The 53,330-nt window shown below is 70.4% G+C and carries 61 protein-coding genes and 1 tRNA gene (2 of these 62 cut by a window edge); 24 read left to right on the top strand and 38 right to left on the bottom strand.

Annotated elements, in window-relative coordinates; genetic code table 11:
• Both ABIC47_RS18425 and ABIC47_RS18420 read right to left on the bottom strand, forming a co-directional pair.
• A protein-coding gene (locus ABIC47_RS18425) for a winged helix-turn-helix domain-containing protein (protein WP_354482856.1) crosses the window boundary here: on the bottom strand, nucleotides 1-140 show its beginning. The gene continues 2,095 nt to the left of window position 1, outside the view; 140 of the gene's 2,235 nt are visible here — the first part of the coding sequence; the start codon lies at nucleotides 138-140; its stop codon lies beyond the left edge, outside the window.
• 148 nt (nucleotides 141-288) lie between these two features.
• Entirely contained in the window at nucleotides 289-891 is a 603-nt protein-coding gene (locus tag ABIC47_RS18420; RefSeq protein WP_354482853.1) for an LON peptidase substrate-binding domain-containing protein, read from the bottom strand.
• Between the two features lie 35 nt (nucleotides 892-926).
• On the opposite strand from ABIC47_RS18420, the gene ABIC47_RS18415 reads away from it, so the two are divergent.
• Nucleotides 927-1,424, top strand: coding sequence for a DUF427 domain-containing protein (locus tag ABIC47_RS18415; protein WP_354482851.1), 498 nt, complete (start codon nucleotides 927-929; stop codon nucleotides 1,422-1,424).
• Between the two features lie 59 nt (nucleotides 1,425-1,483).
• On the opposite strand, the gene ABIC47_RS18410 is transcribed toward ABIC47_RS18415, so the two are convergent.
• The 4 genes from ABIC47_RS18410 to ABIC47_RS18395 all read right to left on the bottom strand — a co-directional run bounded on the left by ABIC47_RS18410 (nucleotide 1,484) and on the right by ABIC47_RS18395 (nucleotide 4,342).
• The gene (locus tag ABIC47_RS18410) at nucleotides 1,484-1,843 is read right to left on the bottom strand and encodes a hypothetical protein (protein ID WP_354482848.1); all 360 of its coding nucleotides are present in this window, start codon (nucleotides 1,841-1,843) and stop codon (nucleotides 1,484-1,486) included.
• Nucleotides 1,844-1,969: 126 nt separating this feature from the next.
• On the bottom strand, nucleotides 1,970-2,413 hold the full coding sequence (locus ABIC47_RS18405; RefSeq protein WP_354482845.1) for a DUF4262 domain-containing protein: 444 nt from the start codon (nucleotides 2,411-2,413) through the stop codon (nucleotides 1,970-1,972).
• 55 nt (nucleotides 2,414-2,468) lie between these two features.
• The gene (gene ychF, locus ABIC47_RS18400; protein ID WP_089876526.1) at nucleotides 2,469-3,542 is read right to left on the bottom strand and encodes a redox-regulated ATPase YchF; all 1,074 of its coding nucleotides are present in this window, start codon (nucleotides 3,540-3,542) and stop codon (nucleotides 2,469-2,471) included.
• A 53-nt stretch (nucleotides 3,543-3,595) separates the two neighbouring features.
• Nucleotides 3,596-4,342: a class I SAM-dependent methyltransferase gene (locus ABIC47_RS18395; protein WP_354482843.1), complete on the bottom strand. Its 747-nt coding sequence runs from the start codon at nucleotides 4,340-4,342 to the stop codon at nucleotides 3,596-3,598.
• 182 nt (nucleotides 4,343-4,524) lie between these two features.
• On the opposite strand from ABIC47_RS18395, the gene ABIC47_RS18390 reads away from it, so the two are divergent.
• Together ABIC47_RS18390 and ABIC47_RS18385 are read left to right on the top strand one after the other, a co-directional pair.
• Entirely contained in the window at nucleotides 4,525-5,106 is a 582-nt protein-coding gene (locus ABIC47_RS18390) for an exonuclease domain-containing protein (protein ID WP_354482841.1), read from the top strand.
• 125 nt (nucleotides 5,107-5,231) lie between these two features.
• Nucleotides 5,232-6,632, top strand: a complete 1,401-nt coding sequence (locus ABIC47_RS18385) for a DNA recombination protein RmuC (RefSeq protein ID WP_020077241.1) — start codon at nucleotides 5,232-5,234, stop codon at nucleotides 6,630-6,632.
• A gap of 16 nt (nucleotides 6,633-6,648) precedes the next feature.
• Here the strand turns inward: ABIC47_RS18385 and glpX are convergent, their stop codons facing one another.
• The gene (gene glpX, locus ABIC47_RS18380) at nucleotides 6,649-7,650 is read right to left on the bottom strand and encodes a class II fructose-bisphosphatase (RefSeq protein WP_354482839.1); all 1,002 of its coding nucleotides are present in this window, start codon (nucleotides 7,648-7,650) and stop codon (nucleotides 6,649-6,651) included.
• Nucleotides 7,651-7,872: 222 nt separating this feature from the next.
• Here glpX and fbaA point away from each other — a divergent pair, with 222 nt between their 5' ends.
• On the top strand, nucleotides 7,873-8,901 hold the full coding sequence (gene fbaA, locus ABIC47_RS18375; protein WP_089876532.1) for a class II fructose-bisphosphate aldolase: 1,029 nt from the start codon (nucleotides 7,873-7,875) through the stop codon (nucleotides 8,899-8,901).
• Between the two features lie 79 nt (nucleotides 8,902-8,980).
• Nucleotides 8,981-9,595, top strand: a complete 615-nt coding sequence (locus tag ABIC47_RS18370) for a DUF6264 family protein (protein ID WP_354482836.1) — start codon at nucleotides 8,981-8,983, stop codon at nucleotides 9,593-9,595.
• Between the two features lie 43 nt (nucleotides 9,596-9,638).
• On the opposite strand, the gene ABIC47_RS18365 is transcribed toward ABIC47_RS18370, so the two are convergent.
• The gene (locus ABIC47_RS18365) at nucleotides 9,639-10,670 is read right to left on the bottom strand and encodes a 4-hydroxy-3-methylbut-2-enyl diphosphate reductase (RefSeq protein WP_354483056.1); all 1,032 of its coding nucleotides are present in this window, start codon (nucleotides 10,668-10,670) and stop codon (nucleotides 9,639-9,641) included.
• A gap of 73 nt (nucleotides 10,671-10,743) precedes the next feature.
• On the opposite strand from ABIC47_RS18365, the gene xseA reads away from it, so the two are divergent.
• From xseA to ABIC47_RS18335, 6 genes are all read left to right on the top strand, one after another.
• Nucleotides 10,744-12,054 carry an exodeoxyribonuclease VII large subunit gene (gene xseA / locus ABIC47_RS18360; protein WP_354482833.1) on the top strand — a complete coding sequence of 437 codons (1,311 nt, stop codon included), beginning with the start codon at nucleotides 10,744-10,746 and terminating at the stop codon, nucleotides 12,052-12,054.
• A gap of 1 nt (nucleotide 12,055) precedes the next feature.
• Nucleotides 12,056-12,343: an exodeoxyribonuclease VII small subunit gene (locus ABIC47_RS18355; RefSeq protein ID WP_502910269.1), complete on the top strand. Its 288-nt coding sequence runs from the start codon at nucleotides 12,056-12,058 to the stop codon at nucleotides 12,341-12,343.
• The gene (locus tag ABIC47_RS18350; RefSeq protein WP_018191548.1) at nucleotides 12,340-13,002 is read left to right on the top strand and encodes a DUF4245 domain-containing protein; all 663 of its coding nucleotides are present in this window, start codon (nucleotides 12,340-12,342) and stop codon (nucleotides 13,000-13,002) included. The genes ABIC47_RS18355 and ABIC47_RS18350 overlap by 4 nt, the downstream gene beginning before the upstream one ends.
• A 38-nt stretch (nucleotides 13,003-13,040) precedes the next feature.
• Complete coding sequence (locus ABIC47_RS18345) at nucleotides 13,041-13,637, top strand: carbonic anhydrase (protein WP_354483053.1); 597 nt, start codon at nucleotides 13,041-13,043, stop codon at nucleotides 13,635-13,637.
• A 35-nt stretch (nucleotides 13,638-13,672) separates the two neighbouring features.
• On the top strand, nucleotides 13,673-15,079 hold the full coding sequence (locus ABIC47_RS18340) for a class II fumarate hydratase (protein WP_020077235.1): 1,407 nt from the start codon (nucleotides 13,673-13,675) through the stop codon (nucleotides 15,077-15,079).
• Nucleotides 15,080-15,179: 100 nt separating this feature from the next.
• Nucleotides 15,180-15,758 carry a P-loop NTPase family protein gene (locus tag ABIC47_RS18335; protein ID WP_354482828.1) on the top strand — a complete coding sequence of 193 codons (579 nt, stop codon included), beginning with the start codon at nucleotides 15,180-15,182 and terminating at the stop codon, nucleotides 15,756-15,758.
• Between the two features lie 62 nt (nucleotides 15,759-15,820).
• Here ABIC47_RS18335 and ABIC47_RS18330 read toward each other — a convergent pair whose 3' ends face one another.
• The 4 genes from ABIC47_RS18330 to ABIC47_RS18315 all read right to left on the bottom strand — a co-directional run bounded on the left by ABIC47_RS18330 (nucleotide 15,821) and on the right by ABIC47_RS18315 (nucleotide 19,942).
• Nucleotides 15,821-16,309, bottom strand: coding sequence for a MepB family protein (locus tag ABIC47_RS18330; protein ID WP_354482825.1), 489 nt, complete (start codon nucleotides 16,307-16,309; stop codon nucleotides 15,821-15,823).
• 59 nt (nucleotides 16,310-16,368) lie between these two features.
• Nucleotides 16,369-17,733: an RNA 5'-3' helicase PhoH2 gene (gene phoH2 / locus ABIC47_RS18325; protein WP_502910271.1), complete on the bottom strand. Its 1,365-nt coding sequence runs from the start codon at nucleotides 17,731-17,733 to the stop codon at nucleotides 16,369-16,371.
• Between the two features lie 251 nt (nucleotides 17,734-17,984).
• The gene (locus tag ABIC47_RS18320; RefSeq protein ID WP_354482819.1) at nucleotides 17,985-19,103 is read right to left on the bottom strand and encodes an aminotransferase class V-fold PLP-dependent enzyme; all 1,119 of its coding nucleotides are present in this window, start codon (nucleotides 19,101-19,103) and stop codon (nucleotides 17,985-17,987) included.
• 62 nt (nucleotides 19,104-19,165) lie between these two features.
• A complete protein-coding gene (locus tag ABIC47_RS18315; protein ID WP_018191555.1) occupies nucleotides 19,166-19,942 on the bottom strand; it encodes an isoprenyl transferase in 777 nt (258 codons plus the stop codon).
• A 97-nt stretch (nucleotides 19,943-20,039) separates the two neighbouring features.
• On the opposite strand from ABIC47_RS18315, the gene trhA reads away from it, so the two are divergent.
• On the top strand, nucleotides 20,040-20,885 hold the full coding sequence (gene trhA, locus ABIC47_RS18310) for a PAQR family membrane homeostasis protein TrhA (protein WP_089876541.1): 846 nt from the start codon (nucleotides 20,040-20,042) through the stop codon (nucleotides 20,883-20,885).
• A gap of 40 nt (nucleotides 20,886-20,925) precedes the next feature.
• Here trhA and ABIC47_RS18305 read toward each other — a convergent pair whose 3' ends face one another.
• A complete protein-coding gene (locus ABIC47_RS18305; protein ID WP_018191557.1) occupies nucleotides 20,926-21,378 on the bottom strand; it encodes an Lrp/AsnC family transcriptional regulator in 453 nt (150 codons plus the stop codon).
• Nucleotides 21,379-21,492: 114 nt separating this feature from the next.
• Between ABIC47_RS18305 and ABIC47_RS18300 the strand changes: the two genes are divergently transcribed.
• Nucleotides 21,493-22,125, top strand: coding sequence for a LysE family translocator (locus ABIC47_RS18300; RefSeq protein ID WP_089876542.1), 633 nt, complete (start codon nucleotides 21,493-21,495; stop codon nucleotides 22,123-22,125).
• A gap of 6 nt (nucleotides 22,126-22,131) precedes the next feature.
• On the opposite strand, the gene ABIC47_RS18295 is transcribed toward ABIC47_RS18300, so the two are convergent.
• Nucleotides 22,132-22,401, bottom strand: a complete 270-nt coding sequence (locus ABIC47_RS18295) for a hypothetical protein (protein ID WP_354482816.1) — start codon at nucleotides 22,399-22,401, stop codon at nucleotides 22,132-22,134.
• Nucleotides 22,398-23,249 carry a mycothiol conjugate amidase Mca gene (gene mca / locus ABIC47_RS18290; protein ID WP_354483051.1) on the bottom strand — a complete coding sequence of 284 codons (852 nt, stop codon included), beginning with the start codon at nucleotides 23,247-23,249 and terminating at the stop codon, nucleotides 22,398-22,400. The genes ABIC47_RS18295 and mca overlap by 4 nt, the downstream gene beginning before the upstream one ends.
• A gap of 115 nt (nucleotides 23,250-23,364) precedes the next feature.
• On the opposite strand from mca, the gene ABIC47_RS18285 reads away from it, so the two are divergent.
• Nucleotides 23,365-23,775 carry a DUF4307 domain-containing protein gene (locus ABIC47_RS18285; protein ID WP_354482814.1) on the top strand — a complete coding sequence of 137 codons (411 nt, stop codon included), beginning with the start codon at nucleotides 23,365-23,367 and terminating at the stop codon, nucleotides 23,773-23,775.
• Nucleotides 23,776-23,884: 109 nt separating this feature from the next.
• Nucleotides 23,885-24,376: a transcription elongation factor GreA gene (gene greA, locus ABIC47_RS18280; RefSeq protein ID WP_018191562.1), complete on the top strand. Its 492-nt coding sequence runs from the start codon at nucleotides 23,885-23,887 to the stop codon at nucleotides 24,374-24,376.
• Between the two features lie 88 nt (nucleotides 24,377-24,464).
• Here greA and ilvA read toward each other — a convergent pair whose 3' ends face one another.
• The 4 genes from ilvA to ABIC47_RS18260 form a co-directional block, all read right to left on the bottom strand.
• A complete protein-coding gene (gene ilvA / locus ABIC47_RS18275) occupies nucleotides 24,465-25,727 on the bottom strand; it encodes a threonine ammonia-lyase (RefSeq protein WP_354482811.1) in 1,263 nt (420 codons plus the stop codon).
• Nucleotides 25,728-25,777: 50 nt separating this feature from the next.
• Nucleotides 25,778-27,040: an AI-2E family transporter gene (locus ABIC47_RS18270; protein WP_354482808.1), complete on the bottom strand. Its 1,263-nt coding sequence runs from the start codon at nucleotides 27,038-27,040 to the stop codon at nucleotides 25,778-25,780.
• A 129-nt stretch (nucleotides 27,041-27,169) separates the two neighbouring features.
• A complete protein-coding gene (locus ABIC47_RS18265; protein WP_231371268.1) occupies nucleotides 27,170-27,769 on the bottom strand; it encodes a hypothetical protein in 600 nt (199 codons plus the stop codon).
• A gap of 89 nt (nucleotides 27,770-27,858) precedes the next feature.
• Complete coding sequence (locus ABIC47_RS18260) at nucleotides 27,859-28,764, bottom strand: alpha/beta fold hydrolase (protein ID WP_354482806.1); 906 nt, start codon at nucleotides 28,762-28,764, stop codon at nucleotides 27,859-27,861.
• A gap of 73 nt (nucleotides 28,765-28,837) precedes the next feature.
• Between ABIC47_RS18260 and ABIC47_RS18255 the strand changes: the two genes are divergently transcribed.
• A complete protein-coding gene (locus tag ABIC47_RS18255; protein ID WP_354482804.1) occupies nucleotides 28,838-29,386 on the top strand; it encodes a TetR/AcrR family transcriptional regulator in 549 nt (182 codons plus the stop codon).
• Between the two features lie 33 nt (nucleotides 29,387-29,419).
• On the opposite strand, the gene ABIC47_RS18250 is transcribed toward ABIC47_RS18255, so the two are convergent.
• From ABIC47_RS18250 to ABIC47_RS18235, 4 genes are read right to left on the bottom strand one after another with little or no spacing between them, the layout of a single operon-like run.
• On the bottom strand, nucleotides 29,420-30,487 hold the full coding sequence (locus ABIC47_RS18250) for an ABC transporter ATP-binding protein (RefSeq protein ID WP_354482802.1): 1,068 nt from the start codon (nucleotides 30,485-30,487) through the stop codon (nucleotides 29,420-29,422).
• 1 nt (nucleotide 30,488) lies between these two features.
• Nucleotides 30,489-31,340 (bottom strand): ABC transporter permease, encoded by an 852-nt coding sequence (locus ABIC47_RS18245; protein WP_354482799.1) that lies wholly within the window; start codon nucleotides 31,338-31,340, stop codon nucleotides 30,489-30,491.
• On the bottom strand, nucleotides 31,328-32,326 hold the full coding sequence (locus ABIC47_RS18240) for an ABC transporter permease (RefSeq protein ID WP_020077223.1): 999 nt from the start codon (nucleotides 32,324-32,326) through the stop codon (nucleotides 31,328-31,330). Before ABIC47_RS18240 ends, ABIC47_RS18245 begins: the two co-directional genes overlap by 13 nt.
• Entirely contained in the window at nucleotides 32,305-33,441 is a 1,137-nt protein-coding gene (locus ABIC47_RS18235) for an ABC transporter substrate-binding protein (protein ID WP_020077222.1), read from the bottom strand. The genes ABIC47_RS18240 and ABIC47_RS18235 overlap by 22 nt, the downstream gene beginning before the upstream one ends.
• Nucleotides 33,442-33,581: 140 nt before the next feature.
• Here ABIC47_RS18235 and ABIC47_RS18230 point away from each other — a divergent pair, with 140 nt between their 5' ends.
• The 4 genes from ABIC47_RS18230 to ABIC47_RS18215 all read left to right on the top strand — a co-directional run bounded on the left by ABIC47_RS18230 (nucleotide 33,582) and on the right by ABIC47_RS18215 (nucleotide 36,337).
• A complete protein-coding gene (locus ABIC47_RS18230; protein ID WP_354482796.1) occupies nucleotides 33,582-34,811 on the top strand; it encodes a winged helix-turn-helix domain-containing protein in 1,230 nt (409 codons plus the stop codon).
• Nucleotides 34,808-35,254: a hypothetical protein gene (locus ABIC47_RS18225; protein ID WP_354482793.1), complete on the top strand. Its 447-nt coding sequence runs from the start codon at nucleotides 34,808-34,810 to the stop codon at nucleotides 35,252-35,254. The genes ABIC47_RS18230 and ABIC47_RS18225 overlap by 4 nt, the downstream gene beginning before the upstream one ends.
• A 68-nt stretch (nucleotides 35,255-35,322) precedes the next feature.
• Nucleotides 35,323-36,102, top strand: coding sequence for a hypothetical protein (locus ABIC47_RS18220; RefSeq protein ID WP_089876559.1), 780 nt, complete (start codon nucleotides 35,323-35,325; stop codon nucleotides 36,100-36,102).
• A 40-nt stretch (nucleotides 36,103-36,142) separates the two neighbouring features.
• Nucleotides 36,143-36,337: a hypothetical protein gene (locus ABIC47_RS18215; protein WP_354482790.1), complete on the top strand. Its 195-nt coding sequence runs from the start codon at nucleotides 36,143-36,145 to the stop codon at nucleotides 36,335-36,337.
• A 4-nt stretch (nucleotides 36,338-36,341) separates the two neighbouring features.
• On the opposite strand, the gene ABIC47_RS18210 is transcribed toward ABIC47_RS18215, so the two are convergent.
• Genes ABIC47_RS18210 through ABIC47_RS18200 form a run of 3 tightly spaced genes read right to left on the bottom strand, consistent with a single transcriptional unit; the run spans nucleotide 36,342 to nucleotide 38,565 of the window.
• Nucleotides 36,342-37,076, bottom strand: a complete 735-nt coding sequence (locus tag ABIC47_RS18210; protein WP_354482787.1) for an ABC transporter permease — start codon at nucleotides 37,074-37,076, stop codon at nucleotides 36,342-36,344.
• Entirely contained in the window at nucleotides 37,073-37,909 is an 837-nt protein-coding gene (locus ABIC47_RS18205; RefSeq protein WP_354482784.1) for an ABC transporter ATP-binding protein, read from the bottom strand. The genes ABIC47_RS18210 and ABIC47_RS18205 overlap by 4 nt, the downstream gene beginning before the upstream one ends.
• Before the next feature lie 8 nt (nucleotides 37,910-37,917).
• Nucleotides 37,918-38,565 carry a TetR/AcrR family transcriptional regulator gene (locus tag ABIC47_RS18200; protein WP_354482781.1) on the bottom strand — a complete coding sequence of 216 codons (648 nt, stop codon included), beginning with the start codon at nucleotides 38,563-38,565 and terminating at the stop codon, nucleotides 37,918-37,920.
• A 164-nt stretch (nucleotides 38,566-38,729) separates the two neighbouring features.
• Between ABIC47_RS18200 and ABIC47_RS18195 the strand changes: the two genes are divergently transcribed.
• Together ABIC47_RS18195 and ABIC47_RS18190 are read left to right on the top strand one after the other, a co-directional pair.
• Entirely contained in the window at nucleotides 38,730-39,296 is a 567-nt protein-coding gene (locus ABIC47_RS18195; RefSeq protein WP_018191575.1) for a LemA family protein, read from the top strand.
• Nucleotides 39,297-39,303: 7 nt separating this feature from the next.
• Complete coding sequence (locus ABIC47_RS18190) at nucleotides 39,304-40,188, top strand: M48 family metallopeptidase (protein ID WP_354482779.1); 885 nt, start codon at nucleotides 39,304-39,306, stop codon at nucleotides 40,186-40,188.
• 65 nt (nucleotides 40,189-40,253) lie between these two features.
• Here ABIC47_RS18190 and ABIC47_RS18185 read toward each other — a convergent pair whose 3' ends face one another.
• The 4 genes from ABIC47_RS18185 to ABIC47_RS18170 are packed head-to-tail and all read right to left on the bottom strand — an operon-like array spanning nucleotide 40,254 to nucleotide 44,777.
• Nucleotides 40,254-41,567: a D-arabinono-1,4-lactone oxidase gene (locus ABIC47_RS18185; RefSeq protein WP_354482776.1), complete on the bottom strand. Its 1,314-nt coding sequence runs from the start codon at nucleotides 41,565-41,567 to the stop codon at nucleotides 40,254-40,256.
• On the bottom strand, nucleotides 41,564-42,856 hold the full coding sequence (locus tag ABIC47_RS18180) for an amino acid deaminase/aldolase (protein ID WP_354482774.1): 1,293 nt from the start codon (nucleotides 42,854-42,856) through the stop codon (nucleotides 41,564-41,566). The genes ABIC47_RS18185 and ABIC47_RS18180 overlap by 4 nt, the downstream gene beginning before the upstream one ends.
• Nucleotides 42,856-44,112, bottom strand: coding sequence for an MFS transporter (locus ABIC47_RS18175; protein WP_309861321.1), 1,257 nt, complete (start codon nucleotides 44,110-44,112; stop codon nucleotides 42,856-42,858). Before ABIC47_RS18175 ends, ABIC47_RS18180 begins: the two co-directional genes overlap by 1 nt.
• Nucleotides 44,109-44,777: a TetR/AcrR family transcriptional regulator gene (locus ABIC47_RS18170; protein WP_089876575.1), complete on the bottom strand. Its 669-nt coding sequence runs from the start codon at nucleotides 44,775-44,777 to the stop codon at nucleotides 44,109-44,111. Before ABIC47_RS18170 ends, ABIC47_RS18175 begins: the two co-directional genes overlap by 4 nt.
• Before the next feature lie 194 nt (nucleotides 44,778-44,971).
• Here ABIC47_RS18170 and ABIC47_RS18165 point away from each other — a divergent pair, with 194 nt between their 5' ends.
• Nucleotides 44,972-47,281 carry an Ig-like domain-containing protein gene (locus tag ABIC47_RS18165; RefSeq protein WP_354482772.1) on the top strand — a complete coding sequence of 770 codons (2,310 nt, stop codon included), beginning with the start codon at nucleotides 44,972-44,974 and terminating at the stop codon, nucleotides 47,279-47,281.
• Nucleotides 47,282-47,287: 6 nt separating this feature from the next.
• Here ABIC47_RS18165 and ABIC47_RS18160 read toward each other — a convergent pair whose 3' ends face one another.
• A complete protein-coding gene (locus ABIC47_RS18160; RefSeq protein ID WP_354482769.1) occupies nucleotides 47,288-47,665 on the bottom strand; it encodes a YchJ family protein in 378 nt (125 codons plus the stop codon).
• Between the two features lie 364 nt (nucleotides 47,666-48,029).
• Between ABIC47_RS18160 and ABIC47_RS18155 the strand changes: the two genes are divergently transcribed.
• A tRNA-Leu gene (locus tag ABIC47_RS18155) sits at nucleotides 48,030-48,103 on the top strand.
• 168 nt (nucleotides 48,104-48,271) lie between these two features.
• Here ABIC47_RS18155 and ABIC47_RS18150 read toward each other — a convergent pair.
• The 7 genes from ABIC47_RS18150 to eno form a co-directional block, all read right to left on the bottom strand.
• Nucleotides 48,272-49,687: an NAD(P)/FAD-dependent oxidoreductase gene (locus ABIC47_RS18150; RefSeq protein WP_354482767.1), complete on the bottom strand. Its 1,416-nt coding sequence runs from the start codon at nucleotides 49,685-49,687 to the stop codon at nucleotides 48,272-48,274.
• A gap of 40 nt (nucleotides 49,688-49,727) precedes the next feature.
• Nucleotides 49,728-51,113 (bottom strand): S8 family serine peptidase, encoded by a 1,386-nt coding sequence (locus tag ABIC47_RS18145; RefSeq protein WP_354482764.1) that lies wholly within the window; start codon nucleotides 51,111-51,113, stop codon nucleotides 49,728-49,730.
• A gap of 8 nt (nucleotides 51,114-51,121) precedes the next feature.
• Nucleotides 51,122-51,637 carry a DUF501 domain-containing protein gene (locus tag ABIC47_RS18140; RefSeq protein ID WP_018191588.1) on the bottom strand — a complete coding sequence of 172 codons (516 nt, stop codon included), beginning with the start codon at nucleotides 51,635-51,637 and terminating at the stop codon, nucleotides 51,122-51,124.
• Between the two features lie 4 nt (nucleotides 51,638-51,641).
• The gene (locus tag ABIC47_RS18135; protein ID WP_354482761.1) at nucleotides 51,642-52,175 is read right to left on the bottom strand and encodes an FtsB family cell division protein; all 534 of its coding nucleotides are present in this window, start codon (nucleotides 52,173-52,175) and stop codon (nucleotides 51,642-51,644) included.
• Between the two features lie 109 nt (nucleotides 52,176-52,284).
• Entirely contained in the window at nucleotides 52,285-52,530 is a 246-nt protein-coding gene (locus ABIC47_RS18130) for a hypothetical protein (protein ID WP_354482758.1), read from the bottom strand.
• The gene (locus ABIC47_RS18125) at nucleotides 52,527-53,114 is read right to left on the bottom strand and encodes a hypothetical protein (RefSeq protein ID WP_354482755.1); all 588 of its coding nucleotides are present in this window, start codon (nucleotides 53,112-53,114) and stop codon (nucleotides 52,527-52,529) included. The genes ABIC47_RS18130 and ABIC47_RS18125 overlap by 4 nt, the downstream gene beginning before the upstream one ends.
• 152 nt (nucleotides 53,115-53,266) lie before the next feature.
• Nucleotides 53,267-53,330 carry the 3' end of a phosphopyruvate hydratase gene (gene eno, locus ABIC47_RS18120; protein WP_026307240.1) on the bottom strand. It continues 1,217 nt past the right edge of the window, so only the last 64 of its 1,281 coding nucleotides appear in the window; its start codon lies off the right edge, out of view; it ends in the stop codon at nucleotides 53,267-53,269.

The raw sequence follows: 53,330 nt of genomic DNA, 5'->3' as shown, positions 1-53,330 counted from the left end.
TCGACCGTGACGATCCGGGAGGTACTGGCGCGCAGCGATTGGATGAGGTCCTGCCGGCGAACATAGGCCGGGTCGAAGAGCGGAGCGGTGGTCTTGCTCTCGAAGAGCAGAGTTTCAAGATCGTCGTTCGCCGAACCCATCCGATATCCCATCGCCGCACGGGCTGGAAGGCTCGTGCGAGCCACCAGGACATAACCGCATCACATGCATTTATAGCGGGGCACCGCGCAGCCGTGGAGAAAGTGGTTCGTCACCCACAATGAAGCGGGAATCCACGCGTCAGACGCCTCACTCGGCGGACCAGAGCTCCTCGGCTTCGATGACCAGATCGATCGTCTGACGCAGGAGACCTCCCAACGATGTCGATCTCAGCAGGGTGTACCTGTCGTACTCGCCCAGCGGGGCGATCGCCGCCAGTTGCCACGCGGCTTCGACGGGGTCGTTCGACAGCTCGATATCGGCATCCGACTGCGGCTCCGCGACGCGGGCGACCACGCGGCGGACAACCGATTCTGCCTCGGCCCGTAGAGGATCGAGTGCCTCGGACCACTCCAGATCCGGCAGCATCGAGAGCTCGGCCCGGGGATACGGGTCGTCGTCGAGCCATCGCTCGACCGTGAACCGCCGGGTCCCGACGCCGACGATGAGCAGGCCGTCGGCGCCCACGGCGGCGCTCACAAGACGCGCCATCGTCCCGACCGAGGCGCGCTGGTCGCCGCCCCCGGCTTCGAATCCGCGCTCGATGAGCACGACGCCGAACTCGAAACCCGGTTCCACCTCGTCGAGCAAACGTCCGACCAGCGTGAGATACCGCGGCTCGAACACCCGCAACGGGATGGGCACGGAGGGGAACAGCACTGATCCGAGCGGGAACATCGGCGAGGCGGCCATGCTCCAGTGAAGCACCGCGGACGTAGAGTGAACAGGTGTCCCGACCGCGCCCCGAGATCCCCGGACCGGGGCAGGAGTCTGTGTGGGACTACCCGAGGCCGCCGCGAATCGAGAGCGTCGCCGTGCCTGTCACGATCCGTCTGGGCGGGCAGCTCATCGTCGAAACCCGGGACGTCGTCCGGGTGCTCGAGACAAGCCATCCGCCGGTCTACTACGTCCCGATAGCGGACTTCGCAGACGGCGCGCTGGTCAAGGCCGACGGCTCGTCGTTCTGCGAGTTCAAAGGCACCGCACGCTATTTCGACGTGCGCGGCGGAGGCGAGATTCGGCCCGCGTGCGCGTGGAACTACCCGCATCCGTCGCCGGGGTTCGAGCCGCTCCGCGACCGCGTCGCCGTCTACGCCCAGCAGATGGACGAGTGCACGGTCGACGGCGAGGTCGTCACGCCGCAGCCCGGAGACTTCTACGGCGGCTGGATCACGAGAGCCGTGGTCGGGCCGTTCAAAGGGGCGCCTGGGTCACGGCACTGGTGAACGCCGGGGCTAGTTAGACGTTGAAGCGGAACTCCACCACGTTCCGTCGTTTTGCAACGTCACGCAAAATCCCTCTCGGCGAGTTTCAGCTCGACTACGCGGCGGAAGATGAAGTCGATGCAAGCACTGACCCGATCCTCGTGGATGATCACGGAAGAGTAGCTACCATCGAAGTCGCCGACCTCGGTGCCTCGCAGATAGGGTGCCGGGGTTGAACGGTTATCTTCCGAGAATCCCTCCCACGCGTCGATCAGCTCCGGTTGGTCGGCCAATATCCGACGCATTTCACCGACTGTTACTCGTCTATCGGAGATTGCGGGCAGTGCAAGGTCGAAGAGGTCGCGAAACGAGCCCTTCCATCCTTTCGAGGTGACGGGAATTCCGCACAACGCCTCAACGGAGTGAGGTTCTAGACTCATGGCTTTGAGTATCCCAGCCATAACGGTTGCGAGGCTGAGTTTGCGTTGATCGGCGTCGCCTCAGTCTCAGACGTTGAAGCGGAACTCCACCACGTTACGTCGCGGATAGGCATTAGAGGGCATGATTCAATTCAGTCCCGGCGCTAGGAGCGGCTGCGCTCCAGGCGGATTCCGATAGCCCAGCTCCCACGGAAGACGGTTGGTCGAGTCCGGCCACACCAGCTGAAGTGCTTCAAAGTCGCCCAGTATTCTGGCAGCGGCCGTCAGCCCGCTACGGTCCTCGACTCGGAGAATCGCTACAGACCCCGATTCCGTGAGCGCGGTCGTCCGACCGCCCGCTGGAAATGCTCCGCTCGATGCCTGCTCGTCCACCGCGTTCCGGATGAATGCGTCAGCGACATCTGCAGGCAAACCCGTGATCACGAGTTCATCCCAGCCTCTCGCCGTGAGCCCCACAGTGTAGGAGAACGGCGCGACCGATGAACTGCCGAGTACATGCCTGATAGCCCAGCCGTGAGTTTCGACCATTCGCGCCAACTCCGCGAGCGCGCGCTCGCCCGGGTTATCCATGCCCCGACCCTAGCGCCGTGCCCGGCTACCGAGTGGGCTGCCGTCCCCCGGTCAGCTAGACGTTGAAGCGGAACTCCACCACGTCGCCGTCCTGCATGACGTAGTCCTTGCCCTCCATACGCGCCTTGCCGCGTGAGCGGGCCTCGGCGACGCTTCCGGCATCCATCAGGTCGTCGAAGGAGATGACCTCCGCCTTGATGAAGCCCTTCTCGAAGTCGGTGTGGATGACGCCGGCCGCCTGCGGGGCCTTCCAGCCCTTGTGGATGGTCCAGGCGCGCGATTCCTTCGGGCCGGCCGTCAGGTAGGTCTGCAGGCCCAGGGTGTCGAAGCCGATGCGGGCGAGCTGGTCGAGGCCGGACTCCTCCTGGCCGGTCGACGCGAGCAGTTCGGCGGCGTCGGCCGCGTCGAGGTCGATGAGTTCCGACTCCAGCTTGGCGTCGAGGAAGACGGCCTGCGCGGGCGCGACCAGGGCGGCCAGTTCGGCGCGCCGGGACTCGTCGGTGAGCACATCCTCGTCCACGTTGAAGACGTAGATGAACGGCTTGGCGGTGAGCAGGCCCAGCTCGCGGACCGGCTCCAGGTCGATCGACGAGGTCGACAGCGGCTTGCCCGAGTTGAGGTACTCGATCGCGGCGCGCGCGGTCTCCAGGACCACCGGCTCCAGCTTGCGGCCCTTGACCTCCTTCTCGTACCGCTGCTCCGCCTTCTCGAGGGTCTGCAGGTCGGCGAGGATGAGCTCGGTGTTGATGGTCTCCATGTCGCCCGCCGGGTCGGTCTTCCCGGCCACATGGACGACGTCGGCGTCGCTGAACCCGCGCACGACCTGGGCGATGGCGTCCGCCTCGCGGATGTTCGCCAGGAACTTGTTGCCCAGGCCCTCGCCCTCGCTCGCGCCCTTCACGATGCCCGCAATGTCGACGAACGACACGGGGGCCGGCACGGTCCGCTCGCTGTGGAACAGCTCGGCGAGGCGGTCCAGCCGCGGGTCGGGCAGGTTCACCACGCCGACGTTCGGCTCGATGGTCGCGAACGGGTAGTTCGCGGCGAGCGCGTCGTTCTTGGTCAGCGCGTTGAACAGGGTGGACTTGCCCACATTGGGCAGTCCGACGATTCCGATAGTGAGAGCCACGGTCGTCCATTCTACGGGGCGGGTGGGTTGCGGCCGGCCGACGGTCGGGCGGCTCAGCCCTCCAGCGTGGCCCGGTAGCTGCGGGTCACGTACGGCAGCTCGAAGGTGTCGCGCCCGGCGAGGTCGGGATGCTCGCGAGCGAGGCGCCGCAGCGACTGGATCACGGCAGCCTGGCCGTCCGGGTCCTTCGTGATGAAGTAGCTGCGGGAGCGCGCCAGATCGAGCAGGCCGTCGACGGTGAGCGCCTGCACCCAGCGGGTCTCGTGACATTCGAGCGGACCGAACGGCGGCGGGACCACCGGGTCGGCCTCGTCGTCGAACACGGCCGAGCTCGCATCCATCAGCTCCCCCAGCTCGCGCACCCAGCCGACGCTCTCGTCGCGCTCGTTCCAGATCAGTCCGAGCCGGCCGCCGGGGCGGAGCACGCGGGCGACCTCGTGAACCGCTCGGTCGGCGTCCACCCAGTGCCACGCCTGCGCGACGACCACAAGCCCGAAGGCGTCGTCCGGCAAGGGGATGCGCTCGGCGGCGCCCTCGCGCGCATCCACGTCAGGGAGACGCTCCTGGAGCACGCGCAGCATCTCGGGCGACGGGTCCACGGCGGCCACCTCGAGTCCGCGCTCGACGAGCGATGCCGTGAGCTTGCCCGTCCCTGCGCCGAGATCGAGCACCGGCCCCTCCACCCCGCCGAGGAGCCAGCTGACCGCCTCCGCCGGGTACGTCGGCCGGGCCGCGTCGTAGAGGTCGGCGGCACGGTCGAACGAGGCGGCATGGAGGTCGCGCTGCTGACGGGATCGCATGCCGCCGATCGTACGCGTCGCGACCGACACACGCCCGGCCGCGCGGTTGAGGTGCACGTAGGTGCGCATTCACACGGCGTGTCGACCGCAACAACGTGCACCTCGCGGCGGGATGCGGCGGGATGCGGCGGCGCGCGGGCGGGATGCCGGGCGGCGTCGGTGGGCCGTGTCAGCATGACGACGTGACCCTGGACTTCACCGCCATCGACTTCGAGACCGCCAACTCCTCCGCCGCATCGGCCTGCTCGGTCGGACTCGTCAAGGTCAGAGACGGCAAGGTGGTCGACCGGGCGGGATGGTTCATCCGGCCGCCGCTGGGGCACGACGTCTTCCAGGAGTGGAACGTGCGCATCCACGGCATCCGGCCCGAGGATGTGGCCGACGCGGCGGGCTGGGTCGACCAGCTGGCCGATCTGGTCGAGTTCGCGAAGGACGACCATCTGGTTGCCCACAACGCGGGCTTCGATATGGGCGTGATCCGGGCCGCGTGCGCGGCGACCTTCGTCGCCTGCCCGGAGTACAGCTACCTGTGCAGCCTGCAGGTCGCGCGGAAGACGTACCACCTGGAGTCGTACCGCCTTCCCGTCGCGGCGATGGCGGCCGGGTTCGAGGACTTCGCGCACCACGACGCGCTGGCGGACGCCGAGGCGTGCGCCGCCATCATGATCCACGCGGCCCGGCGGCACGACGCGGCTACCATCGCCGACCTCGCCGAGCTGACCGGCGCCCGGCTCGGGCGCATCGGCGTTCCGATCGCCGCCTGATCCCGTCTGGACATAGTTCAGCGATCCGCCGCGAATTCGGGCGATCCCTCACGTCTCGGCGGGACGGGATCGGACTCGCGGGCCGCGGAAGCGGCAGTGTCGGCGGCTGCTGACACACTGAGGGCATGGACATCCTCGCCCTGCTCCTCGGCCTCCTGATCGGCCTCGTCGTCGGCGCCATCGGCGCGGGCGTCGCCGTCCTGCGCCTCCTGCGTTCGCGGACGTCGGCCGAGCCCGCCGCGCCGGTCGTCGACCCGGTCGTGCTCGCCGCCCAGCACCAGGCCGAGCTCGCCGAGCTGCGGGCGGCCGAGACGGCGGTGCAGTCAGAGATCCGGGCCGATCTCGCCGCTGCGCACAGTCGGGTGGATGCGCTCCAGGATCAACTGCGCGCCGCCCAGGAGCAGTACCGCGAGACGGTCGAGCAGCATCGCGCCGAGGCGGAGGCCCGCGCCGAGCGCGAGCGCGCCGAGAGCAAGGTGCTGCAGGCCCTCGCGCCGGTGCGCGAGAGCCTGACGGACATGCAGCGCAAAGTCATCGAGCTCGAGACCCAGCGCAACCAGCAGCACGGGCAGCTCGCCCAGCAGCTGCGGTCGGCGGCGGAGTCGGAGGAGCGGCTGCGCAGCACGGCGGAGGCCCTCGCGTCGGCCCTCCGCTCCAACAGCACCCGCGGTGTCTGGGGCGAGACCCAGCTGCGGAGCGTCGTGGAGGCCGCGGGTCTCATCGAGCGCGTCGACTTCGACGTGCAGTCGAGCATCCACTCGGAGTCCGGCGCAGGCCGTCCCGACATGATCGTGCGTCTCCCCGGCGGCAAGAGCATCGCGCTCGACGCCAAGGTGCCCTTCAACGCATATCTCGAGGCCAGCCAGATCCCGGCGACGGCGACCGGTTCGGAGGCTGCGCAGCGGGAGGCGCTGCTCAAGCAGCACGTCAAGGCGGTGCGCGACCACATCACGGCTCTGGGAAGCAAGGCGTACTGGACCGGTCTCGAGTCCTCCCCCGAGCTCGTCATCGCGTTCATCCCGAGCGAGTCGCTCGTGTCGTCGGCTCTCGAAGCCGATCCCTCCATCATGGAGTTCGCCTTCGGCAAGCGGGTCGCGCTCGCGTCGCCCGTGACCCTGTGGTCCGTACTCAAGACCGTGGCCTTCAGCTGGCAGCAGGATGTGCTGACGCAGGAGGCGAAGCAGCTCTTCGACCTGAGCCGGACGCTGTACAGCCGGCTCTCCACCACGGCCGGTCATATTGAGAAGCTGGGCCGGTCGCTGGAGCGCACGGTCAAGGACTACAACGGCTTCGTCGGGTCGTTCGAGCGCCAGGTCTTCCCCGCAGCTCGCAAGCTCAACGCGCTGGACGAGTCGAAGGTCATCGGCGTGATCGAGGGCATCGAGGAGGCGCCGCGCGAGCTGACGGCGTTCGAACTCGTCAGCGAGCTGGAGCCCCGCGACATGCACGGGATCGACAAGTTGGCCATCGAGGAGCAGGAGCGCGCCCACGCCCTCGAGGCAGAGCGCGACACCGGCGCGGCGTAATCCGGCCGGACGGACCTCAGAGCTGGTCGGGCTCCAGCCACTTCTCCGCGAGGTGGTCCGCCACCACCCGGCGGGCGGTGCCCGACTTCGAGCGGAGCACGATCGACTCCGTCCGGATGATCGGTCCCTTACGGCGCACGCCCTCCACCAGGCCGCCGTCGGTCACACCGGTCGCGACGAAGAACGTGTTGTCGCCCTGCACCAGGTCGTCCGCGCTCAGAATGGTGTCCATCTTCAGTCCCGCGGCGATGCCCTTCGCCCGCTCCTCGTCGTCGCTCGGCGCCAGCATGCCCTGCATGAACCCGCCGAGGGCCTTGATCGCCGCCGCCGTGATCACGCCCTCCGGGCTGCCGCCGATGCCGACGCACATGTCGATCCGCGACTCGTAACGAGCCGCGTTGATGCCACCCGCGACATCGCCGTCGAGCAGCAGCCGCGTCCCGGCTCCCGCCGCCCGGATCTCCTCGATCAGGCCCTCATGCCGCGGCCGGTCCAGCACCGCCACCCGAACCTCTGTGACCGGCTTGCCCAGCGCGTTCGCCAGCGCCCGGATGTTCTCACCGATCGACTGCGAGAGGTCCACGACACCGTGGCCGGCCGGACCGGTCACGATCTTGTTCATCCGGAACACGCTCGACGCGTCCAGCATCGATCCCCGGTCGGACACCGCGATGACCGACAACGCGTTTTGCCGCCCGGCCGCCGTCAGCGAGGTGCCGTCGATCGGGTCGACCGCGATATCCACCGCGGGCCCGCGTCCGTTGCCGACATGCTCGCCGTTGAACAGCATCGGCGCGTTGTCCTTCTCGCCCTCGCCGATCACGATGACGCCGTCGAAGTTGACCGTCCCGAGGAACTTGCGCATCGCATCCACCGCTGCACCGTCGGCCGCGTTCTTGTCGCCGCGCCCGATCCACGGCGTCGCCCGGATCGCCGCCGCCTCCGTCGCCCGCACCAGCTCCATCGCCAGGTTCCTGTCCGGGTGCTGGAAGTGCGTGGCGGTGTCGGTCATGCTCATGGTGGGTCCTCCCGGACGGATTCGGAACGTCGTCGTCGATACCGGAGCGGGATGCCCGCCGCCGGACGCTGCAAGTGTATCGACCGCCCCCTGCCGCGTCAGGGGGTCCGCACGGATGTGCACCCGCGCGGAGCCCGGGCGTCCGCGAGACGCGCCCCCGGGCGCACCGGGGCGCCTCGGTATGATGAGGGCGTTCGACACCCCGATCCTCAAGGAGCCGCAATGCCCATCGCCACGCCGGACCAGTACGCAGAGATGCTCGACAAAGCGAAGGCCGGCGGCTTCGCCTACCCGGCGTTCAACGTGTCGTCGTCGCAGACGATCAACGCCGTGCTGCAGGGTCTCACCGAGGCGGGGAGCGACGGGATCATCCAGGTCACCACCGGCGGTGCCGACTACTTCGCCGGCCAGACCGTCAAGGCCCGCGCGACCGGCGCGCTCGCGTTCGCCCGCTTCGCCACCGAGGTCGCCAAGAACTACCCCATCACGGTAGCGCTGCACACCGACCACTGCCCGAAGAACGCCCTCGACGACTTCGTGCTGCCCCTCATCGCCGCCTCCGAGGAGGAGGTGAAGGCGGGCCGCAACCCGATCTTCCAGTCGCACATGTGGGACGGCTCGGCGGTCCCGCTCGACGAGAACCTCGAGATCGCGCAGGAGATGCTCAAGCGCACCAAGGCCATCAACGCCATCCTCGAGGTCGAGATCGGCGTGGTCGGCGGCGAAGAGGACGGCGTCCGTCACGAAGGGTCCAACGAGGCCCTCTACACGACCCTCGCGGACGCGGAGAAGGCGGTCGACGCGCTCGGTCTCGGCGAGAACGGCCGCTACATGGCCGCACTAACGTTCGGCAACGTCCACGGCGTCTACAAGCCCGGCAACGTCAAGCTGCGCCCGGAGCTGCTCAAGGAGATCCAGGACGGCCTGGCCGCCAAGTACGGCCACGGCCCGAAGCCGCTCGACCTCGTCTTCCACGGCGGATCGGGCTCGACCGACGAGGAGATCGCCGAGGCGGTCCGCAACGGCGTCGTCAAGATGAACATCGACACCGACACGCAGTACGCGTTCACGCGCTCGATCGCCGGCTACATGTTCGAGAACTACGACGGCGTGCTCAAGATCGACGGCGAGGTCGGCAACAAGAAGGCGTACGACCCGCGCGCCTGGGGCAAGGTCGCCGAGACCGGGATGGCCGCGCGCGTCGTCGAGGCGACGCAGCAGCTCGGCTCGGCCGGTCACTCCGGCAAGTAGCACTCACGGGCGGCGGACGCAGCACGCTCCGCCGCCCGCACCACGCGAGCCACGGGCTCCAGCAAGGGAGGCGGCCACGATGGCCGAGCAGGAACCGCAGCCGGACGACCGGCCGCGCCCGCAGTACGGGGAGCTCGCGCCACCCGGCTGGGTGTGGCGTCCGCCCGCGGATGCCGACCGTCTCGACACCTCGCGCCCGCTGGAGCGGGAGGACGACGTTCCGCCCGTGCCGGCGACCCCGGTGCTCGGGCCGCGTCCACCGGCCCCCGGTGCTCCGCCGGCGAACGTGGACGGACGACCGGCGCCCACCTGGAACCTCACGCTGACGGTCCTGCTCGGCGTCTTCGGCTTCTTCGGGATGACGTACTCGATCGCGACGCTGCAGGCGATCCCCGCATCCATGCAACTGCTGCACAGCACGAACGGGCTCGGCGAGTACGTGCCCGTGCCGCTGGTCGGCACGCTCGTGCTCATCGGCTCGATCGTGATCGCCGTCATCTGGGTGGTGTCGGCCGGCTTCGCCGCGTGGCTGCTGGTGAAGCGCCGCCTGGCGTTCTGGGTGCCGCTCGTCGCGGGGATCGTCGCCATGCTCGCGCTGATCATCTTCGCGGGGGCCATCCTCGCGACGGACCCGGTGCTGCTCGGGTTCTACGGTGGCGTCACGCCCCCGCCGACTCCGGTCGAGACGCCGTAGCGCGCCGGCTCAGCGCCCGCGACCGCTCAGCGCCCGCGACCACTCAGCGGCCGCGACCACCAAGCGCCCGCGCATCCTGCTTGCCCGTGATGTCCTTGCGGAGCTCCTTCGGCAGCGAGAACATGAGGTCCTCCTCAGCCGTCTTGACCTCCTCGACGTCCTGGTAGCCGGCACCGGCGAGGTCGTCGAGCACCTCCTGCACCAGGACTTCGGGCACGGATGCGCCGCTCGTCACACCGACGGACGAGACGCCGTCCAGCCACTCCTGCTTGATCTCGCTGGCGTAGTCGACGCGGTAGGCGGCCTTCGCGCCGTACTCCAGAGCGACCTCCACCAGGCGAACCGAGTTGGACGAGTTGGCGGAGCCGACGACGATGACGAGGTCGGCCTGCTCGGCGACCTTCTTGATGGCGACCTGCCGGTTCTGGGTCGCGTAGCAGATGTCGTCGCTCGGCGGGTCCTGCAGGTTCGGGAAGCGCTCGCGGAGGCGGCGGACCGTCTCCATCGTCTCGTCGACCGAGAGCGTGGTCTGCGACAGCCAGACGACCTTGTCCGGGTCTTTCACGACGATCGAGTCGACGTCGTCCGGCCCGTTGACCAGGGTCACGTGGTCCGGAGCCTCGCCCGCGGTGCCCTCGACCTCCTCGTGACCGGCGTGGCCGATCAGCAGGATCTGGAAGTCGTCGCGCGAGAAGCGCACGGCCTCGCGGTGCACCTTGGTCACGAGCGGGCAGGTCGCGTCGATGGCGCGGAGCCCGCGCTCGGCGGCCGCGTTCACGACGGCCGGGGACACCCCGTGCGCGGAGAACACGACGTGCGCGCCCGACGGCACCTCGTCGACCTCGTCCACGAAGATGGCACCCTGCTGCTCCAGCTCGGACACGACGTGCACGTTGTGGACGATCTGTTTGCGCACGTAGACGGGGGCACCGTACAGGTCGAGCGCCTTCTCGACGGCGACCACGGCGCGGTCGACACCGGCGCAGTAGCCGCGGGGCGCGGCCAGCAGCACCCGCTTATGTCCGACGACCGGGTTATCCTGAAGCCGTCGCCTGGCGCCGGGAATGCGCGGCATCGGGAGGCTGATGGTTGCGTCGCTCACCCCTCGATCCTACGTGAGCGCGCTGAGCACGGAATGGGAGACGGCGGTGAGCCAGACGACCACGGTCGCAATGCAGGCGGCACCGCCGACCGTCGACGCGCCGTGGCCGGTCGCGCTGCTCAACAGCAAGATCAAGGGATGGATCGACCGGCTGGGCACCGCCTGGGTCGAGGGCGAGATCACCCAGTGGGGCATCTCGGGCGGAAACGTCTACGGAAAGCTCAAAGACCTCAACGAGGACGCCACGATCAGCTTCACGATCTGGTCGTCGGTGAAGGCGCGCATCCCGGCCGACCTCAAGCAGGGTGACCGTGTCGTGGCGGCCATCAAGCCCAACTTCTGGGTCAAGGGCGGCACGCTCACCATGCAGGTCTACGACATGAAGCACGTCGGCCTGGGCGACCTGCTCGAGCGGCTGGAGCGGCTGCGCCAGCAGCTCGCCGCGGAGGGCCTGTTCGCGGTCGAGCGCAAGAAGCGCCTGCCGTTCCTCCCCCACACCATCGGTCTGGTGACCGGCAAAGACTCCGACGCCGAGAAGGATGTGCTCCGCAACGCGCAGCTGCGCTGGCCGCAGGTGCGCTTCCGGGTCGTGCACGCATCCGTCCAGGGCGAGCGCACCGTGACGGAGGTCGTCTCGGCCATCCGCACATTGGATGCCGACCCCGAGGTCGAGGTCATCATCGTCGCGCGCGGCGGCGGCGACTTCCAGAATCTCCTCGGCTTCAGCGACGAGCGGCTGGTGCGGGCGGCCGCAGCCGCGCTCACGCCGATCGTCAGCGCCATCGGGCACGAGGCCGACCGGCCGCTGCTCGACGAGGTCGCCGATCTGCGCGCCTCCACCCCGACGGATGCCGCGAAGCGCGTGGTGCCGGACGTCGCCGAGGAGCTCGCACGCGTCCAGCAGGCGCGCGCCCGGATGGGTGTGCGCGTCACGCAGCGGATCGCGCACGAGATCGACAGGATCGGACACCTGCGCACGCGACCGGTGCTCGCCTCCCCCTCGTGGATCGTCGACGCGCGGGCCGAAGAGCTCACCCGCTACGTCGCCCGCGGCACCGAGCTCGTCGGCCGCTGCGTCGAACGCGAGACCACGCGTGTCGCCGAGCTGCGCGGCCAGCTCCGTGCGCTGTCCCCGCAGGGGACGCTCGACCGCGGCTACGCGATCGTGCAGACCGCCGCCGGGCACGTCGTCTCCGAACCGGCCGAGGCGTCGGCCGGCACCGAACTGCGGGTCACCGTGTCGGGCGGTTCCTTCGCCGCCATGGCCGGCGACGAGCTCCCGTCGCCCGCGGGTCACGACACGTCGGCCGGAGCCGATGGATCGTCGGCTCCAGCGGACCCCCAGCGGGACAAATAGAATGGACGCCATGCCCAGTTCCGAGACCGCCCCCGCGGGCGACCCGCTCAGCGTGCTCAGCTACGAAGAGGCGCGCGACGAGCTGATCCGCGTGGTCGGAGAGCTCGAGCAGGGGTCGGCGACGCTCGAGGAGTCGATCGCCCTGTGGGAGCGCGGCGAGGCTCTTGCTCGTCACTGCGAGGAGTGGCTGATCGGCGCGAAGGCGCGACTCGATGCGGCGCGCTCGGGCACAGGAGCCGCTTCGCAGTCGTCAGAAGCCCCACAGTCCTCAGAAGTCATGGGCGGATGAGCCCCCGCACCAGCAAGCCGCCCGCGGTCGTCGCCGAACTCGGCCGTCCGGAGACGCCGGAGGAGACGGCCGCCCGCAAGGCGCAGAACTCGGCGAACCACCGCAACCGCCAGACGATCAACAACCTGATCTACTCGCTGATCGCGACGCTGGCGCTCGTCGCCGTGATTGTGCTCGTCGTGCCGCGCGGCAACCCGACGGCGACGAAGCCGCCAGTCGACTACGCGTCCGTCGCGCAGGAGGCGCAGGGCAGCGAGCCGGACCGCCTGCTCGTGCCGAAGCTCCCCTCGACCTGGAAGTCGAACAACGCCGAGCTGCGCACCAAGACCGCCGATGGCGTCGACTCCTGGTACATCGGGCTGATCACGCCCAAGGAGCAGTTCATCGGCGTCACGCAGGGATTCGGCGCGAACGACAGCTGGGTGTCCGATCAGGTCGCCAAGTCTCGGATCGCGGGCACCCGCGAGATCGACGGCGTGACCTGGGACGTCTACGACAATCGTGCAGCGGGGTCGGGCAACGGGAACGTCGAGTACGCCCTGGTGACCCACGCCGGGGACAGCTCCATCATCGTGTTCGGCACCGCGATCGACGCCGAGTTCCGCACGGTGGCGTCGTCGCTGGCCGATCAGATCCACTCACTCGGAGGAGAACGATAACCGTGCCCACCACGCGCCCCGGAAAGATCTGGAACGCCATGCTCGAGGGCAACGCCCGCTTCGTCGCGGGCGAGCCGCAGCATCCCCATCAGGATGTGACCCGCCGCGAGGACGTCGCCGGCGGCCAGGAGCCGGTGGCCGCCATCTTCGGGTGCGCCGACTCCCGTCTCGCTGCCGAGATCATCTTCGACCTCGGGCTGGGCGACGCCTTCGTGGTGCGCAATGCCGGGCAGGTCGTCTCCGACTCGGTCGTCGGGTCGCTGGAGTACGCGGTGGCGGTGCTCAACGTCCCGCTCATCCTGGTGCTCGGACACGACAGCTGCGGCGCGGTGGCGTCGGCCATCGCCTCCCAGGCCGCGGACGCGGATCCGTTGCCGCCGCACATCGCCGACCTGATCGCGCCGATCGTCCCGGCCGTGCACCGCGTCGCCGGACCGGGTGCGGTCGAGCCGTCCGCGGTCGACGCCTCGGCCGTGGGCCGCGAGCACCTGCGCGACACCGTCTCCGAGCTGCTCGCGCAGTCGGAGATCATCTCTTCCGCGGTCGCCGAGAACACCCTCGCGATCGTGGGCGCCAACTACCGGCTCGCGGAGGGCCGGGTCGTCCCCGACGTCGTCGTCGGCATGCGCGACTGACACCAGCTCCCGCCAACAGAAAGGAAATACACACCGTGGTGGACACCCAGGCGGACGCCGAGTACCGCATCGAACACGACACGATGGGCGAGGTGCGCGTCCCGAAGGACGCCCTGTACAGCGCGCAGACGCAGCGCGCGGTCGAGAACTTCCCCATCTCGGGCGACGTGCTCGAGCCGGCCCAGATCGCCGCACTGGCACGCATCAAGAAGTCGGCCGCCCTCGCGAACGCCCGCCTCGGCGTGCTCGACCAGGAGATCGCGGACGCGATCGCCGCGGCCGCAGACGAGGTGGCCTCCGGCGCGCACAATGCCGAGTTCCCGATCGACGTGTACCAGACGGGCTCCGGCACGTCCTCGAACATGAACATGAACGAGGTGCTGGCGACCCTCGCGTCGCGTCGCCTCGGCCGTCCGGTGCACCCGAACGACCACGTGAACGCCTCCCAGTCGTCGAACGACGTCTTCCCGACCTCGGTGCACATCGCCGTGACGGGCGCGCTCATCGACGAGCTCATCCCGGCCCTCGATCACCTCGCGGTCTCGCTGGAGGCCAAGGCGGAGCTGTGGGCGGAGGCCGTGAAGAGCGGCCGCACGCACCTCATGGATGCGACCCCGGTCACCCTCGGCCAGGAGTTCGGCGGCTACGCCGCGCAGATCCGCTATGGCATTGAGCGCATCCGCGCCGCCCTCCCCCGCGTCGCCGAGGTCCCGCTCGGCGGCACCGCGGTCGGAACCGGCATCAACACGCCGCTCGGCTTCCCGCAGCTCGTCATCGAGCTGCTGACGGACGAGACCGAGCTGCCGATCACGGAGGCGCGCAACCACTTCGAGGCGCAGGCCAACCGCGACGCGCTCGTGGAGGCGTCCGGCGCCCTCCGCACGATCGCCGTCTCGCTGACCAAGATCGCGAACGACCTCCGCTGGATGGGCTCCGGCCCGAACACGGGCCTCGGCGAGCTGCACATCCCGGACCTCCAGCCCGGATCCTCGATCATGCCCGGCAAGGTCAACCCGGTCATCCCGGAGGCCGTGCTCATGGTGGCGTCGCGGGTCGTCGGCAACGACGCGACCATCGCCTGGAGCGGGGCATCGGGCCTGTTCGAGCTGAACGTCGCCATCCCGGTCATGGGCACCGCGCTGCTGGAGTCGATCCGGCTGCTCACGCAGGCCAGCCGCGTGCTCGCCGACAAGACGATCGACGGCCTCGAGGCCAACCTCGACCGTGCCCGCGCTTTCGCCGAGTCGAGCCCCTCGATCGTGACCCCGCTCAACCGGGTGATCGGCTACGAGGCCGCCGCGAAGGTCGCCAAGCACGCCGTCGCCAAGGGCATCACCGTGCGCGAGGCCGTCATCGACCTCGGCTTCGTCGAGCGCGGCGAGGTCACCCTCGACCAGCTGGACGCGGCCCTCGACGTCCTCTCCATGACCCACCCCGGCTGAGGTCTCCCACCCCCGTCGAGTACGCAAAAACTGCACGCAGAATCCCTGTTCTGCGTGCAGTTTTTGCGTACTCGACGGGGGGCGGAACTAGGGTCGAGGGGTGTTGTCGTACGGGGACGCGTTGCCGGGCAGGCCGCGGAGGGTGGTGGTCGCGGGCGTGTCCGGCAGCGGCAAGACGACGCTCGCCGGGCGCATCGCGCAGCTGACCGGCGGACCGCACACCGAGATCGACGGGCTCTTCCACGGCCCCGGATGGGAGCCGCGGCCGGAGTTCGTGGATGACGTCCGCACCTTCACCGCGGCCGACTCGTGGACGACCGAGTGGCAGTACTCCGCGGTCCGCGACCTGCTGGCCGATCGCGCCGACCTCCTCGTCTGGCTCGACCTGCCGTTTGCCCGGGTGACCCTGCCACGGGTCGTCCGCCGGACGCTGCACCGCCGCATCCACCGCACGGAGCTCTGGAACGGCAACCGCGAGCCGCGGCTCCGCACGATCTTCCGCGACCCGGAGCACATCATCCGCTGGTCGATCTCGTCACGCAACACGTACGCGGAGCGCGTCCCCGTCGCCGAGCGCACACACCCGCACCTCGTCGTCGTGCGCCTCCGTTCGACGCGCGAGGTCGAACACTGGCTCGCCGGCCCGCTTCGGGCCGCGACCGCAGCCAACAGCTCCTGAGTTTTTCGCGCGACACGCCGCGTTTCGCGCGAAAAACTCAGGAGCGGAGTGCGTGGGTCGCGTCAGAGCAAACGGCGCGCGGCGTCGAGGGCTTCCGGTGCGTCGTCGGTGAGCGGGAGGAACGACGAGCACTGCCAGCTCTGGGTTGCCGCGGCCCGCGGACTGGTCGCCTCGGACCAGGGCGGATAGACCCGGAACCCGCGCTTGCCGCCAGCACCGCCGACTGCCACGACGCCGCGCGAGGCGAGGACCTCGCTCGGGAACACGAACGCCCCGAAGCCGCTCTCCTCCCGGGCGACGATCACGAGCCGCCGCTGATCGCCCGTGTCGAACGGCTCGGTACCGCCGTCGGCCGCACGGCGCCAGACGGCGACGAACAGCCCGGTCTTGCGGGGCGTCACCCGCGCCACCCGGAACCGAACGAGACCGTCCGGGGTGTCGCACACGGCCGCGTCGTACCCGCCGTTCTCGCCCTCCGGCCGGAGCGCACCGTGCGGAACGCACAGAGCATCCATCACTCCCAGCACCCGCTGGATGTCGGCAGCAGTCATGCGCCCTCCCCCGTCACCATGGAGACGAGGGAGGGCGGCGATGTATGACGCGCGATGGGCTACGCGAGCTCGTTGGCCTCCAGCATCTCGGTGACGAGGGCGGCGATCGCGGAGCGCTCCGAGCGGCTCAGTGTGACGTGCGCGAACAGCGGGTGGCCCTTGAGGGTCTCGATCACGCTGGCGACGCCGTCGTGCCGGCCGACGCGGAGGTTGTCGCGCTGCGCGACATCGTGAGTGAGGACGACGCGCGAGTTCTGGCCGATCCGGCTGAGCACCGTGAGCAGCACGTTGCGCTCCAGCGACTGCGCCTCGTCGACGATCACGAACGCGTCGTGCAGCGACCGGCCGCGGATGTGCGTGAGCGGCAGGACCTCGAGGATGCCGCGGTCGAGCACCTCGTCCAGCACGTTCTGCGAGACCAGCGCGCCGAGCGTGTCGAAGACCGCCTGACCCCACGGGTTCATCTTCTCGCCCGCGTCGCCGGGCAGGTAGCCGAGTTCCTGGCCACCGACCGCGTACAGCGGGCGGAACACCATGATCTTCTTGTGCTGCCGCCGCTCCAGCACGGCTTCGAGGCCGGCGCAGAGCGCGAGCGCCGACTTGCCGGTGCCCGCGCGGCCGCCGAGCGAGAGGATGCCGATCTCCGGGTCGAGCAGCAGGTCGATCGCGAGCCGCTGCTCCGCCGAGCGCCCGTGCAGCCCGAAGACGTCGCGGTCGCCGCGGACCAGCTTCACTTCGCCCTCGGCGACGACGCGGCCCAGGGCCGAGCCGCGGTCCGAGTGGATGACGAGGCCGGTGTTGACGGGCAAGTCCGCGGCCAGCTCGGTGCGCATCCACTCGTCTTCGTACAGCGCGGCCATCTGGTCGCTGCCGAGCGAGATGTCGGCGAGTCCGGTCCAGCCGGAGTCGACGACCTGCTCGTGCCGGTACTCCTCCGCGGCGAGGCCGATGGAGGCGGCCTTCACCCGCAGCGGCAGGTCTTTCGAGACGACGGTGACATCGAGCCCGTCGTTGGACAGGTTGAGGGCGACCGCGAGGATGCGCGAGTCGTTGTCGCCGAGCTGCATGCCGCTCGGCAGGACGGACATGTTCGAGTGGTTGAGCTCCACCCGCAGCGAGCCGCCGTCACCGACGGGGATCGGGAAGTCGAGCCGTTCGTGCTCGACCCGGAGGTCGTCGAGGTTGCGCAGCGCCTGCCGCGCGAAGTACCCCAGCTCGGGGTCGTTGCGCTTGCCCTCGAGCTCGCTGACGACGACGACGGGGATGACGACAGCATGTTCCGCGAAACGGAAGATGGCCTTCGGATCGGAGAGGAGGACGGACGTGTCGAGCACATACGTGCGCTCTTTCGTCTTCGCCGCTCCCGCTGCCTCGCCGTTCGACCGGGTTGCTGCCTGTCGGGTTGCTGATTCCGCCACGACCACTCCCACCCCGCCGCTCCCTCGGGAGCCGGCGGATCTCACTGACGAGACGGCCGCTTGGTTTCGAGACGAACTTTTGTGGCCGTCTCGATCGGGCGCGGTGCCCGATGGGTTGAACCTACGCCCGGGCACCGACATCGGTTCGACCACGCCGCCGCGTGTCGTGTTACGACGACGTGAACAATCGCCCCCACTTCGGGGAGGGCTCCGGCGCGGGTCGGACGACCGGACGAGGGGATGCCCGGGAACCGCGATCAGGCCGCCGACGCGTACGACGTGAAGGCCGCCCGCAGCATGTCGAGCGTCTCCTCCGTCGTCCCCGCGTGCACGCTGATCCGCGCGTTCGTCGCACGCACCGAGGCCGTGACGCCGTGGTTGTGGAGGGACGCGCCGAGCACGGTCAGCTGCTCGGGCAGCGGCTCCAGCACGATCATCCCGGCGCGCTCGGCGGGGCTTCGCGAGGAGCTGACCGGCACGGCGAACTCGTCGGCGAGCTGCAGCACGCGCTCGACGTTGTCGGAGATGGCCGCGGAGATCGCGCTCACGCCGACCGCGTCGACCTCTTCGAGCGCCGCCGCGAAGCGCGCCTCCGCGACGAGGTCCGGGTTGGAGATCGAGAAGGCGCCGGCGCCGCGCACCGGCTCGAGCACCTCGTCCCACGGCTGCTGCGGCCCGGAGCCGGTCCAGCCGCTGAAGACGGGCGTCAGGTGGTCGATCGCGCGTTCGCTGAGCGCGAGGAATCCCGTGCCCCAGCCCGCGCGCATCCACTTCTGACCGCCCGACACGACGACGTCGGCGACCTCCCACGGGGCGTCGACGACACCGAAGCCCTGGATGGCGTCCACGATGAGAAGGCGGTCGCCGATCACCTGACGGATGCCGTCGATGTCGGCGAGGTAGCCGGTGCGCGAGTCGACGAGGCTCACCATCACGGCCGAGGTGCTGTCGGTCAGCTGCTCGCGGATGCGCGACGGCGTCACACGGCCGCCGTCGGTCTCCAGCCAGGTCGGCGTGATGACGCGCAGGGCCCGGGCCGCGCGCTCGGCGGCGTAGGTGAGGGACGGGAACTCGGACAGCGACAGCAGCACGTCGCCGCCGGTCAGCCCGAAGGCGGCGTGCAGCAGGCCGCTCGACGCGTTCGGCTGGAAGCTGACCTGGTCGGCTGGGAACCCGGTGAGGGCGCTGACGCCGTCGCGCACGCGCTCGTCCTCCGTGCGCATCCGCTCGATGGTGCCGTAGCGCGCCTTGGAGAGGATCTCGTACTGCCCGATCGTCTCCGCGCGCACGGTCGCGGACAGCGGTCCGACCCGTCCGTAGTCCAGATATCCGGGCTCTTCGCCGAACCCGCGGGCGTACTCCTCGACCGTCGTCACCCTCCGATTCTGGCCGAACCCGACCGGCCTCCGGAAATCGGCGACGAAACGAACGCGCCCGCTCAGCCTCCGAAACGGCGGTGCCGGCGCGAGTAGTCGCGGACGGCGCGCAGGAAATCGACCTCGCGCAGGTCCGGCCCCAGCGCCTCCACGAAGTAGAACTCGCTGTGGGCGCTCTGCCAGAGCATGAAGTCGCTGAGGCGCTGCTCCCCCGATGTGCGGATGACGAGGTCGGGATCGGGCTGGCCGCCGGTGTAGAGGTGCTCGCCGATGAGGTCGGGTGTCAGGAGGTCCGCGAGGGTCTCCAGGCTGCCGCCCTCGGCGTGGTGCGCGGCCACGATGCTGCGCATGGCGTCGGTGATCTCCTTGCGGCCGCCGTAGCCGACCGCGAGGTTGATGTGCATCCCGGTGTTGGCGGCGGTGCGCTTCTCCGCATCCGCCAGCGCCTCCAGCAGGCGGGGCGGGAGGCCCGTCGCCGACCCCACGTGCTTGACCCGCCAGTCGCGGTAGTGGGAGAGGTCGTCGGCCAGCTGGGCGATGATGTCGATCAGGTCGCCGAGCTCGCCGCTCTCGCGGTTGGTGAGATTGTCGGACGACAGCAGATACAGCGTGACGACCTGGATGCCGAGCTCGTCGCACCACTCCAGGAACTCGCGCATCTTCGCCGCACCGGCCCGGTGGCCGTGCGCGACGGTGGTCAGCCCGGCCTGCCGGGCCCACCGCCGGTTGCCATCGATGATCATGGCGACGTGCTTCGGCATCGACTCGCGATTGAGGTCGCGGCGGAGACGCTTCTGGTAGAGCCCGTACAGCAGCCCGCTACCCTCCCGCCGGCCCATCCCCGGCGTTCCGCGTCTGCTCACGCTGCTACGTTAGCGCGGCCGACGGCGCCCGGCTCACAGCATCCGGCCACCCGTCCTCCCCTACTCTTGGTCTATGTCGCCCCGAGAGAGTCAGAACCCCGGTACGACCGACGACCGCGAAGCCGATGAAGACGTCGCCGAGCTCCTCGCGGAGCCGACGGCCGACCTGAGCACCTCGGATGCGGCCGTTCAGGCGGACGAGCGCGAGGCGCGCGACGGCGGACCGGAGCTGCCGAACATCCCGCTGCTGGATGCCTCCCCTGCCTTCCCCGGCGAGGTCAAGCCGACCTGGCGTGGCTGGATCCACGCCGCGACCTTCCCGGTCACCATCGTGGCGGGCATCGTGCTGATCTCCCTTGCGCACGGCGCTCCGGCCAAGTGGGCGTCCGCGGTGTTCATGCTCACCTCGATGCTGCTGTTCGGGAACTCCGCCCTGTACCACCGCTTCAACTGGCGGCCGCGCGCCAAGATCATCCTGAAGCGCATCGACCACGCGAACATCTTCCTGCTGATCGCGGGCACGTACACCCCGCTCGCCGTGCTGGCGCTGCCGCCGGAGAAGGGCATCCTGCTGCTCACCCTGGTGTGGGCCGGCGCCCTCATCGGCATCGGCTTCCGCGTCTTCTGGATCAGCGCCCCGCGCTGGCTGTACGTGCCGATCTACGTCGCGCTCGGCTGGGCCGCGATGATGTACATCGTCGACCTCGTCGATGCCAACGTCGCGATGATGGTGCTCGTGCTCGTCGGCGGACTGATGTACACGGTGGGCGCGGTCATCTACGGCATGAAGCGCCCGAACCCGTTCCCCGGGCGCTTCGGCTTCCACGAGATCTTCCACACGCTGACGGTGCTGGCGTTCCTCTGTCATTGGACGGCGACGCTCCTGATCGCACTGCATCCCGCCTACAACGCCGGCTGAGACCTGCGGCGCGCGGGCGGCGCGGAGCGGCGGCGCGCGATCAGGTGGGCAGCGCCCGCCGCCCGGTCACCTGCTTCATGACCAGGGTCGAGGACAGCTTGCGGACGCCCGGAAGCGCTCCGAGCGGCCCGTCGAACAGCTCCTGGTACCCGGTGAGGTCGGCGGTCAGCACCCGCAGCATGTAGTCCGGGTCGCCGAACAGGCGTTCGGCCTGCACGATGTTCGGGATGGCCAGCACGCCCTCCTCGAAAGCCCCGACGGTCTCCGGGTCGGTCCGGTCGATGGTGACGAACACGATCGCCTCGAAGTCGAGCCCGACCGCGGCGGGAGAGACGACCGCGCGGTACTGCTCGATCACGCCGGCGCGCTCCAGTTCGCGCACCCGGCGGTGGCACGGCGACAGTGTCAGTCCGACGCGTGCCGCCAGGTCGGTGAGGCTGAGCCGGCCGTCCTCCTGCAGCGCAGCGAGGATCTCCCGATCGATGGCGTCCATGCAGCAGATTCTTCCACGAATGGATGCAGAAGGCACGAAAGTCGCAAGCACTTTCGGTCGCTCACGCCATAGCTTTCCGGTAGACCGCAGAGCGCGGGCGGAGGGAGGACGGCGATGGATCCGGCACTGGTCTTCGGCTTCTGGGGAGTGGCCGCCCTCCTCGTCTGCACGCCCGGCGCCGACTGGGCGTACGCGGTAACGGCCGGGCTCGGCGGCCGGACCCTCCTGCCCTCGATCGGCGGCATCCTCTTCGGGTACCTCGTGGTCGTCATCGCGGTCGCGGTCGGGCTGGGAGCGCTCGTCGCCGCCAACCCGGTGCTGCTCGACGTGCTCACGGTGGGCGGCGCGCTGTACCTGCTCTGGCTCGGGATCAGCGGGCTGGCGCGGTCGGCGACGCCGATCGCCGCGCAGACCGGCACGGCGACGGGCGGTTCGTCGTCGGTCGCGTCCTTCCTGCGGGGAGCCGGCGTCAGCGGCTTCAACCCGAAGGGCCTGCTGGTGCTGGTCGCGCTCGTGCCGCAGTTCACCAATGCGCACGGCGGGTGGGCACCGGCGGCTCAGATGCTGATGCTCGGCGGGCTGTTCGTGGCGACGTGCGCGGTCGTCTACCTGACCGTCGCCGTGCTCGCCCGGCGCCTGCTGGCGGCGCGCCCGCGCGGAACCGTGGTCATGGCGCGCGTGTCGGCGATCGCCATGACGCTGATCGGCGTCGCGCTGCTCGCCGAGCGGGTGGCGCAGGCGTTCTGACGAGCGCTACGGCCGGTCGGAGCCGTCGGAGCCGTCGCCGCGGCGCTCCGCTTCTTCCGCATCCAGCTTCTCCGCGATCTCGGCGCGGTACCGCACGCGACGGATCCGGCGCACCATGTCGAGCACCAGCAGGACGACGACCACGGCCAGCAGGAACGTCACGACGAACCCGAGCACGCCCGGGGTGACGGAGTCGTCGTCGGGCGTGCCGGACGGCGTGGGGGTCGGGGTGGCGGCCAGCCAGACGGAGGCACGCAGCAGGGCGTCGGCGATCACGCACGCACCCCCGCGAAGAGGTCGGTCTCGGGCATCTCGGTCTCCACTTTCGAGTCGATGAGCTGGAACTCCTCCGTCGGCCAGGCGGCGCGCAGGATGTCGTTGGGCCAGAAGAAGAAGGCGCTGTCGGGCGCGACCTGGCTGGCGTGGGAGCGCAGGGCGGCATCCCTCGTCTCCAACACGTCGCCGACGGGCACGCGCGTCGTCGCGAGCGGCGGCTGGTCGTCCATCCAGGAGCGCATCTGCCGGAGCTGGTCGAGGAGCGGCGACGACGGGTCCGCCGCGAGCAGGGCGTCGTGCACCGCGCGGATGCGTTCTCCGTTGAAGATGCGGTCGTAGTAGAGCTTCGACACCTGCCACGGCTCCCCGAGCTCCGGGAAGCGGTCGGGATCGGCGGCCGCGCGGTACGCCTCGACGCCGACGACGTGCGCACGGATGTGATCGGGATGCGGGTATCCGCCGTTCTCGTCGTACGTGACGAGCACCTGAGGGCGGAACGAGCGGATCAGCTTCACCAACGGCGCGACGGAAGTCCCGAGCGGGATGGACGCGAACGAGTTGAGGGGGAGGGAGCCGTCCTCACGCGCCATGCCGGAGTCGACGTAGCCGAGCCACCGGTGCTGGATGCCCAGCACGGCCTGAGCCGCCGCCATCTCCTTCCGGCGGAGTCCGGGCAGATCGCGGGCCGCCATCGCGAGAGCGTCGGCGGGGAGCCGCTCGTTGAGCACGTCGCCGCGCTCCCCTCCGGTGCAGCTGACGACCATGACCTCGTCGCCGCGGCGGACATACGACGCATACGTCCCCGCACCCTTGCTGGACTCGTCGTCCGGGTGGGCGTGCACGGCCATCAGCCTGCGGGCGGCAGCATTCACAGCTTTCTCTCCTAGTCTGGTCTCAGCCTACCGTCGCCCGACGGAGGGCTCCTGAGCGGAAGGCGGGGCTGGACGGCATGGCGGTGCACGCATGACGACGACCCACCGCGTCCCCACCCTCGACACCCGCTACGGCCGGACGCCTCAGCGCAAGCGGCGCGACCGGTGGCTGCTCATCTTCGGGGGGATCGCCGCGGTCGCCATCGCCACGGTCTGGGCGTTCTGGGCCGGCTGGGACAACGATCAGGCGAACCTCGAGACCACCGACACCGCCTACACGATCCCCGACGACAGCCATGTCGACATCTCGTTCTCGATCAATGCGCCCGTCGGCACCCCGGTGACGTGCGCCCTCCAGGCCCTCAACGAGGACTTCGCGATCGTCGGCTGGCGCATCGTCGAATACCCCGGTTCCACGAGCCGGTTGACTGCCCACACCGAGTCGATCCGCACGATCATGAAGCCCAACACGGGTTTGATCAACACCTGCTGGCTGTCCTAGTATTGTGCGGATACGCCCCGGCCGTGGCCGGGGCGTCGACTTTAGCACCGGTACCGAACCGGACCATCAGCCGAGGCGGCGTTCAGCCGCAGGCGCGAAGGAGTTCATCATGTCTCAGGAGTCTCAGGTCACGTTTCTGACCCAGGACGCGTACGACCGTCTCTCGGCCGAACTCGAGGAGCTCAGCGTCAACGGCCGTAACGAGATCGCGAAGCGCATCGAGGCGGCCCGCGAGGAGGGCGACCTCAAGGAGAACGGCGGCTACCACGCGGCCAAGGACGAGCAGGGCAAGATCGAGGCCCGCATCGTCCAGCTGACCAACCTGCTGCGGAGCGCCACCGTCGGCGCGGCGCCGGAGAGCCACGGCGTCGTCGAGCCGGGCACCGTCATCACCGCGACCATCGCGGGCGACGAGAGCGTGTTCCTCATCGGCAACCGCGAGATCGCGGCCGGCACCGACCTCCCCGTCTACAGCGAGCAGAGCCCGCTCGGCGCGGCCATCCTCGGCCTGAAGGTCGGCGACAAGACGGAGTACACGGCTCCGAACGGCCGTCAGATCGCCGTCGAGGTCACCAAGGTCGAGACCTACACCGGCCAGTAAGCCGCTCCCCCGCATCCACGCGAACAGCTCCTGAGTTTTTCCGCCGTTTCCTCGCGAAACGGGCGAAAAACTCAGGAGCTGTTCGCGTTTATTCGTCGTCGACGACGACCGGGTCGTAGCCGGCGGCGCGGAGGGCGTCGATGACGTGCCGGCGGTGGTCGGTACCGCGCGTCTCGACGCTGACGTTCAGCTCGACCTGGGTGATCTGCATCCCCCGCCCGTGCCGGGTGTGCAGCACCTCGACCACATTCGCGTTGACGCCCGCGAGGATCTCGGCGATGCGCGCCAGCTGGCCGGGGCGGTCCGGGAGCATGATCGTCAGCTTGAGGTAGCGGTCGGAGGCGGCCAGACCCTGGCTGATCACGCGCTGCATGAGCAGGGGGTCGATGTTGCCGCCGGAGAGGATGGCGACGGTCGTCCCGTCGGCGGTGACGGACCCGGCGAGGATGGCGGCGACGCCGGCCGCGCCCGCGGGCTCGACCACGAGCTTGGCGCGCTCCAGGAGCACGACCATGGCGCGAGCGATGTCGTCCTCCGACACGGTGACGATCTCGTCCACCGCCTCGCGGATGATCTCGAAGTTGAGGGCGCCGGGCCGCCGCACGGCGATGCCGTCGGCGATGGTGCCGGTGAGCGAGATGTCGGTCGGCTCCCCCGCGGCGAGCGACGGCGGGTACGCGGCGGCGTTGGCCGCCTGTACGCCGACGATGCGGACGGACCGTCCCGTGATCGCCGCGCGCTGCTTGATCGCGCTGGCGACACCGGAGATGAGTCCGCCTCCGCCGATCGGCACGACGACGGTCGAGACGTCGGGGACGGCGTCGAGGATCTCGAGGCCGAGCGTCCCCTGGCCGGCGACCACGTCCGGGTGGTCGAACGGCGGGATGAGCACGGCGCCGGTCTCGGCGGCGAAGTCGGCGGCCGCCTGCAGCGTCTCGTCGACGATGCTGCCGCTGAGCACCACGTCCGCACCGTAGGCGCGTGTGGCTTGGAACTTCGGGATGGCGACGCCGACCGGCATGAAGATCGTCGCGTGGATGCCGAGCTCGCGCGCGGCGAAGGCGACGCCCTGCGCGTGGTTGCCCGCGGAAGCCGCGACGACGCCGCGTGCGCGCTCCTCGGCGCTCAGCTTCGACATCCGGTTGTAGGCGCCGCGGATCTTGTACGAGCCGGTGCGCTGCAGGTTCTCGCACTTGAGCAGCACCGGGGCGCCGAGGATCTCGGTCAGGAACCGCGAGCTCTCCATCGGCGTCGGCTGGGCGACGTGGGCGACGATGGCGCGCGCAGCCTCGAACTCGTCCAGGCTGGGGCCTGCGAACGGGGTGCGCGTGTGATCGGTCGCGGTTGCCACGCGCTCAGCCTAGCGGCGCTCGTATGCCGGCGACTGTATGCGTGCTCGTGCTACGACCTCGCGGGCGGCCGGCGCACCGGCCGCGGGACCGTCTCCCAGATCGCCCGCTCCGGCGGCGTGTAGTTCTCCGGCGGCACATTCCGCCAGACCCCGCTCGCGATGTAGTGCACCATCACGTTCAGAACGGCGACGAACGGCACCGCGAACAGCGCGCCGGGGATGCCTGCCAGCAGCGAACCGGCCGCGACGGCGAGCACCACGGCGAGCGGGTGCACCTTGACGGCGCTACCCATGATGAGCGGCTGCAGGATGTGTCCCTCGATCTGCTGCACCAGCAGCACCACGCCGAGCATGATCAGCGCGAACACCCAGCCCTTGAAGACGAGCGCGATGAAGATCGCCAGCGCCCCGGTGACGACCGCTCCGACGACCGGGATGAAGGAGCCGAGGAACACCAGCACCGAGATCGGGATGACGAGCGGCAGCCCGAGGAAGAACGCCCCGAGGCCGATGCCGAGCGCGTCGATCGAGGCGACCAGCACCTGCACCTTCGCGAAGTTCTTGAGCGTGACCCACCCGGCCTGTCCTGCTCCGTCGATCGCCGCGCGCGACCGCTTCGGGAAGACGCGGACGATCCATCCCCAGATGCTCTTGCCGTCGATGAGGATGAAGATGGTGCTGAACAGCACGAGCAGCGCGCCCGCGAAGACGTGGCCGAGGGTGGAGCCGACCGACAGCGCACCCGAGAGGAAGACCTGGCCGTCCTGCTGGATCGACTTCCCGATCGAGACGAACGCGTTGCTGATCTGGTCGGGGCTGAGTCCGAGCGGTCCGCTCGTCAGCCAGGCTTGCAGGTCGTTGAAGGACGCGACCGACTGCTTCTGCAGCTCCCCGCTCTGCCGCGTCACCTGCCAGATCGCCAGGTAGAGCAGCCCGCCGACGACGACGACCAGCGTGATCAGCACGACGACGATCGCCAGCCACTTCGGCCAGCGGTGCCGCACCAGGAAGTCCTTGAACGGAACCAGCAGGCCCGCCAGCAGCACCGCGATGAGCACGGGGATGACGATGAGCTTCAGCTGGATGATCAAGAAGATGACGACGGCGAGGACCGCACCGATCACCAGCAGGCGCCACGACCACGCGCCGGCGATGCGCATCCCGCGCGGGACCGTCTCGTCGGCGGACTCGATCGGCTCGCCGAGCTCTCGGCGGCGGCGCTGGAACCAGGCGCGGGCCGGTGCGCGGTTGGCCTCGGGGCCGGCTCCGGGCGCAGTCGTGGGCGACGGGACGGGGCGGTCGATGTCGGACATGACCGTCAGTGTAGGCCGCGGCTCCGCTCGTTCGCCGAAACGGGGCCGCGGCTCCCGGCCCCTTGACAGCCGGGCGGATCCGGGGCCGGCCAGGGCCTTGGATCAGTACCTCGGCTCAGGGGCGCCGGCTCACAGCTGCAGGATCAGCGGCGGATACTCGATGGCCGTCCGGTACCACTGCCAGGTGGCTCCGCCGGTCTGCTGGATGGAGGCGTACGTCACCTGCGTCGGCGGCACGTGTTTGAGCCCGACGACGATGGCGACATTCCCGTTCACGATCCGCGGCCCGAGCCCGGTGGGCATCGTGCCGCCCGCGTAGCCGCCGACCGTGAGGTTCACGCTGCCGTTCGCCGCGATGACGAAGGTGACGACGTAGTCGCCGACCGCCGTCGCGCCGTAGTCGCCCGGCGTGAAGTGCACCGAGACCCCCGGGCCGCCGGACGGTGTCGGGCGGTACGTGAACGACGCGTACGGGGTTCCGGTCGTGTCCGTCTGCATGATGTCGGACGCGATGAGGGTCAGGTTGGTCCGCCCCTTCCCCACGGTGTGCGTGGGGCTGATGGTGTCGATGGGGCGGTACCACGGGAAGGTGATGACATCGTGCACCGAGATGCGGTGCGCGATGTCCGTGAGGGACTGGGTCTTCTCGAACGTTGCGGGATCGATCTGCACAGCGACTTCTGCGTCCTCCCCCGCACGCCCACCCCGATTCGGAGTCTCGCTGGACATGCGCGGACTCTACTCCGCGGTCAGCGCGCCGGGACTGCCCCATTTCCGACGTCCCGCGGCGGTGACCCGCCCACCGGCGGAGACCGACGCTACCCGGCCCGTTCGAACCAGTCGAGGGCGAGGTCGGCGACCGCTTCCGGCGCGTCATCGGTGATGAAATGTGCCGCATCGTCGACGAAGGCGAACTCGAACCGGTCGGCGACCACCGCGGTGTCGCCGCAGAGCCGGCGCAGGAGCGGTTCGTCCCATGGATGGTCCTGCCGGCCGAACACCGACAGCGTCGGGGGCCGCAGCCGCCGTCTGGCGAACGCGCCGCGAGCCAGCTGCACCGACACCGGGACGACCATGCCGCGCACCAGTCGTCGGACGGCGGCATCGACCTCCGGGCGCGCCAGAGGTGCCAGGTGCGCCTGGATGACGTCGGGGCGCAGAGGATGCGCGACATAGTCACTGGAGAAGATGCCTTCGAGGGAACGGCCGCGGCGATGCCAGATCAGCGACGGCAGGTGCCGGAAGCCAGGGAGCACCCTCGGACTGATCCTCATGAAGAACGGCGGCACGGAGAGCTGGACCCAGCTGCGCACGAGCTCCGGATGTTGGTAGGCCAACTGGGCAGCCGTGATCCCGCCCATGTCGTGGGCGACGACGTGAGGTCGCTCGATCCCGAGCGCGGCAAGGAGCGAGCGCAGGTCGGCGAGCCGCGTTTCTGGGTCTATTCGCGGGTCCTCCGCGACCGTCCACCCGGAACCACGGAGGTCCGGGCAGATCGCTCGGTACCCGTGCGCGGCGAGCCGCGACGCGACATGACGCCATTGCCACCAGTGCTGGGGGAACCCATGCAGGAGGACCACCGGCTCCCCCTCGCCGATTGTCGCGACATGACTGCGAAGACCGGGCGTCTCCACGATGAGATGTTCGAACCCGGCGGCTTCCGGCAGCGGAGGCGACCAGATGGATGCCTCGGCGGGAACCCGGCGGAGTGCGGGCGTGTCCATGATCACCCTCCCTACGATTACTACGAACATAGTAAGACTACATTCGTAGTAAGTCGAGAGAAACGGAGTGTACATGCCGACGACCAGAGAGCGTGCGCTCGACGCCGCCCTCCAGCTGCTGGGCACAGAGGGCGTACGTTCGCTCACCCATGCCCGCGTCGACTCCGCCGCCGGCCTGCCCCCGGGGAGCACCTCCAACTGGTTCCGCACCAGACGGGCGCTGCTCCGCGGCGTCGTGGACCACCTGGCCGAGCAGGAGCGTGCCGACGTCGATCCGTCAGGCGTGCCGACCGTGCACGGCGCCGAAGAACTGATCGAGATCCTCTGTCTGCTGTTCGAGGCGCAGACCGGGCCGTTCGCGGCGCGGACCCGCGCTCGCTACTCCCTGTGGCTCGAGCTGGGCTCCGACCCCGAACTCGGAGCCCCGCTGCACCACCAACGTCACGAGTTCGAGCGCTGGACCGAGCAGCTCATCCGCGGCGCCGGCCTGCCCGACCCCGCGAGGGCCGCGAAAGCGATCATGGCGCTCAGCGACGGGCTGATCCTGCATCGCCTTACCGTCGATCCTTCACTCGACGCACGACCGATCCTCAGTCGATCGGTGCGTTCGCTGTCGACCTAACCGGTAGGCAGGCACAAGCCTCCTCACCGTGTGTCAGACCACCACGCGCGGCGCGACGGTGACCGGAGACCCGGTGAGCCCCACGGCGACCCGCTCGCCCGGCTCCGGCCGCTCGCGTGCGCCGTGCTGCAGCGACAGCTCGGTGCCGTCCTCCAGCCGGACGCGCGTGCGGCGCAGCGCACCGAGGAAGCTCGTCGTGAGCACCACAGCCGGGATGCCGCCTCCGGCGAGCACGACGTCCTCCGGCCGCAGGTAGGCGGTCACGGGGCCGTCGACCGCGTCGGAGGCGAGCGGCACCTCGTGTCCGAGCACGCTGAGCCGCCCGCCGGCGACCACGCCGTCCACCCGGTTCGTGAGGCCCACGAACTCGGCGACGAACGCGGTCGCGGGGCGGTGGTACAGCTCCTCCGGGCTGCCGATCTGCTCGATCCGGCCCGCGCGCATCACGGCGACCCGGTCGGCGACGGCGAGCGCCTCCTCCTGGTCGTGCGTGACGAAGAACGTGGTGATACCGAGCTCGGTCTGGATACGGCGGATCTCATCCCGGAGCTGGACCCTGACCTTCGCGTCGAGCGCCGACAGCGGTTCGTCGAGCAGCAGGACGCGCGGCTCGGTGACGAGGGCGCGGGCGAGGGCGACGCGCTGCTGCTGGCCGCCGGACAACTGGTGCGCGTACCGGCCCGCGTGGTGGTCGAGGCCGACCAGCTCGAGGGCTTCCGCGGCGCGGCGACGGCGGTCCGCCGGGGCGACCTTGCGCATCCGCAGTCCGAACTCGACGTTCTGGCCCGCGGTGAGGTGCGGGAACAGCGAGTACGACTGGAACACCATCCCCAGGTCGCGGCGGCTGGTGGGCTCGTCGGTGACGTCGCGTCCGTCGATGAGGATGCTGCCGCTGTCCACCCGCTCGAGTCCGGCGAGCGAGCGGAGCGCAGTGGTCTTTCCGCACCCGCTGGGGCCGAGGAGGGCGATCAGCTCCCCCGGCGCAGCCTCGAGGTCGAAGCCCGACAGGCCGACGCCGCCGCCGAAGTCGCGGACGAGGTCGCGCAGCTCGACGGTGGATCCGGTGCGGGAGGAGAGGAGCGGGGTCTCGAGGGCGGTCATGTCAGCCTTTCGCGGTGCGGCGCCGGACGCTCACGAGGCGGTCGACGACGACGAGGAGGACGAACGCGAACACCAGCGCGAGAAGCGCGAAGATGACCGCGACGAAGGGGTCGGACTGCGACACCAGCAGCAGGGAGGTCTGCAGGTTGACGCGGGAGAGCAGCGAGGCGATGGTGAACTCGCCCAGCACGACGGCGACGGACAGGGCGGAGGCGGCGAGGATGCCGCGCCGGAGGTTCGGCACGAGCACCCGCCAGAACACCGTCCACCAGCCGGCGCCGAGCGACCGGGCGGCCTCGCTGAGGGTGATCATGTCGACGGCGGCGACGTTGCTCTGGATCGCGCGATAGGCGTACGGCAGCACGGTGATGCCGTACGCGAAGGCGAGCGTCCAGGCGCCGGACCCGAAGACTTCGGTCACCACCGCGTAGGTCGGAGCGAGCCCGACGACCATCACGATCGCCGGGATCATGATCGGCAGCAGGCAGATCCCCTCCAGCAGCCTCCGCAGCTTCGGGAATCGCAGTTCGACGAGCACGATCGTCGGCAGCAGCACGAGGAGCACGATCGCGACCGTCACCACCGCCAGCACGAGCGAGTTGCCGAGGCCCTGGTAGACGCGGTCGTACCGGGTGGTTTCGCCCGAGAACACGGCCACCCAGCGGTCGAGGTTGTACACGCCGGGCTTCGCGGTGCGCAGGGTGAACTCGACCATCGAGAACAGCGGGATGAGGAAGAACAGCCCGAGGAGCGTCCAGATCACGGCACGGACGACGGGACCCGGGCCGAGCCGCAGCTCGGGCGCTCGGCGGCGGACCGGGCGCGACTCGACCGCCCGGCTCATCGCTGCCACCGCGCCGTCCGTCGCACCAGGGCCGAGTAGCCGAGCATGACGACGACCATGACCAGCAGCATCCCGAGAGCCATCGCTCCGGCCAGGTTCGCCCGGCCGAGCACGGTCTCGCTGATGAGCGCCTGCCGGATCTGCAACGACACGATGTTGTTCGCCTGGCCGACGAGGGCCGCGGCCGTCGCGTACGACGAGAACGCGTTGGCGAACAGCAGCAGCAGACTGCCGAGGAACGACGGGAGCAGGATGGGGCCGCCCACGCGCGTCCAGTATGTCCAGCGGCTGCCGCCGAGCGTCGCCGTCGCCTCCAGCCATTGCGGGCGGAGACCTTCCAACGCAGGCATGAAGGTGATGACCATGAGGGGGATCTGGAAGTAGAGGTACGGGAGGATGAGGCCGGGCACCGTGTACAGCCAGACGCCGTTCTCGTAGATGTTGATGTGTGCGACGTTTCGCAGCAGCACGGTCACCAGGCCCTGCGCGCCGATCGTGGCGATGAAGGCGAAGGCGAGCATGACGCCGCCGAACTGGGCGAGGACGCTGCTGGCCGAATCCACCAGGGAGCGGGTCACGCCGCCGGACCGCGAGCGGAGCAGGGCGAAGCAGAGCGCGGCTCCGGCGATCGCGCCGACGACGGCGGTCACGGCCGAGAGCCAGAACGCGCCGAAGAAGGAACCGGCGATGGCCGGCTCGGCGAGGCCGGTGAGGTTCGCCCAGGTGAAGCGGCCGGCGTCGTCGAGGAACCCGCTGCCCACCGCGACGACGGTCGGGATGGCGAGGAACACGATGACGTAGAACGCGAACGGGGTCAGCCCCAGCACGGCGGCCGCGCCCGTCCGGCGGCGGCGTGCCGGCCGCTCGACAGCGGGCCGGGCCGACGACGGCCGCCGCCGGGTCTCCGTCTCGGAGACTCCGGCGGCGGTGCGTCCGACCGCAGGCGCCGCGGCGCCTGTGACGGTCTCGGTCATCAGCCGACCGCGTTCGCCCACTTGGCGTTCAGCAGGGTGCCGGCGTCGGTGGCCTGCTTGTCGCTCATGACGGCCACCTCATCCAGCTTGCCCGGGAACTCGTCCTTGTCGAGCGTCCCGGCCTTCTCCATCGCGTCGACGCGCGCCGGGTAGGCGCCGCCCTTCAGCCATGCGTTCTGGGCGGCGTCGCTGTAGAGGTACTCCTCCCAGAGGCGCGCGGCCGCTGGGTGCGGGGCGTCCTTGTTGATGGCCTGGTTGTAGTAGCCGACGTACGCGGTGCCCGGGAGCACGACGTACTTCCAGTTCACGCCGCCGCCCTTGATGGTGTCGGAGGTGGCGTAGCCCTTCTGGTTGAACGACCAGTCGAGCAGCACCGGGGTCTCACCCGAGGCGATGGTGTTCGGCTTGCCGTCGGCGGCGTTCCAGTTGCCGGCCTTCTTCAGCTTGGTGAACCAGTCGATGCCGGGGGTCAGGTCGTCGAGCGTTCCGCCGTTCTGCAGGGTGGCGTACGCGACGGCGCCGGCCGCTGCGGCCGCCTGGGTCGGGTTGCCGTTGAGCGCGACCGCGCCCTTGAACTCCGGCTTCAGGAGGTCGTCGAACGACTTCGGAGCGGTCTTGATCTTGTTGGCGTCGTAGCCGACCGCCATGACGCCGTAGTAGCCGACCTTCCAGAGGCCGTCCTTCTCCTTCTGGTTGTCGGGGATGTCGTCCCAGCCGGTCGGCTTGTACGGCGCGAAGTACTCGGTGTTCGCGAGTGCGACCGAGGAGCCGACGTCGAAGGTGTCCGGAGCGGTGTCCTGGCCCTTGAGCTTCTTGGCGGCGTCGATCTCCTCCTGGCTGGAGGCGCTGTCCTGGCTCGGGTTGATCGTGATGCCGTACTTCTTGGTGAAGCCGTCGAAGATCTCCTGGTAGTTCGCCCAGTCGCCCGGCGTCGCGATGATGTTGAGGCTGCCCTCCTTCTTCGCGGCCGCGACCAGCGCGTCCATCCCGCCGGCCGACGCGACGTCGGTGGCGGAGTTGATCTTCGCGGTGTCTGCGGTGCTGGCGCTCGCGCCACCGGAGCAGGCGGAGAGCGAGAGTGCGACGACGGCGGCCGCGGCGGCGAAGCCGGCGACACGTGCGCGCTTGTTGATCACGGGTTTCCTCCAGTGCAAGGTGTCGACCGGGCGGAGCGCCCGGACGTGGTCACGGTAGGAAGGCCAGGCGTCCGGGCGGTCGCGTGCCGGTGACGCGGCGGTGAACGTCCGGTGTCCGGGGTTGTCGATAGGGTCGTCGCGTGGTCGAACAGGTCTCCCCCGCACTCGCACGTCGTATCGCGCTGGCCGCGCAGGGTTTCGGCCGGCCGCATCCCGACGCGGTCGGCACCCGGCAGCTCAACGGGCTGATGGACCGCCTGCGGCTCCTGCAGATCGACTCGGTCAATGTCTTCGAGCGCAGCCACTACCTCCCGGCGTTCGCACGCCTGGGCGCGTACGACCGTGGCCTCCTCGACCGGCTCACCTTCGACGCGCGCGGCCCGTACACCGAGTACTGGCCGCACGAAGCGGCCTTCATGCGCACGGAGGACTGGCCGCTGTTCGCCTGGCGGATGCGCGACTACCGCGCCCGGTACGGCGGTCCGGGGAGCTGGTTCGAGGTCAACGAGAGCACGGTGGAGTGGCTGCGCGGAGAGCTCGCCGCCAACGGTCCGCTGGTCGCGGGTGAGATCGAGCACGATGCGAACCACCGCACGGGTCCGTGGTGGGGCTGGTCGGAGGTGAAGCGCGCGCTGGAGCGGATGTTCCTGTTCGGCGAGGTGGCGATCGCCGGGCGCACCCGGTTCCAGCGCCGCTACGGGTTGGCCGCCGACGTGCTGTCGGCGAGCGTGCTGGAGCAGACCGTGAGCGATGAGGATGCGGTCCGCGAGCTCCTGCGCCGGGCCGCGGTCGCGCACGGCATCGGCACGGCCCGCGACTTCGCCGACTACTACCGCATCAAGGGCCCGCGCGTCTCCGTCGCCCTGCAGGAGCTGGAGGACGCGGGCGAGCTCGTCCCCGTCGAGGTGCCCGGCTGGGAGAGCGCCGGCCGGCCGCTGCGCGCGTGGATGCACCGCGACGCCCGCAAGCCGAGGCAGATCGAAGCGGCGGCGCTGCTGTCGCCGTTCGACCCGGTGGTCTGGTACCGCGACCGGGCGCTGCGGATGTTCGGCTTCCACTACCGCATCGAGATCTACACGCCGGCGCCGAAGCGCGTGTACGGGTACTACTCGCTGCCGATCCTGCTGGACGACGCCCTGGTCGGGCGCATCGACCTGAAGAGCGACCGGCAGGCGGGCATCCTGCGCGTACAGTCGGCGTGGACGGAGCCGGGCGCTCCCCCGGCGACGATCGACCGGCTCCTCCCGCTGCTGGATTCGACGGCCGCGTGGCAGGGACTGGAGCGCGTCGAGGTGGCAGAGGGTGCGCGCGGCGACCTCGCGCCGCTCCTCGCGGGCGCGCTGCGCGCGGGGGTAGGGTTCGGGGCATGACGACGTCACCACTGGACTATCTGGATCAGGACGGGGCCGACGAGGCCGACTACGAGACGCCGATGCGCGAGCTGTACGCCTACCACGACGGCGACACCTGGCTCGACGGGATCGTCACCGGGGTCAGGCCGCACGCAACCGCAGACGGCGGCACGCTGGTGCAGTTCGACGAGCGGCTGTGGGTGCCCGCGCGCGAGGTGCGGCAGTCGGACCACTACATCGCGGTGCTGCTCAACCCCGACTCCGAGGTCTATGCCGAGGTCATCCAGTCGTTCGTCGACGGGCAGCCGAAGGACGTCATCCGCGACGTCTCGATCGTGGGCGACGACAACGTGGGCACCGAGTGGCGTCCGATCGACGAGCCGCGCACGGGCTCGCGCGTGCGCTACCGCTACACGGGCACGGCCGAGCTGCCGGTGTCCGACGAGGAGGCGACGGCATAAGCCGGCGGTTCTCCACAACCTCGGGCGCACCCCGGGGCGATGACGGTCGTCCGCTTTAGAATCGGCGAGTGTCCCAGGTACGTCGCGTCGCTGCTGACGGCGCCCGCCTGTTCGTCTGGATACTGCTGCCCGTCCTGCTTACCGCCTGCGCGTCGGTCCTCGGCGTGATGGCGGCCGGCGATCCCGGTGCCGCTCCGACTCTGCGCTTCTGGGCCATCATCGTCACGATCGCCCTGGGCATCCTCCTGCTCGTCAAAGGCGTCCGCGACTACCTCTGGGGCCGGTCCCTCGACAGCGCGCGCTACGACGCGGTCCGTGAGTTGCACAACACCCTGGGTCCCGCGCTCGACATGATGACCAAGATGGCCATTGTCGATCGCGATGAGGGCGCCGCTCGACGCGCGCTCCTGGAGAAAGTTGCCGAGGTCTGCTGCAGCGCCCTGGTCGCGATGACTCCCAAGAGCGCCGAGGTGCGGGCCGTGGTCTTCGAGCTGTCGGCGACGTCCGGGCTGCTCGAGCCGATCGCGCGTTTCGGGCGGCGGGACGTTCCCCGGACGTTCGACCTCACGTCGCCCGCGGGCGAGGAAATCGTGGCCTTCCTCGAGGACGCCTCGACGACAGGCGCTGAACTCTACCCCGACATCAAGAAGCACGCTCCCGTCGGATACGCCGGGGACAGGGACAGGTATCGTACGTTCATCCGAGCGCCCATCTGGGCGAACGACGTGGTCTTCGGGATGATCGCCGTCGACGCGCCCCGCAGGAAGAGTCTCGTGGACGGGGACAAGCTGCTGGCCGAACTGGTCGCCGCCGAGCTCGCCACGGCGTTCGCCCTGAACGCGCCGTGAGGGCCGGGACAATGTCGGCGCCAGGTCTTACACTGGACCCATGAGCACGCACATCGAGGTCTCCCCGAACGGGGTCGGATTCATCCGGGTGCGCACGCGCAAGTCCATCCCCGGCGAGCCCGCCGCGGCGAAGACCGCCCGCCTTCAGTCGTGGCTCTCCGGCAGCACCGAACCCCGCCCGACCGCCGCCCCCAGCGGCGACGCGCCGAAGTCGAAGCAAGCCGCCACGAAGTAAGCCGCTAGGCGGTGCGGCGCTGCAGGGTCAGCGCCCCGAAGACGACGGCGGCGACCGCGAACGCTCCGATGATGAGGAGCTGACCGCCCACGTAGGCGGCGTCGTGCGAGTTCGTCGCGACGGCGTTCAGCGCATCGACCGCGTGCGACAGCGGCAGCCAGTCACTGATCTCCTTGAGGCCGGCCGGGAGCTGGTCGCGCGGCAGGAAGATCCCGCCGAGCAGGATCTGCGGGAACACCAGCAGGGGCATGAACTGGACGACCTGGAACTCGGTGCGGGCGAACGCGCTCGCGAACAGTCCGAGGGTGCTGCCGAGCACGGCATCCGTCACCGCGACGGCGACCAGCAGCCACGGGTCGCCCTTCACGTCGAGCCCGCACACCCACAGCGCGTACGCCGACGCGATGAGGGCCTGCACCACCGCGAGCAGCCCGAACGCGAGCGTGTAGCCGAGGATGAAGTCGCTGCGGCCGAGAGGCATCGACAGCAGACGCTCCAGGGTGCCGGTCCTCCGCTCCCGCAGCGTGGTGATGGAGGTCACCAGGAACATCACGATGAACGGGAACAGGGCGAGGATGGCCGGGCCGATGGTCTGGAACACCGTGGTGTCGGTGAAGATCCAGGCGACGAGGCCGACGAGGAGCGCGGGCACCACCAGTAGGAGCACCACGGTGCGCGGGTCATGACGGATCTGGGTGAGCACGCGGCCGGTGGTCGCGAGCGTGCGCGTGGGGTTCATGGCGTTTCCACCTCCGTTCCGCTCTCCGACTCGGCATCCGGCTCCGCGTCCGGCTCCGCGTCCGGCAGGGCATGCCGGGCGTGGTGGCGACGCAGCAGCGCGAGGAAGGCGCCCTCGGCGTCGGCGGCTCCCGTCTCGGCGAGCAGCTCCGCCGGGGTCGCATCGGCGAGCACGGCCCCCTCGCGCATCAGGATGAGGCGGTCGCAGCGGCTGGCCTCATCCATCACATGGCTCGACACCAGGAGGCTGGTGCCGGCCTCGGCGAGGCGGTGGAACAGCGCCCACAGCTCGACGCGGAGCAGCGGGTCGAGCCCGACCGTCGGCTCGTCGAGTACGAGGAGATCGGGCGAGCCGAGCAGGGCCGCGGCGAGGGAGACCCGACTGCGCTGACCTCCCGAAAGGTTCGAGACCAGGCGACCGGAGTGCTCGTCGAGGTCGGTCGCCGTGATCGCGCGGTCGACGTCGGCGCGGCCGGCGCCCAGCACCCGGCGGAAGTACTCGAGGTTTTGGCGGATGGTGAGGTCGTCGTAGACGCTGGCCGCCTGGGTGACGTAGCCGACCCGGTGGCGAAGGGCCGCGGTGCCGGCGGGCTGGCCGAGCACCGTCACGGTGCCCGACTTGACCTTCTGCACGCCGACGACCGCGCGCATCAGCGTCGTCTTGCCGCAGCCGCTCGGCCCCAGCAGGCCGACGACCTGGCCGCGCGGGATGCGGAGGTCGAGCCCGTGCAGGACGTCGGTGCGGCCGCGCCGCACCCGGAGCCCCTCGATGGCGATCGCATCGGCGAGGGCGTCGTCGCCCGCTTCCGCGGACGTTCTCCGCGAATTCATCATGTGATGAATTATTCGCCTGTGGGAGGCACCGCGTCAAGAGGCGCGCCCGGCGCTCCGAACAGGTGCCACTGCACGACGGCGCCGACGCGACGCGCGAGCTCCTCCCGGGGCGTGCCTGCGATGGGCTCGACCCGGAGGGCGTACCGCGTCATGATCAGGCCGACCAGCTGGCTGGCGGCGAGCTCGGCGCGCAGCTCAGCATCCTCTCCCCCGACCAGCCCCGCGAGTTTGGACAGGACCTCGCGCAGGAGGAACTCGCGCACCATGCGCGTGCCCGGGCCCGAGCTGAGCGCGGTGCGCAGGATGACGACCATGCGGCGGCCGGACTTCTCGTCGTCCAGACGCTCCAGCAGGTAGGCGACCAGCCGCTCGCCGATGTCGTGCTGCGTGCCGGCGAGGATGAGATCCACCGCGCGGTCCGGCCGGAGCGGCGCCTCGAGCGTCGCGGTGAACAGGTCGGCCTTGTCGTCGAAGTAGTGGTGGACGAGCGCCGGGTCGACGCCCGCACGCCGGGCGACCGCCCGCAGCGACGCCGCCTCGTACCCACGCTCGGCGAACTCCTCCGCCGCCGCACGCATGATCGACGCCCGCGCGGACCCGGCCCCGCGTTCCTTCCGCGGCCGTCCGGGACGTCGCCGCGTCGCTGCTTCGCTCACGGCCCCATTCTGCACGCCGCGGCGCAGATCGAGGGTGCTGTCCACAGCCGATGCGCTTGCTTCGAGTGTGATGAGAACGCGGTGAGAGCGCGCTTCGCCGAAGCTAGGATGAGGTCTGCGCATCTGCTCGACCCGGCGCCTGGCACACAAGGAGTTCTGCGAACATGGAATGGCTCATTCCGGTCATCATCGTCGTCGTGATCGTCGCGATCATCGGGATCTACCTGTGGGCCACCTACAACTCGCTGGTCACCCTGAAGGTCCGGGTGGACGAGGCGTGGAGCGACATCACGGTCCAGCTGAAGCGCCGTGCCGACCTCATCCCGAACCTGATCGAGACGGTCAAGGGATATGCCGCGCACGAGCGAGGCGTCTTCGAGTCCGTGACGCAGGCGCGTGCCGAGACGCTGTCCGCGCAGACGCCGGGTGAGGCGTCCGTCGCCGAGAACCACATGCAGACCGCGCTGAAGAGCATCTTCGCCGTGGCCGAGGCCTACCCGCAGCTGCAGGCGAGCCAGAACTTCCTGCGCCTGCAGGCCGACCTGGTCGACACCGAGGACAAGATCCAGGCGTCGCGCCGGTTCTACAACGGCGGGGTGCGCGAGTTCAACACCAAGATCAAGGTGTTCCCCAACAACCTGTTCGCCCGACGCCTGGGCTTCACCGAGCGCGAGTTCTTCGAGGTCGACAACCTCGCCGCGATCGCCGAGCCCCCGCGCGTCCAGTTCTAGGGCGTAGATGTACAGGGCGATCGCCAGGAACAAGCGCAACACCGTCTTCATCATCCTGCTGTTCCTGATCCTCATCGGTGCGCTCGGATGGCTGGCGGCGTACATCTACCAGAGCTACACGATCCTCGTCGTGGTGCTCGTCGGAGCGGTGCTGTACGCGCTCTTCCAGTACTACCTGGCCAGCAGTCAGGCGCTGAGCATGTCGGGCGCGATCCCGATCCAGAAGGCGGACAATCCACGACTGTGGAACGTCGTCGAGAACCTGTCCATCGCGACGGGAACGCCGATGCCGGCCGTCTACATCGTCAACGATCCGGCACCCAACGCGTTCGCGACCGGCCGCGACCCGGAGCACGCCTCCGTCGCCGCGACCACCGGACTGCTCGACATCATGACCGACGCCGAGCTCGAGGGCGTCATGGCGCATGAGCTCGGGCACGTCCGCAACTACGACATCCGGCTCGGGATGATCGTCTTCGGCCTGACCGTGGCGATCGGCTTCATCGCCGACATCTTCCTCCGCATGGCGTTCTTCGGCGGCAACCGCAACAACAACAACGGCGGCGGCAACCCGGTCGTGCTGGTTTTCGGGCTGATCGCCGCGATCGTCGCTCCCCTGGTGGCGACCCTCGTGCAGCTGGCCGTGTCGCGTCAGCGCGAATACCTCGCAGACGCCACCGGTGCGATGACGACCCGCCATCCGGACGCCCTGGCCAGCGCGCTGCTGAAGCTGGAGGCCTACGGCCGCCCGATGCAGAAGCAGAATTCGTCCATGGCCCACCTGTGGATCAACGACCCGCTGAAGCCGGGCCTCATGGCGCGCCTGTTCTCCACCCACCCGCCGATCCCCCAGCGCGTCGAGCGCCTGGAGGAGATGGGCGGCAGCTTCTAGCGCCGAAGTGCACCTTGTGGCTGCTATTCCGGCGGTTGAGCGACCACGGCGTGCACCTCGGCGGTCTAGGGGCCGAGGACGCGGCGCAGGTAGGCGTTCTCGAAGCGCCGCTCGGGGTCGAGGCGGTCGCGGACCGCGAGGAAGTCGTCGAAGCGCGGGTACGTGGCTCGCAGCGCGTCCGCATCCCGGCTGTGCAGCTTGCCCCAGTGCGGGCGTCCGTCATGGGCGACCATGATCTCCTCGACCGCGGCGAAGTACTCGCGCTGATCCTCCCGGTAGTACCGGTGCACGGCGATGTAGCCCGTCTCGCGCCCGTACGCCGTCGACAGCCAGATGTCGTCGGCCGCGGCGCTCCGCACCTCGATCGGGAACGAGATCCGCCATCCCCGCCGCTCGATGAGGGCCTTCACCTCGTCGAGCGCCTCGGGCACGGCCTCCCGCGGCAGCGCGTACTCCATCTCCCGGAATCGCACCGTGCGGTTGGTGACGTACACCCGCGGCGCGTGGTCGGTGAAGTCGCGGTTGCCGGTGAGGCGCTGCGCGAGGCGGCTGAACGGCGGGATGACGGCGGGCGCCGCCGTGCCGAGCGCGCACACTCCCCGATAGAGGCCGTTGGCGAGCAGTTCGTCGTCCACCCACCGTCCGACCCGCGGGAGCGGCTTCCGTTCGGCCGTCAGGGGCAGGCGCGTGTTCGTCTTGGTGAGGGCCGTCTCGGTGTGCGGGAACCAGTAGAACTCGAAGTGGTCCTCCCGCGCCGAGCGCTCCAGGTACGACTCCATGGTCGCCTGCAGCGGTTCGGGCCGCTCGACGGCCTGCAGCAGGTACGCGGGAACGCACTGCAGGGTGATGTCCACGATGACGCCGAGCGCGCCGAGCCCTAGGCGCGCAGCAGGGAGCAGCTCGGCGTTGTCCGTCTCGTCGATGCGCAGCAGCTCTCCTGTGCCGGTGACCAGCGTGAGCCCGACGATCTGCGTCGCCAGCCCGCCGAACGACCCGCCCGTGCCGTGTGTGCCGGTGGAGGTCGCCCCGGCGATCGTCTGCCGGTCGATGTCCCCCATGTTCTCGAGCCCCAGGCCGTGCGGCCGCAGCAGCCGCGGCAGCTGGTGGAGGTGCGTGCCGGCCGCGAGCGTCACACGCCCGCGTTCGAGGTCGACATCGCGGATGCCGTTGAGGTCTTCGAGGTCGAGCTGCACACCCGGTGCCACGGCGATGCCCGTGAAGCTGTGCCCTGCGCCGACCGCTTTGACGCGCATCCCGGTCCGGTTCGCCGCCTGCACTGCGCGCTGCACGGCCTCCGCCGTCGCCGGGCGCTCCACGCGCTGCGGGCGCACCGCCTCCGTCCGACCCCAGTTGCGCCAGAGACCGCCGACCGCCGTCACAGGAAGACCTTCCCGTCGCCGCGGTACGTGGATGCCTCGCCGACGACGCGCGCCCGCCCGTCCACGGTGTCCACCAGCTGGAAGGCGTCGACGTGCTCGCTGAGCTCGCCGGACTTGGTGTGCCGCAGCCAGACGCGGTCGCCGATGCGCAGCACGCCGGCCGCGGCGCCGGTGAGCGGAGTCTGCACCTCGCCGGCCATCTCGCGCGCGACCATGCTCAGCCCGGTCGGCCACTCGACCTTCGGCATCCGGTCGGGCCCGGGAGGGCCGGAGGCGATCCAGCCGCCGCCGAGCAGGGTCGCGGTCTCGGGATTCGGCCGGCGCACCACCGAGAGGGCGAAGGATGCGGCAGGCGCCGGATGGAACGCCCGGTAGGTGTCGAACAGGTGGCCGCCGAACAGCCCGCTGCCGGCGGCGATCTCGGTGACCGACTCGTCGGAGGCGGTGAACTCGATGGAGCCGGTCCCGCCGCCGTTCACGAACTCCAGGTCGGCGATCTGCCGTACCGCGGCGACGGCCTCACCCCGGCGGCCGAGGAGCTCGTCGCGGGAGTTCTTCTGCATCCACCGCAGCGTCGCACCCCAGGCCGGCTTGCCGGGCGGGTTGTCGCCCTGGCCGGCGATCTGCGCTTCGTACCCCATCATCCCGACGAGCGCGAAGCCCGGGCGGCGCACGATCTCCTCGGCGACCGTGCGCACCGACGCCGCCGAGTGCAGCGGCGACCGGAACACGCCGACGTGACCGAGCACCGGCGCGAACCAGGAGGAGTCGAGCTCGAGGCACAGCCGGATGGTCTGGCGCTGCGCCGGCGGGACCACCGCGTCGATGAAGTCCAGGTGGGCGATCGAGTCGACCATGAGCGTGACGCGCGCGGCGAGCTCGGGTGACGCGGCGAGCCGGGCGATCGCGGCGCGGTCGGCGGTCGGGTAGCCGACGACGACATCCTCGATCGGCGGGTGCTCCGCGTCGCCCTCCGCGAGCCACAACGCCTCCGGAAGCGTGTATGCGAGCACGCCCGCGTACCCGGGAAGGGCGAGCACCGCATCCATCACCGAGCGCACCCGCACCGACTTGGAGGCGACCCGGATGGCCTTCGCCGGCCGGTCGGACGGCCCGGCCGCCCGACGCAGCAGGTCGTGGACGTTGTGCCGGAGCGCGGGCAGGTGGAGAACCGCGAGCGGAGGGTCGAGCCGCGCGGTCGCCGCGGAGAGCGACGGCCAGAAGACGTCGGGCGTCGTCCACGTCCGCTCGGACGGAGCCGGCGGAGTGGACAGGTCGAGGTCGCTCATCAGCGCACCGCTTTCACTCGGGCGACCGCGAGCGCTCCCGCGAACGCGAACACGGCCGACAGGACGAACAGGCCGGCGAAGCCGCCCAGAGCCGCCACGATCATCGCGCCGAACAGGGGCGCGACCGCCTGCGGAACGGCCAGGGCGATGTTCATGATGCCGAGGTCCTTCCCGCGGCTCTCCGGGTCGGGCAGCACCTGGGTGGCGAGCGCCTGATCCACCGACAGGAAGCAGCCGTAGCCGATGCCGAGGAGCGCGGCGGCGACGATGGCGACCGACAGCTGCGGGACGAACGCGAGCAGCAGCGCCGCGACGCCCTGCACAGCGGACGACGCGAACACGAACGCCTTGCGGCGGCCGAGACGGTCGGACAGCCGGCCGAGCACGAGCGACGCCACGATCACGAACACCATGTAGACGAGGATGAGGATGAGCAGATCGTCGTCGGCGTTCGGGTCGCGCAGGCCGAACTCGAGGAAGTAGAGCAGCAGCGACGTGCCGAACGCGTTGCCGAAGTTGACCAGCACGCGGCTGAGCAGCGTCCAGCCGAAGTCGGGATGCTCACGCGGGCTGATCCACAGACCCTCGATCACGCCGCGGAACGACATCCGCTCGCGCAGCTCCACCGGCAGCACCGCGTCCGGCAGGAACAGGAACGGCAGCACGAGCACCACCAGCAGCACCGCCATGGCCGTGTAGCCGACGAACGCGCCGACGAAGACGTAGGTGACCAGGGCGACGCCGAGGATGATGCCGATCGCCTGGGGGGCACTGATCCAGCCGCTCACGTAGCCGCGCTGGTCCACAGGCACCTGGTCGCTGATCGTGGCGGTGAGCGCGGCGGTGAGGATGCAGAAGCCGGTCAGCGCGAGCGACCAGAACACGCCCATCCCGACCATCGTGGTCTGCAGCCCGAGCAGCACCAGCGAGACGGCGAAGACCACGGCTCCGGCGGCGATCCACGGACGGCGGCGGCCGAAGCGGCTGGTGGTGCGGTCGGAGAGAGCCCCGGTCAGCGGGTAGGCGACGATGGCGCAGACGCCCGAGATGCCCGAGATGACCCCGAAGGCGATCACGTTGTCCACCCACGAGTCGGTATGCAGCTGCGCCTGCACCTGGTCGGGCAGGAGCTTCTGGATGGGCGCGAGCTGCGCCATCCACACGCCCAGCCAGGCGACCGCGAAGGCGGCGATCCACCGTCCGGGGACCTTGCGCACCGGCTCGGCGAAGACCGCCGGCGTCGTCGTGTTCGTCATCGTGCACCTGCGTTCGTCGAGGGGGCGGGGGTGTGGTGCGTGGTGCGGTGGTGCGGTTCGGAGGCCGGGACGGCGAGGGCGGCGAGCGCGTCGGCCGCCACATCCATCACGGCGGCGGCCGCCGCGTCGTCGCGGGTGACCAGCCAGCCGACGGTGAGCCCGTCGGTGAAGGAGACCAGGATGCGGGCGATCTCGTCGAGCGGACGCGTCCACTCGTGACCGGCGAGACGCGCGGTCTCGGCGGCGGCCTGCGCGGCGACCTCGTGGTAGCGCGCGTACTGCCGGCGCGCGAGCGGTTCGAATCCGGGCTCGCGGAGTGCCCACTGGGTCAGCTCGAACATGGCCTTCTCGCGGCCGGGATCGGCGCGGACGCCGTCGAAGTAGTGCTGAAGGCCCGCGCGGACGGCGTCGCGCATCCCTCCCCCGCCTGCGTCGGCGGTGAGCGCGGGCGCGAGGTCGGTCTGCTCGCTGCCGACGGCCGCCTCGATCAGCTCGGCCATCAGCTCGTCGCGCGAGGCGAAGACGTAGTGGAAGCTGGCGAGCGGCATGCGGGCCTCGGCGACGATCCGGCGGGTCGTTGCGGCGGCGACACCGTCACGGGCGATCACGCGCAGGGCGGCCTGGACCAGGGCGGTGCGACGGTCTGCGACCGGGATGCGCGTCATCCGGACTCCTCGGGCTCCACCCGGGCTCCGTCGCGCGGGAAGAAAAGTGGGACAGTTGACCCAGATCACAGTATGCCGCAAATCCGGGCGATTCGTTTGACACCGGCCACCCGTACCCCCTGGAATGGGGTGGAATGCGGGGATTTACGAGCGACGTGTCACCACCAGTCCGGCCACGGGGGTCGCGCCGACTGGTGTCCGTCGCTGCCGTCGCAGCGCTCGCCGTCCTCCTGCTCAGCGCGGCCGGCCTGATCGGCGCCGCTCCCCCCGCGACCGCGTCGCCGCCCCCACCCGGCGCATCGACGTCCGCATTCGCAGCATCCGGTTCCACCGCAGCATCCGGCTCCACCGCAGTCCACTCCTCCGCAGCCTCGTCCGCTGCAGCCTCCTTCTCTTCCGGCTCCGGCTCATCGCCGGCGTCCGCTGCTGCGCGCCCGGCGGCCGTTCCGACGCCGTCGGCCGTCTCGCCGACGGACACCTCGTCACCGTCCGACACCCCGACCCCGACGCCGACGCCGAGCCCGGTGAGCATCGACCGCCTCCCCGATCTGGTTCGCAGCTTCCCGCTGGCCGTCTCGGGCACCGCGACGCCGACCGACACGATCTCCGTCTCGGCCGGCTCCTCCCCCGGAAGCGCGCAGAGCTGCACCGCCACGGTGGATGACGACGGCGACTGGCGCTGCACCCTCGCCTCGCTGCCCGATGGTCCCGGCGTCTCCGTCCGCGCCGAGTCCACCCTCAGCGGGTCCGACAGCGCCCGGGTGGATGTGCTGCACCCGCCCGTGATCGCCGGAACAGGCGTCGTCTCGACCGGCGGCAGTGTGCGCGGGACGGCCTACCCCGGCGCGAGCGTCACGGTCACCGCCGACACCGGCGCGAGCTGCACCTTCCCCGTCGACGCGAACGGCGGCTGGGCGTGCGTGCTCAGCGGTTCGCTGCCCGACGGACGCCACACCGTGACGGCGACGCAGACGGCTCCGTTCTCGTCACAGTCGTCGGCGGCCAGCGGGCGGGTCACGATCGATGTGGACCGCACGGCTCCCGCTGCCCCGGGCATCACCTCCCCGCCCAGCGGCACCTCTGTGCTCGCCGGCACGGCAGTCGTGTTCGGCGGCACGGGCGAGACCGGCGCGCACGTGACCCTCTACGCGACCACCGCCCAGGGCACGACCGTGGTCTGCACCGCGGACGTCGCCGCCGGCGCGTGGTCGTGCCAGGGCGCCCTCCCCGAGGGCGCGTACACGCTCTCCGCCCTGCAGCGGGATGCCGCGGGGAACGTGAGCGCTGGGAGCAACGCTGTCACCCTCGGCGTCACGGCGGCCACCACGCCGTCCACACCGTCGCCGACGCGTACGCCGACCCCGACGCCGACCCCCGCGGTGCCGGTGCCGCCCGCGGCCGGTGGCGGGACGGGTGCGGGACCGCTCCATCCGGACACCCGCGGGTGGATCGCGACGCCGTTCTCCAACGCCTCCGCACCGGTCGTGACGGCGGCCTCCCTGCCCGGGTGGATGCGCTCGGTCGGTCTCGCCGTCGCCGCACTTCTCCTGCTGGTCCTGCCGGCGCGGCTGCTGACCGCGGCGCTCGCCCGCGGGCGCGCCGCCCGGGCGGATCGGGAGCGCCGCCGCGTGTCTGTGTTCGGGCGCAACCGGCCGCGTTCCGACGTCGCGGAGGCCTCGGCGCTGTTCGGGGCGGCGGCGCGATCGGAACGCGCTCGGACGGGTCACAACGGCGACGCCGTGCCCTCGTCGCCGTCCGTGCGGGCTCAGCCACGCTGGCTCGTGCCCGTAGTGGGGATCGCCGCGGCGGTGCTGGTGACCCTCTCGACTCCGCTCTCCGACCCGGGAGCGTATCTGCGGGTGCTGCTCGCGATCGGGATCGCCGTCGCCGCCGTCAACGCGGTCTGGGTGCTCGCCGGTCGCGCCCTGGCGCCGCATTTCGGCCTCCCCGTGCCGCGGATCACTGTGCGGCCGGAACTGCTCGTGGTGGCCGCGGTCGCGGCGTTCGGCTCCCGCCTGCTCGGACTCTCGCCCGCTCTGCTGTTCGCCCTCGTGCTGGGGCTCTCGATGGCGCCGCACGCCGGCCGCGCGCGCCGCGGCCGGATCGCGGCCGTGCAGATCTCGGCCGTCGCGGCCCTGGGCGTGCTCGCCTGGCTCGCGGTGGGGCTGCTCCCCACGCCCACGGGGGCGTTCACGGCGTTCCTGGTCGAACTCGTCAACGCGCTCGCCCTGATCGGCATCGGCTCGGCCTCCGTCATGCTGCTCCCCCTCGGCGGGCTCGCGGGCCGTGCCGTCGCCCAGTGGTCGCGCTGGCTCTGGGGCGGACTGAGCCTCGTCGTGTACACCGTGCTGTTCGCGCTGCTCCTGCCGGTGGCCTCCCTCGTCGAACGGGGTGTCGGCGTGATCGTCATCGTCGGCGTCGCGGCCGGCTTCGCGGCGGCCAGCGTCGCGGTGTGGCTGTGGGAGCGCTACGTCGCGCCGGCCCTCGACCGCACGGTGCCGTAGCCGGCGTCAGGATGCGCTGAGCGCATCCACGTAGAACCAGTCACGCCCCTCGCGCGCGAACCGCGAGACCTCGTGCAGGCTCCCCCGCTCGCTGCCCTTGTAGTACGCGACGAACTCGACCACGCCGTCCCGGTCGAACGGACCTCCGCGCTCGGTGCGCTCGATGTCGAGGCGGTACCAGCGGAGCCCGCGGTCGAGCTCCAGCTCGTCGGGTCGCGTGGACGGATGCCAGCTGCGGAGCAGGTACGCGGCGTCGCCGAGAGCGAAGGCGCTGAATCGGGACCGCATCAGCCGCTCCGCGGTCGGGGCCGGCTCGCCGCGGTGCAGCGGACCGCAGCAGGCGTCGTACGTCTCGCCGCTCAGGCAGGGGCACCGGGTGGTCACGCATCGAGCCTAACCGGCCGCGCTGAGCGGGGTGGAGGCCCGGCCGGAGCCCGCGTCGGGGGATCCCGGGCACCGGCCGGACCGAGGACACCTCACCAGAAAGGGTGTCTGCGACGAGTGTGCCGCAGAACCTTGGAGAAGGACTCCGGAACGGCTGAAGGAGTTCGCAGACGCGGCGGGCGGCGGCGACGGTGTAGCGTTGACCGCATGGAAGGTCTGCTCATCGGATTCATCTGGCTCGTCGTGATCGTCGGCGGCGGGATCGCCGCAGCCGCGATCGTCCAGATGGTCAAGTCGCCCTACCGCGACCGCTAGACCGCGACCGGCGGCCGTCCGCGCCGCCCGTCGGCCCGCTGCACCACCGGCCCCCATAGCCCAATCGGTAGAGGCAGGCGACTTAAACTCGCCCGAGTGTGGGTTCGAGTCCCACTGGGGGTACTTCGCCGCTGGGGCCCACGAAACGGAGGTGCTCCGCGAGCCGCTCATCCCGATTCGCCTCCGTTTTCGGCCGCAGTCCGGCGCGTCGTTGCGAAAGACCTCCCTTTTCACGCCGAAGGCCCGGTCCCCTGAGGGGACCGGGCCTTCGTGCCGTGTTCGCTCCGCGAACTACTTCGCGGTGACCTCCGCCGGCTGCTTCTCGGCAGCGGGCTTCTTGCGGGCCGGAGCCTTCTTCGCCGGCTCCTCCGGAGCGGCCTCGACGGCCGGCTTCGGGCGGGCGGCGAACTCCTCGAAACCGGCGCGCGGGTGCTGCACGGCTTCGAGGGAGACGATGTCGCGTCCGAGCCAGAAGTTGTTCCACCAGCCCCAGATGACGCGCCACTTGCGCTCCCACGACGGCATGGCCAGGCCGTGGTAGCCGCGGTGCGCGAGCCAGCCGATGACGCCCTTCATGGCGATCTTGCCGGACTGGAGCACGCCGACGCCCACGCCGAGACCCGCGACCGCACCGAGGCTCTTGTGGTAGTACTGGCGCGGCAGCTCACCGCGCAGCGACGCCACGATGTTCTTCGCGAGCAGCTTGCCCTGGCGCACCGCGTGCTGGGCGTTCGGCACGCAGTAGCCGCCGACGCCCGCACCGGTCAGGTCGGGGACGGCCGAGACATCGCCGGCGCCCCAGGCGTCCTCGACGATCTCCTCGTCGGTGCCCACGCGGAGGTCGGCACGGACGCGGAGGCGGCCGCGCTCCTCGATCGGGAGGTCGGTGTGACGCACGATCGTCGGGTTCGCCATGACACCGGCGGTCCAGACGATGAGGTCGGTCTCGAAGCTCTCGCCGGTCGACAGCTGGATGACGCCGTCCACCGCGCTGGCGAGCTGCGTCTCCAGGTGGATCTGCGCCCCGCGCTCCGCGAGGTTCTTGATCACCCAGTGGCTGGTCTTGAGCGACACCTCCGGCATGATCCGGCCCATGGCCTCGATCAGGTGGAAGTGCGTGTCCTCGAACGACAGCTCCGGGTAGCGCTTCAGCAGCGTGCTGGCGAAGGAGCGCAGCTCGGCGAAGATCTCGATGCCGGCGAAACCACCGCCGACGACCACCACGGTGAGGAGGCGGTCGCGCTCCGGGCCGGCCGGCATCCCGGCGGCCTTGTCGAAGTTGGTGAGGAGCTGGTCGCGGATGTACACGGCCTCCTCGATGTTCTTGAGGCCGACCGCCTGGTCCGCGACACCCGGGATCGGGAACGTGCGCGAGACGGCACCCGCCGTGACCACGACGATGTCGTACTCGAACTCGTACGCCTCGCCGACGGGCGGCTGGATGGTCGCCACCTTGCGTGCGTGGTCGACGTAGGTGACCTTCGCCGTGATGATGTTCGTGGTCTTGAGGTGTCGGCGGTGCGCGACGACCGCGTGACGCGGCTCGATCGAACCCGCGGCGACCTCCGGGAGGAACGGCTGGTACGTCATGTACGGCAGCGGGTCGACCATGGTGACCTCGGCCTCGCCCGGGCGGAGCTGTTTCTCGAGCTTCCACGCGGTGTAGAAGCCGGCGTATCCGCCGCCGACGATCAGGATTTTGGGCACAGTGAAGCGTCTCCTCTAACCGATAAGTTTGGGCCTTACATTACTCCTTGCTGCGCATCCGCCTGAAATGCGACCAGACGCCGACGCCGCCGAGGGCGACGAGAGCGAGAAAGCCGGCAATCAGACCGAACGGCAGCCAGAATGCGGTGAGGACGCTCCATTGCGGCCAGAAGAACCGATTCCATGGTAGCGCGCGCTCGGGGTTCAGTTTCGCCGGGACGGGCGCGGCCTGCGGATCGCCGCCCGGAGCGGGGGTCGACGGCGCGGCCGTCGAGGGCGATTCCGCCCGTCGGTGGATGCGGATCCAATCGCCGAGATCGCCCATCGGATTCGCGGTGACATGCGGGACGGAGGCCGTGACCGCGGCCGCCGCATCCAGCAGTCCGTAGCCGTAGATCGGGCTCGGCACGGTGCCGCCCGCGGGTTTCGCTGTGCGAATGATCCGCTCGATCACATCCGGGGCCTTCAGCTCGGGATGCGCGGCGCGCACGAGCGCGACGGCCCCCGACACGAGCGGCGCGGCGCCGCTGGTGCCCGCCCACTGCACGTATCCTCCTCCCGGGTTCGCGCCGACGAGCTGCTCGCTCGGCGCCGAGACGCCGATCGTGATGCCCTGGGCAGACGCGTCGAAGCTGGCCTTGCCCGCCCGGTCGACCCCGGCGACGGTGAGTACGCCCGGGATGGTCGCCGGCGCCCCGACCTCGCTGGTGCCGCTCCCCCGGTTGCCCGCGGCGGCCACGATGACCACGTCGTGCGAGAAGGCGTACTGGAACGCCTCATCCCAGCTGGTCGGCCAGTCGAGCGTGTTGCGGGTCAGCGACATGTTGATCACCGACGCGCCGTTGTCCACCGCCCAGCGGACGGCCTCGGCGATCTGCTCGTCGCTGCCGACCGGTCCCATCGCCTTGCCCAAAGCGACGGACGCACTGAGGATGGTGGCGTCCGGCGCCGCGCCCAGCACGCCGCTGTCCGGCCCGGTCCCCCGGCCGGCCAGCAGGGAGGCGACCCAGGTGCCGTGGTTGGCGCTCTCCGCGTCGCCGAGCGGTTTCTGGCCGGAAGCAGCGCCGACCCCGGAGACGTCCGTCCCGCCGACGACCGCGCCGGCGAGGTCGGGCACGGAGCCGTCGACGCCGGTGTCGATGACGGCGACCTTCACTCCAGCGCCACGTGTCGTGTTCCAGGCCTGGGCGAAGCCGTAGTCGTTCAGCCAGTACTCGAGGTCGCGCACCTGGTCGGCGCGGGCGGCCGTGGCGGGGACGAGGGTGGATGCGATGGCGAGCGCGGCCGCGGCGATGGAGGCGAGGCCGCGGGCCGGGTGGGTGCGGGCCGTCCGGGTGCGAGCGCCGCGCGGGCGGACCGAAGCCGCCGGGCCGCCTGCGGCGACTCGGGGCTCACGTGCGGCCGACCGCCGCATCCGGTCCCCCACCAGGCGTCCTAGCCGGCGACGTCGATGCGGCACTCGCACACCGCGGGCGACCAGTCGCCGCGGGCGAGCGCCAGGTCGCCGATCGGGTTGACTCCCGGGCCGGCGGCGAGGGCGTGTGCGGCGAGGGCGTGCAGGCACTTCACGCGGGAGGGCATGCCGCCCGCCGAGATGCCGGCGATCTCCTCCACCACGGCGATGGACTCGCGGTCGGCCAAATACTGCTCGTGCGCCGCGCGGTAGGCGGTCGCGACGTCGTCGGCCTCCGCGAGGAGGTCGTTGTACTCGGCCATGACCTGGGTCGCCTCGAGCGCCGACATGGCCGCGGTCGCGGCGGGATGCGTCAGATAGTAGAACGTCGGGAACGGCGTCCCGTCGTCCAGGCGGGGCGCCGTGGAGACCACCGTCGGGCGGCCGCACACGCAGCGCGCGGCGATGCCGACGACGTTGCGGGCGGGACGGCCCAGCTGCTCGGAGACGACGGCGATGTCCTCGTCGGTCACGGGGTCGAACGGGGGTCTGGTCATGGCGTTACTTCTTCGGGGTGGGCGACCCGGTGGCGGGAGCCGTCGGGTCGGGAGCCGGGGTTCCGCTCAGCTGCTGCGGGGTCGCCTGCGTCAGTCCGGCGCCCATGAAGGAGGCGAACAGCGAGCCGACCCAGTCGGTCTGCGTCTTCACCAGCTTGGAGCTGACGGGGGTCGTATCCTGCTTCGCCGCCGGCGGACGGTCGTCGATGACGAGGTAGCTGACCTCGCCGGGCATGACGTAGTACAGCCGGTCGCGGGCCTGGGCGCGCAGGTAGCTGGGGTCGTTCCAGCGAGCGCGCTGGTCCTTCAGGGTGTCGACCTGAGCGGCGAGCTGGTCGACCGCGTGCTGCTGGTCGGCGATCTGCTGCCGCTGCGACAGGAACGCCTGGACGGTCGGCGCCAGGATGAGCACCGCGAGCACGAGGACGCCCATCATCACGAGCGAGAACGCCGAGAAGTGCAGCTGGCGCAGCCACCGGCCGGTACCGGTCGGGCGTGACATGCGCACCGGGACGCGTTGCGTGCGCGGCTTCGGCATGGGCCCTCCGGTTCGGGATGCTGGTGGCGGATCGGGACCGGGCGGCCCCCTCCCATCGTAGGCGATGGCGTCCCTTCGACCCGTGGCGGCACGGGGTGTCGGGATGCGCTCAGCCGGCGGTCAGGATGCCCACGAGACGCACAGCGCCGAGCGCGACCAGCGCCCCGCCGCCGACGAGGAAGACCAGGCCGAGCGCCCGCGCGTCGCGTGCCCGGAAGCGGCGGTGCGCATCCTCGTCGGCGAAGAACTCGGCGCTCCGGTCAGGACGCAGCAGGAGGAACAGCCCGAGGAGGGCGAACAGCGCCGCGAGCGCGAGGAAGAGGACGAGCGGGACGACCTCCGACTCCGTGGTCATGCGGCGCTCCGGCCCAGGCGGTACGCGAAGCCGGCCGCCAGAGCGAGACCCGCGCCGGCGACGAGCACGGGTACGAACAGGAGCGGCGACCCGAGAGCCTGCGCGAGCGGCCTGGCGACCGTGAGCACGACCGCGGAGGCACCGCACCAGATCGCGCGGCGGTGCCACTGGGCGGGCGACGCTCGCAGGGCGACGCGGGCGACGAACGGAAAGTCAAGCGCGCCCGCGCGGTATCCCGCGAATGCGAAGAAGAAGATCGAGAAGGGGGCAAGGAGCACGAGCAGCCCCAGGGCCACCAGGGCGGCATCCGCAGCCAACCGATACCTGCGGACCCACAGAGGCTCGAGCGTCGCATAAGCGCACCACCCGCAGACACCCAGGGTCACTGCGGCGGCGAGGGCGACCAGCGATGCGACGAGAAGGTACACCGCGTAACCGGGCGTCGCGCGCGGCACCAGGAAGAGCACCGCCGCGACAGCGCCCAGCGCCAAAAGCGCGGCGGGGAGGACGGCCTCGTACCAGTGGAGGGGCGCCCCCACGGGCGCCTTGACCTCCCCCGCGTCCCCGTCCTCGTCGATCCGCACCCCAGCACCCTACCGTCGGGCACCCTCCCACGGCCTCGAGGTGCACGTAGTTGCGCGCGACGCGCCGTGCGGAGGCGCAACTACGTGCACCTCACGCGGCCGGAGACGCGGACGGCCCCCGGGGAACCCCGGGGGCCGCGCGGTGGGTGCGGTTACGCGGTGAAGCGCGGGAAGGCGCTGCGGCCGGCGTAGACGGCGGCGTCGCCCAGCTCCTCC

It is taken from the genome of Leifsonia sp. 563 (assembly GCF_040545055.1).
GTDB lineage: Bacteria > Actinomycetota > Actinomycetes > Actinomycetales > Microbacteriaceae > Leifsonia.
Note: the sequence above shows the minus strand (reverse complement) of the source record. Positions and strands in the feature narration are given on the sequence as shown.

What these genes read in the sequence shown, in the direction of transcription:
- ABIC47_RS18175 (WP_309861321.1), bottom strand. Translation starts at nt 44,112, where the DNA reads ATGACGAACACGACGACGCCGGCGGTCTTCGCCGAGCCGGTGCGCAAG.
- ABIC47_RS18370 (WP_354482836.1), top strand. Translation starts at nt 8,981, where the DNA reads ATGGCCGAGCAGGAACCGCAGCCGGACGACCGGCCGCGCCCGCAGTAC.
- ABIC47_RS18285 (WP_354482814.1), top strand. Translation starts at nt 23,365, where the DNA reads ATGACGACGACCCACCGCGTCCCCACCCTCGACACCCGCTACGGCCGG.
- ABIC47_RS18190 (WP_354482779.1), top strand. Translation starts at nt 39,304, where the DNA reads ATGTACAGGGCGATCGCCAGGAACAAGCGCAACACCGTCTTCATCATC.
- ABIC47_RS18140 (WP_018191588.1), bottom strand. Translation starts at nt 51,637, where the DNA reads ATGACCAGACCCCCGTTCGACCCCGTGACCGACGAGGACATCGCCGTC.
- ABIC47_RS18315 (WP_018191555.1), bottom strand. Translation starts at nt 19,942, where the DNA reads ATGGGCCGGCGGGAGGGTAGCGGGCTGCTGTACGGGCTCTACCAGAAG.
- mca (WP_354483051.1), bottom strand. Translation starts at nt 23,249, where the DNA reads ATGGCCGTGCACGCCCACCCGGACGACGAGTCCAGCAAGGGTGCGGGG.
- ABIC47_RS18350 (WP_018191548.1), top strand. Translation starts at nt 12,340, where the DNA reads ATGAGCCCCCGCACCAGCAAGCCGCCCGCGGTCGTCGCCGAACTCGGC.
- trhA (WP_089876541.1), top strand. Translation starts at nt 20,040, where the DNA reads ATGTCGCCCCGAGAGAGTCAGAACCCCGGTACGACCGACGACCGCGAA.
- ABIC47_RS18345 (WP_354483053.1), top strand. Translation starts at nt 13,041, where the DNA reads ATGCTCGAGGGCAACGCCCGCTTCGTCGCGGGCGAGCCGCAGCATCCC.
- ABIC47_RS18205 (WP_354482784.1), bottom strand. Translation starts at nt 37,909, where the DNA reads ATGATGAATTCGCGGAGAACGTCCGCGGAAGCGGGCGACGACGCCCTC.
- fbaA (WP_089876532.1), top strand. Translation starts at nt 7,873, where the DNA reads ATGCCCATCGCCACGCCGGACCAGTACGCAGAGATGCTCGACAAAGCG.
- ABIC47_RS18305 (WP_018191557.1), bottom strand. Translation starts at nt 21,378, where the DNA reads ATGGACGCCATCGATCGGGAGATCCTCGCTGCGCTGCAGGAGGACGGC.
- ABIC47_RS18130 (WP_354482758.1), bottom strand. Translation starts at nt 52,530, where the DNA reads ATGACCACGGAGTCGGAGGTCGTCCCGCTCGTCCTCTTCCTCGCGCTC.
- ABIC47_RS18255 (WP_354482804.1), top strand. Translation starts at nt 28,838, where the DNA reads ATGCCGACGACCAGAGAGCGTGCGCTCGACGCCGCCCTCCAGCTGCTG.
- glpX (WP_354482839.1), bottom strand. Translation starts at nt 7,650, where the DNA reads ATGAGCATGACCGACACCGCCACGCACTTCCAGCACCCGGACAGGAAC.
- ABIC47_RS18170 (WP_089876575.1), bottom strand. Translation starts at nt 44,777, where the DNA reads ATGACGCGCATCCCGGTCGCAGACCGTCGCACCGCCCTGGTCCAGGCC.
- ABIC47_RS18210 (WP_354482787.1), bottom strand. Translation starts at nt 37,076, where the DNA reads ATGAACCCCACGCGCACGCTCGCGACCACCGGCCGCGTGCTCACCCAG.
- ABIC47_RS18300 (WP_089876542.1), top strand. Translation starts at nt 21,493, where the DNA reads ATGGATCCGGCACTGGTCTTCGGCTTCTGGGGAGTGGCCGCCCTCCTC.
- ABIC47_RS18265 (WP_231371268.1), bottom strand. Translation starts at nt 27,769, where the DNA reads ATGTCCAGCGAGACTCCGAATCGGGGTGGGCGTGCGGGGGAGGACGCA.
- ABIC47_RS18355 (WP_502910269.1), top strand. Translation starts at nt 12,056, where the DNA reads ATGGACGCCATGCCCAGTTCCGAGACCGCCCCCGCGGGCGACCCGCTC.
- ABIC47_RS18260 (WP_354482806.1), bottom strand. Translation starts at nt 28,764, where the DNA reads ATGGACACGCCCGCACTCCGCCGGGTTCCCGCCGAGGCATCCATCTGG.
- ABIC47_RS18420 (WP_354482853.1), bottom strand. Translation starts at nt 891, where the DNA reads ATGGCCGCCTCGCCGATGTTCCCGCTCGGATCAGTGCTGTTCCCCTCC.
- ABIC47_RS18270 (WP_354482808.1), bottom strand. Translation starts at nt 27,040, where the DNA reads ATGTCCGACATCGACCGCCCCGTCCCGTCGCCCACGACTGCGCCCGGA.
- ABIC47_RS18250 (WP_354482802.1), bottom strand. Translation starts at nt 30,487, where the DNA reads ATGACCGCCCTCGAGACCCCGCTCCTCTCCTCCCGCACCGGATCCACC.
- ABIC47_RS18410 (WP_354482848.1), bottom strand. Translation starts at nt 1,843, where the DNA reads ATGAGTCTAGAACCTCACTCCGTTGAGGCGTTGTGCGGAATTCCCGTC.
- ABIC47_RS18365 (WP_354483056.1), bottom strand. Translation starts at nt 10,670, where the DNA reads ATGCCGCGCATTCCCGGCGCCAGGCGACGGCTTCAGGATAACCCGGTC.
- greA (WP_018191562.1), top strand. Translation starts at nt 23,885, where the DNA reads ATGTCTCAGGAGTCTCAGGTCACGTTTCTGACCCAGGACGCGTACGAC.
- ABIC47_RS18330 (WP_354482825.1), bottom strand. Translation starts at nt 16,309, where the DNA reads ATGACTGCTGCCGACATCCAGCGGGTGCTGGGAGTGATGGATGCTCTG.
- ABIC47_RS18135 (WP_354482761.1), bottom strand. Translation starts at nt 52,175, where the DNA reads ATGCCGAAGCCGCGCACGCAACGCGTCCCGGTGCGCATGTCACGCCCG.
- ABIC47_RS18195 (WP_018191575.1), top strand. Translation starts at nt 38,730, where the DNA reads ATGGAATGGCTCATTCCGGTCATCATCGTCGTCGTGATCGTCGCGATC.
- ABIC47_RS18395 (WP_354482843.1), bottom strand. Translation starts at nt 4,342, where the DNA reads ATGCGATCCCGTCAGCAGCGCGACCTCCATGCCGCCTCGTTCGACCGT.
- ABIC47_RS18225 (WP_354482793.1), top strand. Translation starts at nt 34,808, where the DNA reads ATGACGACGTCACCACTGGACTATCTGGATCAGGACGGGGCCGACGAG.
- ABIC47_RS18385 (WP_020077241.1), top strand. Translation starts at nt 5,232, where the DNA reads ATGGACATCCTCGCCCTGCTCCTCGGCCTCCTGATCGGCCTCGTCGTC.
- ABIC47_RS18180 (WP_354482774.1), bottom strand. Translation starts at nt 42,856, where the DNA reads ATGAGCGACCTCGACCTGTCCACTCCGCCGGCTCCGTCCGAGCGGACG.
- ABIC47_RS18215 (WP_354482790.1), top strand. Translation starts at nt 36,143, where the DNA reads ATGAGCACGCACATCGAGGTCTCCCCGAACGGGGTCGGATTCATCCGG.
- ABIC47_RS18405 (WP_354482845.1), bottom strand. Translation starts at nt 2,413, where the DNA reads ATGGATAACCCGGGCGAGCGCGCGCTCGCGGAGTTGGCGCGAATGGTC.